Genomic DNA, 54,708 nt, shown 5'->3' on the forward strand with positions numbered 1-54,708 from the left:
AATTCAGCCGGGGCGGTTTGATCGAAGATGATGCGCGTGGAACTCCAGGCGCCGCCGATCTGCGGCAGCAACCCGGCGCGGCCCTGCGTGAGCTTTTCGCGTTGCGCCAGCGACTGCGCACGCGCCGATGCGAATTGCGGATCGTTGGCCAGCGCGGCGCGGTAGGCGGAGAGCAGGTCGGTTGCAGCGGCCGTGTTCGGTTGGGACTGCGCCCACGCGAACATCGGCATCATCGAACAGCACAGCACAACAAGCGAACCGCGCGCGGCCATCCGCGTACGGCTACTGCGAGCAACAGTCATAAAGCCCCCGAGCGAGGAGGAAACGTTCGCGTTCGGAAGGCAGCGCGGGCGCGTCAGACCCTGTTCAGTGCCTGTGGAGCGTGAACAGGGCTTTGCCCGGCGGCGGCTTCCCCAATCAGTACGTCGCCATCTGCGGGTCCACCTGGTTAGCCCAGGCATGGACGCCGCCTTGCAGGTTGTAGACGCGCGCAGCATCAAAGCCGGCACGTTGAATCAGAAACTGCGCAACCTGCGCGCTGCGCCCGCCGTGGTGGCAGATGCAGACGATGTCTTGGTCAGCATTCAGCTCGCTGGCACGTGCCGGGATCTGGTCCATCGGGATGTGCGTGATGCCGGGAATGGCACAGATTTCCACCTCCTCCGTCCAGCGCACGTCGAGCAGGACGGGCTTCGCGCGCGATGCGTCGGCGAGCCATTGAGCGAGGGCGGTGGGAGCGAGCTGTTGCATGATGATTGGGGGCCGAGTGATCAGAAGCGGAAGGGCGACGGTGCGGGAACGCCCACCAGCGGCGTCACGTAGGTCTCGAACAGGTTGCGCGTCTGATATTCGGTGTTGGAGATGCGCGTGATGAGCTGCGCTTCCATGATTGGCGCGCCGCCCACGAAAATCGACAGCCGACCACCCACCTTGAGCTGCTTGAGCAGCGCCTCCGGCACGGCGGGCACCGAGCCCGACACGCAGATGACGTCGTAGACGCCATCGCCCCAGCCTTGCGCGCCGCTGGCTTCGACCACGTCGACATTGGTGACGCCGTTGCGCGAGAGATTGTCGCGAGCGAAGGCGACGAGTTCCGGCACGATGTCGAGCGTGGTGACCTGGCGGCCGCGATGGGCGAGCAGGGCAGCCATGTAGCCGGAGCCAGCACCGACTTCCAGTACGTCTTCGTGCTTGCGCACGGCCAGCTCTTGCAGCACGCGAGCTTCAACGCGCGGCGCCAGCATGTTCTGGCCGCCGGCCAGTGGGATTTCCATGTCGACGAAGGCCAGCGCGCGGTAGGCCTCGGGCACGTAGTGTTCGCGCTTGACCACCGCCAGCAGGTCGAGAACGTCGGTATCGAGCACGTCCCAAGGACGGATTTGTTGCTCGATCATGTTGAACCGGGATTTTTCGATGTCCATGGGCATGCCTTCCACGCGGAGCGAGTGATGCAAATGAGGGTTTGACGACAAACCCGGCATTTTAGCAAGTCCGGAGGACACTCCGGCAGACGTTGTCATGACGACGCGCCTTCATCGGCGCTGCCGGCGTTCTCGGGCCGCATGCGCCAAGGCTGCGCTGTGAGGGCAGGTGGAGACGGAATCACAGCGCCCATCACCGGATTGCGCAGCACGCCGTGCAGCAGCAGCGACACGACGTGTGCGATGAACGCCTTCGGTTCCAGCTCCCGGTGCGAGCAGGGGCCGAACGAGTGCTTCCACATCATCAGGAAGATCATCGGCGCGACCATCGTCAGCGTGGTGAGATCGACGTTGACGTCGCGGAATTCGCCGCGTGCCATGCCGCGTTCGAGGATGCGCGCGAACAGGCGGTCGCAGCGCTCGATGACTTCTTCGTGGTAGTACTGCGCCAGATCGGGAAAGTTGCCCGACTCGGCCATCAGCAGCTTGGTGAGACCCGAAGCCGGCGATTCGCCGATGAGTTCCCACCAGCCCATCAGGATCTCGTGCAGCAGCGCTTCGCTGGTGCCGTCAAAGCTGTCGATCAGGGCTTCGCCCTCGGCCAGCGCGGGCACCAGGTTTTCCTGCACGACGGCCTTGAACAGCTCTTCCTTGTTGGCGAAGTATAGGTAGACCGTGCCTTTGGACACCCCGGCGGCCGATGCCACGTCTTCCAGCCGCGTGGCCGCATAGCCGCGCGCCACGAACAGGCTCAGCGCGGCGGCGACCAGTTCCTGGGGGCGGGCCTCTTTGCGGCGCGTCCAGCGTTTGGAGGAAGACTCGGAATCTTGATCAGTCACGGCGGTAGGGCATCGGTCAGTGTGCACGGTCACTGACTCACGGATAACTTACTTTCGGGTCATTAATGTACGCATGCGGCGGGAGCGGGTCAAGCGGCATCGGCATTGTCAATCAGACTGGGCCTCGATTGTGCTGGTGCACAATAGCGGCTTCCGCCCTGATTTCACTCACTCGGCCAGCATGGACTGTCGACCTCATTGCGGCGCGTGCTGCATCGCGCCTTCCATTTCCAGCCCCATTCCCGGCATGCCGAACGGCAAGCCGGCCGGCGTGCGCTGTGCGCAACTGGATGAGGCCAACGGTTGCCGCATCTTCGGCCAGCCGGAACGTCCGGCGGTCTGCAGCAGCCTGCAGCCTGAGCCCGAGATGTGCGGAGGCTCGGCCACGCACGCCATGCAGTTTTTGACCCGACTTGAAATCGCTACCGCAGCGCGCTGATTTGTCATGACCGATTCCACGAAACCTGCTGCCCGCTCCAACCGCGTCCGCTGGTGGGCGGGTGCGGCCGCCGTTGCCGTGGCCATTGCCGTCACGCTTGTGGCTTGCATGCCGACCGGCTGGACCGGCGACGGATACACCTTTTCGCGCGGCCAGATGCAGGACGCTTTGGCGCGCAAGTTTCCGTTCCAGCGGCGCTTTCTCGGCTTCTTTGACGTGACGCTGTCGAGCCCGCAGGTGTCGCTCGACCCTGCGCGCAATCGCATCGCCATCCAGGCGGATGCCGTGGTGCAGAGCGGGCTGTTCCGCCAGCCGCTGACGGGTCCGCTGGCTGTCTCCAGCGGCCTGCATTACGACGCCCCCACGCGTTCGATTCGCTTGGATCAGCCGACTGTCGATCGCTTCGACCTGCAGAACGTGCCCGGCGGTATCGGCCCGCAGATCAGCTCGATCGGGTCCTTGATTGCGGGCCAACTGCTCAATGACTACGCCGTCTACACGTTCAAGCCCGAACAGTTGAAAGTGGCTGGCATTGCCGTAGAGCCCGGTACAATCACGGTTTTGCCCGAAGGCGTGCACGTTCAGGCAAAGCGGCCCTGAGTTCTGCTGCACGCCCAGCGCTTCGTTTTCTTTTTCCCTCTTTGCTTACTGCATGGATATCGCACTCGCCATCAAAGCGCTGATTCTCGGCATCGTCGAAGGCCTGACCGAGTTCCTTCCCATTTCCAGTACCGGCCATCTGATCCTCGCTGGCCAGCTGCTCGACTTCAATGACGAAAAGGGCAAGATCTTCGAGATCGTGATTCAGTTCGGCGCCATCCTGGCGGTGTGCTGGGAGTTCCGTCACAAGATCATCGACGTGATCAAGGGTCTGCCGAATGATCCGCGTCAGCAGCGCTTTGCGGTCAACGTGATCGTGGCGACGATCCCCGCAATCACGCTTGCGCTGATCTTCGGCAAGGCCATCAAGGCGCATCTGTTCAACCCCATCGTGGTGGCGTCGGCGTTCATCCTCGGGGGCTTCGTGATCCTGTGGGCTGAATGGCGTGAGCGCCGTCGCGGCCAGACGCATGACCCGCGCGCCAACGCGCTGCTCGAAGCCGCCAAGGCTGGCGCGCCGCGCATTGAAACGCTGGATGACCTGCGCATCTCCGATGCCATCAAGGTGGGCTTCGCGCAGTGCTTCGCGCTGATTCCGGGTACGTCGCGTTCGGGCTCGACCATCATCGGCGGCCTGCTGTTCGGCCTGTCGCGCAAGGTGGCGACGGAGTTCTCGTTCTTCCTGGCGATCCCCGTGATTTTTGGCGCGACAGTGTACGAGCTGTACAAGTCGCGCGCGCTGCTGTCGGCGGACGATCTGTCGATCTTCGCGGTGGGCTTTGTGGCCGCGTTCATCTCGGCGTTCTTCTGCGTGCGCTGGCTGCTGAAGTTCATTGCCACGCATGATTTCCGCGGCTTTGCGTGGTACCGGATCGTCTTCGGCATCATCGTCCTGGTGACGGCCTATACGCATCTCATCGCCTGGCAGGCCTAAGCCCCCGGCGAGCATTTCCCTTCTTCGGTGCGAGGCTTTCGCACCGTCTGCACGATCGGGCGGATTCGGACACACTGGCGGTTTCTTCCGTCAGCCGCTGACTGCCGAATTTCCCGATCATGAGTGCTCTCTTCCAGCCTTTCTCCCTGCGCGGTCTCACGCTTGAGAACCGCATCGTCATCTCGCCGATGTGCCAGTACTCGGCCGACAACGGCCAAGCCACGGCGTGGCATCACACGCATCTGGGCAGCCTGTCGCTTTCGGGTGCCGGGTTGCTGATGATCGAGGCGACCGCGGTGTCGCCGGAGGGTCGCATCACCAACGGCTGCCTGGGTTTGTGGGACGACGCGACCGAAGCGGCGCTTGAGCGCACGCTGGCTGCCATTCGGCAGAACGCGCTGGTGCCGATCGGCATGCAGATCGCGCACGCGGGCCGCAAGGCTTCGAGCGCTCGGCCTTGGGAAGGCGGCGCGTTGCTGGCGCTCGATGCTGGCGGCTGGGAAACGATGGGTCCGTCCGCGTTGCCGCAGCGTCCCGAAGAGCGCGCGCCGCGCGAAATGATCGATGCAGACCTGGCCCGCGTGCGCGATCAGTTTGTCGATACTGCACGCCGCGCAGTGCGACTGGGGCTGTCGGCCATCGAACTGCACGCCGCACACGGTTATCTGCTGCACGAATTCCTGTCGCCGATTGCCAATCAGCGCACCGATACCTACGGCGGTTCGCGTGAGAACCGCATGCGTTATCCGCTGGAGATTTTTGATGCGGTGCGCGCCGTCGTGCCGGACAACATCCCGGTGGGCGTGCGCGTGTCGGCCACCGATTGGGTCGAGGGCGGCTGGACGCCGGAAGATTCGGTGGCGTTTGCGCAGGCGCTGCGTGCCCGCGGCTGCGATTGGATCGATGCGTCGTCGGGCGGTGTGTCGCCGCTGCAGCAGATTCCGCTGTCGACGGGCTACCAGGTGCCGTTTGCCGAGAAGATCCGCAACGAGGCGGACATTCCGACCATCGCCGTCGGCCTCATCAACGAGGCGCATGAGGCCGAAGCCATCGTTGCGCAGGGGCGGGCAGATTTGGTCGCTGTCGGGCGGGCGTTTCTCTACAACCCGCACTGGGCCTGGGCGGCCGCCGCTGAGCTGGGCGCGACGGTCAAGGCGCCCCCGCAATACTGGCGCGCCTTCCCGCGCCACGCCAAGAACCTCTTCGGCGATACGCATTTCGGCGCACGCTGACGCGCGCGAGCGTGCGCGGACGTGGTTAGCCGCGCTTGCGGAAGACCACGTCCCACACGCCGTGCCCGAGGCGCAGGCCGCGTTTCTCGAACTTGGTGACGGGGCGATAGTCCGGGCGCGGCGCGAAGCCGTCGGCGGTGTTTTCCAGCGTCGGTTCGGCGGACAGCACTTCCAGCATCTGGTGGGCGTATTCCTCCCAGTCCGTCGCGCAATGCAGATAGCCGCCCGGCTTGAGGTGCGCGGCCAGGCGAGCGACGAACGGACTCTGGATCAGGCGCCGCTTGTTGTGGCGCTTCTTGTGCCACGGGTCGGGGAAGAACACGTGAATGCCATCGAGCGTGCCTTCCGGAATCATGTGGGCCAGCACTTCCACGGCATCGTGCGAAACGATGCGGATGTTGCCGATCTCGCGTTCGCCGATCAGCTTGAGCAGCGCACCGACGCCCGGCTCATGCACTTCCACGCCGAGGAAATCGTCGTCCGGACGCAATTGCGCGATGTGCGCCGTGGTCTCGCCCATGCCGAAGCCAATTTCGAAGATGCGCTTGGCGCCGGAGCGGCCGAAGGCGGCGTCCCAATCCAGGGGCGCGGCAGCGTAAGGCAGCAGGAAGCGCGGGCCGAGTTCATCGATGGCGCGCTGCTGGCCGGTAGACGTGCGGCCGGCGCGGCGGACGAACGAGCGGATGCGGCGCGGGTGGCCGGTTTGCTCGCCAGTTTCGGCGCCTTCGGCGGTATTGGTGTCTTGCGATTCCGGCGTGATGTCGTCGGGGCCGGTGCCCGGCTGTTCGATGGGCTGCATGGAGATCCCGTGCCGGTTGCTCGTCGATGGAGCGACGGGCGCGCAGGCAACAAAAAAGCCGCCGAGGGCGGCTTCAGACTGTTCGGTGGAGCGGGCGATGGGAATCGAACCCACGGCTCTAGCTTGGGAAGCTAGGGTATTACCATTATACGACGCCCGCGTAGCCGAACATTTTATGCGCGGTAGCAGAGATTCGGCAAGCGGCCGGACGCGGATGTTCGTGAGAAAAGCGAGCTAGCGTGCGCTTTCCGGCCTGCGTTTGCGCACCGAACTCCTTTTGTTCTCATCCCACGCAGGAAACACCGTCGACCGCTTGACCACGCCATACGCAAAGCTCGTGTCGATGGCGGCGATGCCGGGGATGGCGTGCAATTGCCCGCGCACGAACTGCTCGTAGTCCTGCAGGCTTTCCACCAGCACGCGCAGCAGGTAATCCGCTTCGCCGGTCAGCACATAGCAATCGAGGATCGCGTCGATGGCGCGGATGCGGTTCTCGAACGTCGAGACCACCTCCCGCGAGTGCTGCTGCAGACGAATATGCACGAATGCCGTCACCGGCAGCCCGTATGCCTCTTCATCCACGATGGCCGTGTAGCCGCGGATGACGCCCGCGTCTTCCAGCAACCGCAGCCGGCGCAGGCAGGGTGAGGGCGACAGGTTTACCCGCTCCGATAGTTCTTGGTTGGTCAGGCGGCCTTCTTTCTGAAGGGCGGCAATGATCTGCCTGTCTTTCTTATCCATGTGATTTTTCCAGAGTGGCAGGTTCTGCCAAATCGACGATCAGCATTGGTGGAAATCGCAAGATACTACTTTTCATGCTGGGGCATTCTGTCTCCATTCTGAAATCGAAGGTGGCGGCATGCGGGGTTCGACATTGACGGTGGGCGTGGGCGCGCAGGCGGGGCGAAATGCCTTCCAGGCCAACCCGCTGATCGGGTATGCAGCGATGGTCCTGACGGTGCTGATCTGGGCCGGGTTCGCGCTGTCGATCCGGGCGATTGGCGCGTCGCCGCTGGCGCCTGCCGACGTGGCGCTCATCCGATTCGGCCTGCCGACCTTGTTGCTGTTGCCGTTCCTGCCCTCTCGCTGGCCGATGCTGCGGCGGGTGAAGCCGCTCAGCGCGCTGATGGTGTTGGTGGGCGGCGGCGTGCCGTTCTTCTTCATGGCTTCGGCCGGCGGCAAGGTGACATCGGCCGCCCACGTGGCTGCGTTGATTGCGGGCACGACGCCGCTGTCGGTGGCGCTGATCGCGTATGTGGTGGACCGCCAGCGCATCGCGGCGGCACGCGGGCGCGCCATCGCGATCATCCTCGCTGGCGTGCTGCTCCTGTTGGTCTCGCAATCGCACGTGTCGCATGGCGCGTTTGTGGCCGGCGCCGGATTGTTGTTGCTGGCGAGTCTGCTCTGGGGCAGCTACACGCTGGGGCTGCGCCGGGCGGGGCTCGATGCCATCGGCTGCGCGTTGCTGTTGAGCGTGCCGTCCTTCTTGCTGACGGCGCTGCTGGTGGGCCTGGGCGTGGTCGACAGCCACGTCGGGCATTTCACCGTGGCCAACGCCATGCCTTTTCTGCTGGCCCAGGGCTTGGGGGTCGGCGTGATTTCCAGCCTGTCCTATGCGCTGGCGATTCGTCATCTGGATACGCCGCGCTGTTCCGCCATCGGCTCGCTGGCGCCCGCGCTGGCCTGCCTCGGGGCGGTGCCCTTGCTCGGTGAATCGCTGACCCTGACCGTTGCCTGCGGCATTGCCGTGATCACCGCTGGCGTGATCCTCGCAAACCGCGCGTAGACCATCGCATTGCTCTTCCGGAGACTGCACCATGCTCGCAAGCCTCGCCACCGTTGCCCCGGATCCGCTGTGGGGCCTGACCGCTGCTTTCCGTGCGGACCCGCGGCCCCACAAGGTCGATCTTGTCGTGGGTGTCTACCGCGATGACACCGGGCAGACGCCGGTCATGGCCGCCGTTAAGGCTGCGGAGGAGCGCCTGGCCGCTGCCGGTGCCTCCAAGGCCTACCGCGGCTTGGCGGGCAATACCAACTTCAATGCCGCCTTGGCGACGCTGCTGCTTGGTAACGACGCTGGGCGCCTGGCGCGCCAGCACACCATGCAGACCGTGGGCGGGACGGGCGCGCTCAGGTTGCTCGCTGACTTCATCGCCGTGGCCTCGCCCGGCGCTCGCGTCTGGGTGTCCGACCCCGGCTACGTCAACCACGTGCCCATCATGCGCGCGGCGGGGCTGTCGGTAGACCGCTACCGCTGGCGTGCCGAGGGCGGGTTGCTCGATGCGGATGCCATGTTCGCGGACCTGTGGGCTGCGCGTGCGGGGGACGTCGTGCTGCTGCATGGTTGCTGCCACAACCCGACCGGCATCGACATGGGCATCGATGTCTGGCAAAGCGTGGCGGACCGTTGCGCGAAGCAGGGCCTGATCCCGCTCGTCGACATGGCGTATCTGGGTCTGGCCGATGGTCTGGAGCAGGACGCCGCGGGCCTGCGGTTGATGGTCGATGCGCTCGACACGGTGCTCGTCGCGGCAAGCTGCTCGAAAAGCATGGGCCTGTACTGCGAACGCACCGGCGCTGCCATGGTGATCGGCAAGAACGGGGCAGCCCTGCAGCCGGTTGGCGGCGTGCTGGAGCGCATCACGCGCAGCAACTATTCGATGCCGCCCGACCACGGCGCTGCCATCGTGGCCGCCATCCTTGGCGATGCCGCATTGGCGGCCTGCTGGCGTGACGAGCTGGAGCACATGCGTCAGCGGATCGTTGGCAACCGGCGCCGCCTTGATGACGCACTGGCCGGTCTGGGTGCTCCCGTTGCGCTACAGAATCTGTCGCGACACAAGGGCATGTTTTCGATGCTGCCGTTGGACGCCGATGCCATGGAGCGTTTGCGCACAGACCACGCCATCTATGGCACCCAGGGTGGCCGGATCAATATTGCAGGGCTCGCACCGGCGCAGATTGACCGAGTAGCCGGCGCGCTCGTCGCCGTGGCTTCGGACATGGCTTGTGCGTTGGCCTGAACGACCTGGAATGACTTCGCGTTGAACCCAGGCAGCGTGCTCTGCACTGTCTCGGCGTAGTCCACGCTCACATTGGGCGGTGGCCTAACGCCGCCGCGCCATCGCTTGCATTGCCGCATCTACAAACCTGGCCGCGGCGTGCTCGCCGGCCGTCGGGGCTGCGGCCTTGGCGCACGCGGCAACCACGTCGCAGAGCGATTGCGGATCTTCCTTGCAGGCACGCAGCAGCGGCATGGCGGCGCCGGCGGCTGAGCCGAAGTGCTGCACCGCCAAACGCATCAACTCGACCTTGACCACGTTGGGCAACACGTCGGCCAACTCCGGCGGCACGGCCGGCCGCGGGGCGGAAGACGCCTGGACGGGCACCGGCTGCGGCAGGGTGGCGTCATTGGCCGCAGGCTCGTCGATGGGCGCTGCAGCCGTTTGCAGGCCGAGCGTCATGCCCGTCAGCGGCGGCAGTTCGTCGTAGATGAGGGACAGGGCGGCAGGGACGTCGTCGCTGTCATCGTCGAGCAAGGGACGGTTGAAGTGTGCGATGGGGTCGAAGGGGGCGGGACCGGCTGCGTCTTCATGCGAGATGCCCGGGAGCACGTCGACCATGCCGGCCCGTTGCAGCCCGAGCAGCAGTTCGTCGAGGTCCGACCAGTCGCTCAGCAGTTGATGCAGTTGCCCGACCGTGCGGGCGCCGTCGATGAGGATCAGCAGATGGCGCTGGCGCATCTGCATGTCGTGGCGGCGCTCGGCCAAGGCTTCGCGGCCGTCCTCGGTCTTGATCAGGACGTTCGTCGTCGCAAGCATGGTGACTTCCCGTTAAGCAGCTCGTCCGGCATCTTGATGTGCCGGTGCAGGCTGTACGTTAGTCATCACATCCGAGCGTTGCCATCGTTCGATTGGTGGAGATTGTGAAACCACGGACCAACGATCGGTCTAGCTGCGCCACGATTCCAATGCTGGTGCGGGTTCGCCGGAATCGCCGCCATGCTGAAGCGGCGACCGGGCGTAGCTTGCATACCACGCCAGCACGTCTGGATTGGCCATCGCGTCAGGGTTTGCGATGCGCTCGACGGGTGCCCCAAGCAGCAGCTTCTTGATCGGCACCTCCATCTTCTTGCCTGACAGCGTGCGCGGCACGCCGGGCGCCTGTACAACCACGTTGGGCACATGCCGGGCCGACAGGCCTGCCTTGATGCGTGCATTGATCGTGCTGCGCAGCGTGTCGTCGAGCGTCACGCCTTCGCGCAGCACGACGAACAGCGGCATGAAGGATTCGCGGCCGAGGAATTCAAGGTCGACGACGAGACTGTCGAGCACTTCCGGCAGATCCTCCACCACGCGGTACAGCTCGGCTGTGCCCATGCGGATGCCGTGGCGATTGATGGTCGCGTCGGACCGGCCATAGATGATGGCGCCGCCGCGCGGGGTGATCTTGATCCAGTCGCCGTGGCGCCACTGGCCCGGGTACATGTCGAAGTAGCTGTCGCGGTAGCGGCTGCCGTCGGTATCGCCCCAGAAGAAGAGCGGCATCGACGGAATGGGCGCGGTGCAGACCAGCTCGCCCACCGCATCGATCAGCGGTCGGCCAGCCTCGTCCAATGCTTCCACGCGCGAGCCGAGGTTGCGGCATTGCATCTCACCCGCATAGACGGGCAGTGTGGCGACGCCGCCTACGAAGCAGCCTGCGAAATCCGTGCCGCCGGAAATCGGATTGAGCCAGACGTCGGCTTTGACGTGGCGGTAGATCCAGTCGTACGCCTCGGCGGAGAGCGGCGAACCGGTCGAGCCGACCGCACGCAACTTCGACAGGTCGAAGTCGCGACCGGGTTCGATGCCGGCCTTCAGGCAATTGGCGAAGAACGCCGCGCCGGCGCCAAAGAAGGTCACGCCTGCATCCTGCGCGAAGCGCCACAGCGTATTGAGGTCCGGCGTGCCGGGGTTGCCGTCGTAGATGGCGAGCGTCACGCCGCCGAGCAAACCGCTGGCCTGCGAATTCCACATGACCCAGCCGGTGCTGCTGTACCAGTGGTAGACGTCGCCGGGGCCGAGGTCGAGATGCAGCGCGCCCATCATCGTCTGCACCAGCAGCAGGCCGCCGTGGCCGTGCACGATCGGCTTGGGCATGCCGGTGGTGCCGGACGAATAGAGAATCCACAGCGGGTGGTCGGCGGCGACGGGTGTGACGACGAGCGGCACATCGTTCGCCGTCAGGTCGCGCCAGTCGCGGGCTTGCGGGAAGCGCGCGCGGTTGACCTCGCCAAGCAACTGCGGCACGACGACGAGATGTTCGACGGTTGGCAGCGCGGCGACCATCTCTGCGACCACGTCGGTGCGGTCGAAGGCGCGGCCGCCGTAGTGATAGCCGTCCACGGCGATCAGCACTTTGGGCTCGATCTGCCGGAAGCGGTCGGTCACGGCCACCTGGCCCATGTCGGGCGCGCAGACGGACCAGATTGCTCCGACGCTGGCGGTGGCGAGAAACGCCACAATCGCGTCCGGCGTGTTCGACAGATACGCGGCAACGCGGTCGCCCGGCACCACGCCCATCTTGCGCAGCGCATCCGCCAGCGAGGCAACGCGTTGGCGCAGTTCGCGCCATGACAGGTCGGCCAGCGGCTTGGTCTCGCTGGCGTAGCGGATGGCGGTGCGGTCGGGGATGCCGCCTTCCTCCACATGACGCATGACCTGGTCGACGTAATTCAGCTTGGCGCCGACCAGCCATTGCGCGCCCGGCATGGTGCGCTCGCCGAGCATCTGCGTGAAGGGTGTCGAGGCGCGCAGGTCGAGGTAGTCCCAGACGGATGTCCAGAACGCCTCCAGCTCAGTGGTGGACCATTCCCAGAGTTGCGCGTAGCCCTCGGGCGTGGTCGCCGAGAAGCGCAGCCCGCGTTCGCGCGCAAGCCAGTCGAGGTAATGCGTCAGTCGCGAGCGCGCGATGAAGTCAGACGATGGCGTCCACAGCAGGGCGCCTTCCTGGATGGTGCTCATGTGTCTCCTCCGCCGGTCAGGCAAGGGGGGAGGCCGCCCGCTCTATCGATGTGGCAGGTCGGCCAAGGGGGGATGGCGTTCAGATGCCGCCCATGCACAGATACTTAAGTTCGAGGTACTCGTCGATGCCGTAGACCGAACCTTCGCGGCCCAGGCCCGATTGCTTGATGCCGCCAAACGGCGCGACCTCGTTCGAGATCAGCCCCGTGTTGATACCGACCATGCCGTATTCGAGCTGCTCGGCCACGCGCCAGATGCGGCCGATGTCGCGGCTGAAGAAGTACGACGCCAGGCCAAATTCGGTGTCGTTGGCCAGGCGCACGACTTCCGCTTCGTCCTGGAACTTGAAGATGGCGGAGACCGGGCCGAAGGTTTCTTCGCGCGCGATCAGCATGTCGGGCGTTGCGTCGGCCAGCACGGTCGGCTCGACAAAGCGCTGCGAACCGAAGCCCTGCATCAGCTTGCCGCCGGCGGTCAGGCGCGCGCCTTTCTGCGTCGCATCGTCAATGTGGCGCTGCACTTTCTCCACGGCCTGATCGTCGATCAGCGGGCCTTGCACCACGCCCGACTCGAAGCCGTTGCCGACCTTGATGCCCTTGACCTTGGCCGAGAGCTTCTCGACAAACGTGTCGTACACCGAGGCATGCACGTAGAAGCGGTTCGTACACACGCACGTCTGGCCGGCGTTGCGGTACTTCGACTGCACCGCGCCCTCCACGGCGGCATCGAGATCCGCATCGTCGAACACGATGAAGGGCGCATGGCCGCCCAGCTCAAGCGCCACCTTCTTCACCGTCGGCGAGCACTGCTGCATCAGGATGCGGCCCACCGGCGTCGAGCCCGTGAACGACAGATGCCGCACGATCGGCGATTCGCACAAGGCCTTGCCGATGGCGATGGAGCGATCCGCGTCACCCGTCACGACGTTGACGACGCCCTTCGGAATGCCAGCGCGGTGCGCCAGTTCCGCCATCGCGAGCGCGGACAGCGGCGTTTGCTCGGCCGGCTTGATGACGATGGTGCAGCCTGCCGCCATGGCCGGTGCAACCTTGCGGGTGATCATCGCCAGCGGGAAGTTCCACGGCGTGATGGACGTGCACACGCCCACCGGCTGCTTCAACACGACCATGCGCTTGTCGCGCCAGGTGCTGGCCATCACGTCGCCGGAGACGCGCTTGGCCTCTTCGGCAAACCATTCGATGAACGACGCGCCGTAGACGATTTCGCCCTTGGCTTCGGCCAGCGGCTTGCCTTGTTCTGCCGTCATCAGCGCGGCGAGGTCGTCGGCGTTGGCGATCAGCAGGTCGAACCAGCGGCGCATCAGGCCGGCGCGCTCCTTGCCGGTCAGCTCGCGCCATGCCGGCCACGCCGCATTGGCTGCGTCGATGGCGCGCAGCGTTTCTGCGTGCCCCAGATTGGCGACATCAGTCAGGTGTGCGTTGGTGGCAGGGTCGTAGACGGGGAAGGTCGCGCCGTCTGTCGCGCCAACCCAGGCCCCGTCGACATAGGACTGCGTTTTGACGAGGGTGCGGTCTGTGATGCGCTCCAGCGCGTTGGCGGCGGTGCGAGATGCGTCGAGTGCTTCGGCCATGGCGTTCTCCATAAGGAAGGCGGGCCCAGTAGACAAAGAGGGCCCGCCTTTTTAGATGCAGCAGTCGCTTAACTCGCTAAGAATAACCGAACGATCGTTCGCTCGCAGGCCAAGCCGCCAAGCCTTGTGGTTATTGGAAGAGCGTCTCCCACATGGCATCGACCTTGGCTTTGACGGCGGTATCCATGACGATGGGCTGGCCCCATTCGCGCGTGGTTTCACCCGGCCATTTGTTGGTGGCGTCGATCCCCATCTTCGAGCCCAGGCCCGACACCGGGGACGCAAAATCGAGGTAATCGATCGGCGTGTTCTCGACCATGACCGTGTCGCGCGCCGGATCCACGCGCGTGGTGATTGCCCAGATCACTTCCTTCCAATCGCGCAGGTTCACGTCGTCGTCCACCACCACGATGAACTTCGTATACATGAACTGCCGCAGGAAGCTCCACACGCCAAACATCACGCGCTTGGCGTGGCCGGCGTATTGCTTCTTCATGCTGACCAGCGCCATGCGATAGCTGCAGCCCTCGGGCGGCAGATAGAAATCGGCAATCTCCGGAAACTGTTTCTGCAGCAGCGGCACGAACACTTCATTGAGCGCCACGCCGAGCACGGCCGGCTCATCGGGCGGCTTGCCTGTATACGTGGAGTGATAGATCGGGTCGCGACGCATCGTGATGCGCTCGACCGTGAACACGGGGAACCAGTCCTGCTCGTTGTAATAGCCGGTGTGATCGCCGAAGGGGCCTTCGAGCGCGTGCTGGTAGCCGCTCGGGTGCGTTGGATCCGGCTGGATGTGGCCTTCGAGGATGATTTCGGCGCCGGCCGGCACCTGCAGTTGTGCTTGCGCCAGCGAAGGCGTCAGGCAGGTCGCAAGCTCGGTCCGGCTGCCGCGCAGCAGGCCGGCAAACTGGTACTCGGATAGCGTATCCGGCACCGGCGTCACCGCGCCGAGGATGGTGGCCGGGTCGGCGCCCAGCGCCACCGCGATCGGAAACGGCTGGCCCGGATTCGCGATGGCGTGCTCGCGGAAATCCAGCGCGCCGCCGCGGTGCGCCAACCAACGCATGATGACCTGGTTGCGACTGATGACCTGCTGCCGGTAGATGCCCAGGTTCTGCCGCTTCTTGTGCGGCCCGCGCGTGATGACCAGCCCCCATGTGACGAGCGGCGCCGCATCGCCGGGCCAGCACGTCTGTACGGGAATGCGCGAGAGGTCAACATCATTTCCTTCCCACACGATTTCCTGGCACGCCGGCGACGACACCTTGCGCGGCGCCATGTCCCACACGGCCTTGGCCATCGTCCACAGCTTGCCTGCTTCACGCAGGCCGCGCGGCGGTTCGGGCTCTTTCAACGCCGAGAGCAGGCGACCCACGTCCCGCAGTTCATCGAGCGACTCCGCGCCCATGCCCAGCGCTACGCGGCGCGTGGTGCCAAACAGGTTAGCCAGCACCGGCATGTCGTACTTCTGTGCGCCGTCCACCGGTTGCTCAAAGACGACCGCCGGGCCTTCGGAGCGCAGCAGGCGGTCGCAGACTTCGGTCATTTCCAGGCGCGGCGACACCGGCTGGCGCACGCGGCGCAGTTCGCCCGTGCGCTCGAGCTGGGCGAGAAAGTCACGTAAGTCCCTGTATTGCATGGAGATTTTGTAACCAAAGGTAAGGTGGATCGCCTATCACGCGGAGGGTCTGGCCCCCCGAATGGTCGTCGGGCCGACATTTTTTTGGTGTAGGCAGGGTGGCCGCGATTGTACGGCCAAAACCCCATGGCCCCCTGATGACAGAACGCATCGCAGGTCAGCTAGTCCCAACAAAGGGACTCGTGTCATAACTTTTGGATATGAAAACTTACTTCTTTATGATTGACTTGGCATAACGCGCTTCCTACAATCCAATCCGATCTGGTAATTGTTGCAACGCAACATGTTTTCGGCTAATGCCTTCGCCCCGCTCTCAAACATATGAGGGGCGACACCAGAGCACATCAGCATCGCTGCGGGACGTGACCTCCCCAAGGACACGGCCCGCATTTCTCTGGGCACTAGGGGAGTGCCCCCAACAGATGCCGGCTGACTGCAACAGCGCGGCATCCTTACTAAAAACCGTTGCGATTCGAAACGCACGGCGCCATGCAAAAGAAAGGCGTCTACCGGATCTGCGCAGCGGACGGAGGTAAGTATGAACGGTTGGAAAACCCTTCATTCTTCCGGGATCGGATCGGCGCTGCAACGCCGGCTCGTCGCCCCGGTGGGCCGCCGCCTCGCGCGTGCAGGCCAAGTTGCGCTGCCTCGTAAGCTGCGCATGGAGTTGAACGCAGGGGGCGCTGCCGCGTCCCGCAATGAATTGCATCCTGGCGTACTGCTGGTGTTCCGCAGCGGGCATGTCGTGCTCAACAGCATTGGCTTGCTGGCGGTGGCCGCCGCAGTGGCGCTCTCGCTCAACAGCGAGTGGCGTGCCACGGTCGCTCAACGCGTGCTGCATTTCACGCCGGGTACCGACACCGGTGTCGCCTCAGCCAATCCGTCGCCCGCGATTGCGGCTGGCGTGCAGCCGGTTGCTTTTGCGCCGACCGCGCCGTCCGCCGGTACTGGTGCCGTTCAGGCCGTGGCTCCCGCTACGACCCAGGGCGGCACGGTTGCGGCTGCGGGTTGGGATGCTCTCTCGAAGGTGCCGTCCGTGGCCGAGTTGGCTGCGCAGATTCCGAACACGCAAGTCGTCCGCGACGCGCGTGAGTCGGCAACCGCCGGTACCCCGCGAGAGCAGGCTGCGGTGGCGGAGTACATTGCCCGCAAATACCGCGTGGCGGCGACTGCCACTGGACAGTTGGTGAAGGCGGCCTATCAGACCGGCAAGGAAGTCGGTCTCGATCCGTTGCTGATCCTGGGCGTGATGGCGATCGAGTCCAGCTTCAACCCATTCGCCGAAAGCGGCATGGGTGCGCAGGGCCTGATGCAGGTGATGACCAAGGTCCACCAGGACAAGTACGAGGTGATGGGCGGCGTCGGTGCCGCGCTCAATCCGTACGCCAACATCAAGGTCGGTGCGCTGGTGCTGAAGGATTGCATCGCGCGTGCAGGTTCGATCGAAGGCGGGCTGAAGCTGTACGTCGGTGCGGTCACGCAAGGCGACGGCGCTACGGCGGCAAGGTGCTGCAAGAGCGCTCGCGCCTACGCATGGTCGCCACGGGGCATCGGTCGCCGATGACGGCGGCGTCGGAACGTGAGCCGGTGAAGCCGGTCGCAACGCCTGTGACGCAAGCCGATGCCAAGACGCAAGCCGCCAAGCCGGCCGACAAGCAACCCGCCGCAGGTCAGCAGGAAGAGGCCCGCTTGGACGACAAGTCCCAAGGGCAAGCCTGATCGATCTTGTTCGCTGCGCTGTATGAGAAAGGCCGTCCTTCGGGACGGCCTTTTTGTTTGGGCGGCGCGTAGTAGGCGTGCTTTACCGGCTGAAGAGCTTGCCGAGCCGTGCGACCGCTTCTTCAAGATGCTCCATCGATGTGGCGTACGACAGCCGGATGTAGTGTTGCGCCGTGTGCGGACCGAAATCCAGCCCCGGCACCAGGACCACCCCGGCGTCATGCAGCATCGATTGGGTGAGGGCGTCGGCATTGCCGGCATGCGGATGGTTCACGCCACGGCAATCGGCGTAGACATAGAACGCGCCGTCGGGCTTGACCGGTACCTTGAAGCCAAGCGACTCCAGCGCCGGAACGATGAAATCACGGCGGCGGCGGAATTCGGCCTTGCGTTCTTCGTAGATTGCCAACGCGTCCGGCTCAAAGCAGGCAAGCGCCGCGTATTGCGCCACCGCCGACGCGCAGATGAACAGGTTCTGCGCGACCTTCTCGAACTCCGGCACCAGTTCGGCGGGCGCCACCAGCCAGCCAAGTCGCCAGCCGGTCATGTTGAAGTACTTCGAAAAGCTGTTGATCGTGACGACATCCTCGCCGAACGACAGTGCGGAGACCGGGGCCTGATCGTATGACAAGCCTTGGTAGATTTCATCGACGATCGAAAATCCGCCTCGTGCGCGTACCGTCTGCACAATACGCTGCAGCTCGTCTGGCAGGATTGACGTGCCTGTCGGGTTGGAAGGGGAGGCCAGCAGCACACCCTGCGTGCGTTCGCTCCAGTGGGTTTCAACCTGCGCGGCCGTCAACTGGAAGCGTTCTTCCGGCCCCGACGGCACCAGCTTCGCCTCGCCATTGAAGGCGGCTACGAAGTGACGGTTGCACGGATAGCTCGGGTCGGGCATCAGGACTTCGCCGCCGATCTCCACCAGCACCGCACACGCCAGCAGCAACGCGGCCGACGCGCCCGCTGTCACGATGATGCGCTCGGGGGCGATGTCGAGGCCGTAAACGGTGTGGTAGTAGCGAGCGATTGCCTGGCGCAGCGGGCGGATGCCCAAAGCCCCGGTGTACTGCGTGACGCCGCGCCGCATGGCGTCGGCCGCGGCTTGCACGACGGGCTCGGCGGCGGTGAAGTCGGGCTCGCCGATGCCCATGTGGATGATGCTGCGTCCCGCCAGTTCCAGCTCGCGGGCCTGCTTGGCCAGCTCCATCACGTGAAAGGCGCGGATATTGGCCAGCCGGGCGGCTGTCTGCAGGCGGTGGGCGTCCATCTTGAAGCGAAGCGAAAAGGTAAAGCGAACAGCAGACGCCGGCTTACCGGCGGGCAGCGACCTCGACAGCGCGCACTTGCGCAGCCAGCTTGTCCAGCACGCCGTTGACGTACTTGTAGCCTTCAACGCCGCCAAAGGTCTTGGTCAGTTCAACCGCCTCGTTGATCACGACCTTGTACGGGATGTCCACGCAGTGCACCAGTTCGTAAGCGCCGACCAGCAGGGCGGCACGCTCGACCGGTGACAGTTCGGCAACCGGGCGATCCAGGTACGGCGTGAACGCCTCGGTCAGCGTGGTTTCTTCGCGGATTGCACCGTGCAGCAGCGCGTCGAAGTGCGCGCGGTCGGCCTTGTTGAAGCCTTGCGCGTCCTGCAGATGCGCCTCGACCACGCCCGGGTCGTTGCGATTGAGCAGCCATTGATACAGACCCTGCAGCGCTAGTTCGCGCGCACGGCGGCGCGCGCTCTTGGCGGGCGCCTTGGTCTTGGCTTGGGAATTGTCTTGCGTCATGGGAAAAGCCTTTGCGCGAGGAAGCGCTTATTCATTCTCGCCGTCGTCGTCCTGGCCGTGATCCTGCAGACCGTCGAGGTCGTTGGTCAGGTTGGCCATCTCAACAGCGGTACGGGCGCAGTCGCGACCCTTTTCGCGGGTGCGGGCGTGGGCCTGGGCATCGGTGTCGGTGGTCAGGATGCCGTTGGCGATGGCGATGTTGAAGTCCAGACCGACGCGCGTGATGCCGGCGCCCGATTCGTTGGACACCAGCTCGAAGTGGTAAGTCTCGCCGCGGATGACTGCGCCTAGTGCGATCAGCGCGTCGAACTGGCCCGATTCGGCCATCTTCTGCAGGGCCAGCGGGACTTCCAGCGCGCCCGGCACGGTCACCAGCAGCACGTCTTCGCCGGCCACGCCGAGTTGTTCGAGTTCAGCGACGCACGCTTCGCGCAGCGCTTCGCACACGGGCTCGTTGAAACGCGCCTGGACGATGCCGATGCGCAGGCCTTCGCCGTTGAGATTGGTCGGGTAGAAGCCGTGGTCCATGGTGTATTCCGGTTGGGGTTGCCTGAAGTTGTCTATCTGGCAACGTCAGAAAAAAGAAAGCGGCGCGGCAGTTTAGCTACCGCGCGAAGTTCAATGCGTGGCGGCGGACGAAGCCGAAGTGACGTCAGGCGCATCTGCCATCGACTGATACGCCGTCACTTCCAGATCGTAGCCGACCATGCTTGGCAGCTTGAGCGGCGAGGCGAGCACACGCATCTTGCCGACGCCAACGTCCTTGAGGATCTGCGCGCCGATACCGTAAATGCGCGGATCGGGTTTCGTGCGCGGGCGCTCGTGCGGCGCATCCAGTGCGGTGAACTGGGTGAACAGGCGGTCCGCCGAATCACCGCAATTGAGGAGAACGACCACGCCGGTCGGGGCGGCCTGCACGGCGCGCAGGGCAGCGGGCACGCTCCACGAGTGCGTCGTGCGCTGGCACTCCAGCAGGTCAAGCACCGACAGGGGCTCATGCACGCGCACCAGCGTTTCGGTGTCCGGCGTCGGCGTGCCCTTGACCAGCGCCAGATGGGCGCGGCCGGCGGCGCGGTCGCGGAAGGCAACGGCATGGAACGTGCCGAACTGCGTCTCCATCGTGCGTTCACCGACCCGCTCGACAATGCTCTCGGTGCGGCTACGGTATTGGATCAAGTCGGCAATCGTGCCGATCTTCAAGCCATGTTTCTTGGCGAACTCCACCAGGTCCGGCAGGCGCGCCATGGTCCCGTCGTCCTTCAGGATCTCGCAGATCACGGCGGCGGGCGTCAGGCCAGCCATTGCGGTCAGGTCGCAGCCAGCTTCGGTGTGGCCGGCGCGCATGAGCACGCCACCCTTCTGGGCCCGCAGCGGGAAGATGTGGCCGGGGTTCACCAAGTCAGACGGCTTGGCGTTCTTGGCCGCGGCCACCTGAATGGTGCGTGCGCGGTCGGCGGCGGAAATACCGGTGGTCACGCCTTCAGCCGCTTCGATCGAGACAGTGAAATTGGTGCCGAACTGGGTACCGTTGCGGCTTGCCATCATCGGCAGGTCGAGCTGGTCGCAATGCTCTTCGGTGAGCGTCAGACACACCAGGCCACGCGCGTGCGTGACCATGAAGTTGATGGCTTCCGGCGTGACGAAATCGCTCGCCAGGATCAGGTCGCCTTCGTTCTCACGGTCTTCCTCGTCGACCAGGATGACCATCCGGCCGGCGCGGATTTCGGCAATGATTTCTTCGACTGTGGCGATCGACATGACGTAAGAGGGCTGCGCGCCGCCGACCAATTCCCGCAAATCGTTGATTTCGGGGGCCGCGCGACTGCGTAAATGGGAAGCCCGCTATTGTACGCCAAGGTGGCCCCAAGCCAGTGGGGCCTGCGGTTCAAACGGCTGCCAGCGGCTGGGTGCCCACGGGCAGGCCGATGGTGGCGTGGGTGAGCATGCGTTCCACGTAGCGGGCGATCAGGTCGATCTCCAGGTTGACCTGGCTGCCGGCCTTCAAGTGCTTCAGCGTGGTGACCGCCACCGTGTGCGGGATCAGGTTGATCGAGAATTCGCAGCCGTCGGCATCGTCGCGGACGGTGTTGACCGTCAGCGACACGCCGTTGACCACCACCGAGCCCTTGTAGGCGAGATATTTGCCCAGCTCTGCCGGCGCCCGCACACGCAGTTCGTGTGATTCGTTGACGGGGGCGAAATGCGTCACCGTGCCAAGACCGTCAACATGGCCCGACACGAGGTGACCGCCGATGTGGTCGGCCAAGCGCAGGGCTTTCTCCAGATTCACCTCGCCCGGGCGTTCCAGCCCGACGGTCTTGGACAGCGATTCGCGCGACACATCCACCTCAAAGCGGTTGTCGGTCTTGGCGACGACGGTCATGCAGGCGCCCTGGATGGCGATCGAATCGCCCAAGGCGACGTCAGCGAGCGGCAGGCCGCCGGAGTCGATGGACAGGCGCACGCCAGCATCAGCGTTGTCGCCCAGCGGCGAGACGGTTTCAATGCGGCCAACTGCGGCGACGATTCCGGTAAACATAAGCAATCAATCCGTGGGGTTGCGGCGCGCCAGGATGCGGAGGTCCCCCCCGACGCGCGAGATGTCGTGAAAGAAGAATTCTGCCGCGCCTTCCAGTGTCTGCAGCGGGCCCATATTGAACATGCCCTGGCCCGAGCCGAGCACCTTGGGGGCCAGATAGACAAGGATTTCGTCGACCAGCCCTTCGCGCAGCAGCGAGCCGTTGAGCTTGAAACCGGCCTCAACATGCAGCTCGTTGATTTCTCGGCGGCCCAGTTCGCGCAGGACCGCGGCCAGATCGACCTTTCCGGCTGCGTTGGGCAGTAGGATGACCTCCGCGCCGCGCTCGCTCAACGCGCGCATGCGCCCGGCTTCGGGCTGTGCGGCAAAAATCAGCGTCGGCTCGTGGTGGCCATCCGCGGTGAGGATATGCGCATCGAGCGGCACGTCCAGCGCCGAGTCGATCAGCACACGCCGCGGCTGGCGCGGTGTGTTGACGGCGCGCACGGTCAGTCGCGGATTGTCTTCGCGCACCGTGCCGATGCCGGTGAGGATGGCGCAGGCACGCGCGCGCCAGCGGTGGCCGTCGTTGCGCGCCTCGGTTTCGGTGATCCACTGGCTGATGCCGTTGTCCAGCGCGGTGCGGCCGTCGAGTGAGGCGCCGACCTTCACGCGCACCCAGGGCGTGCCGCGCGTCATGCGCGAAACGAACCCGATGTTCAGCTCGCGCGCCTCCCGCTCGAGCAGGCCGCAGCGCACGTCGACGCCGGCGTCTCGCAGCTTCTGCAAGCCCCGTCCGGAGACGGCCGGGTTCGGATCTTCCATGGCCGCCACCACGCGCGCAATACCAGCTTCGACCAGACGGTCGGCGCAGGGCGGCGTGCGGCCAAAGTGGCTGCAGGGCTCCAGCGTCACATAGGCGGTGGCGCCGCGTACGTCCTGGCCGCGGGACTGGGCGTCCTTGATGGCCTGGATTTCAGCGTGGTCCTGGCCGGCAGGTTGTGTGTAGCCCTCACCGATGACGGTGTCGTCACGCACGATTACGCATCCGACGCGCGGGTTGGGCGTGGTGGTGAACAAGCCTTTCTCGGCCAGCGCCAGGGCGCGCTGCATCATGGCGTGGTCGAAGTCGGAGAACATGGGAAAGCCGGGAGTCTGGGTTAATCGTCGTTAGCTGGGGCACCGGTGCCGCACGTTTTAGAGTCCTTGGCCGGATCGCAGATGCGGGCGCGGCCTGCAGAGTTGATGCGGACGCGCCGCACATGGGCTCCGGATCGGATGGTCAGCGTGCCGTAGAGCTGGCTGCCGTTGCGCTGTCGCGAGTATCCCACAGGTGCATAAGACAGGGTGTCGACATCCCGCTGTGATGCTGTGAACGCAAATTGAACCGGCGGTACCACAGGAGGCGAAACATGGACCAAGATGGCGTCGGTGCCCGGCTCCAGCGGCGTCGCTTGGGTTTGCGGCGAGGGCGTCATATACAACGCCCATCCCGACGACCAGCCCTGCTGTGCGTCGAGCGGGCCGAGGTGAATCCATGCACGCTGAGTGCGCGACATGGTTTGCGCCAGCGCGATTGCGCTGACAAAGCGGTCGGCCAGAACGATCACGGTCTCGCGTTGCCACCAATTCAGTCCGGCGGGCGCCGCGAACACCGCGAGGATCGACATGACACTCAGGACGACGACGAGCTCAGCCAGCGTGAACCCGGTCCGCAGGCGAGATACCTTCATGGCCAGCATGCAAGCGACGCCGGCTGGCGCACGTTGCCGACCTGTGTGAACCGTTCCCCCGTATTGCGCAGGATAAGCGTGCCGCAGACGGTATCTGGGCGCACCGGCCGAGCGGCGACTTCAATGCAATGTGCGAGAGCGGGACCATCGCAGGGGCTCGCGAGCAAGTGATAGCTGGCGACGTGTTCCAGGACGCTTGCCGGTGTGGGGCTATTGCCTGTATGCCCGTACTGGCGCTCGATTTCTACCATGGTGGAGACCAGCGCCGCACGCGCCGCAGCCCGTCGCGCGCGCTCATGGTGTCCCGACCAGGTTTGTATGGCGGCGCCCGTTAACAACGCGGCGATAGCCAGAGCAATCGTGAGTTCGATAAGCGTGAATGCAGCGTGGCGATGCTTCATCGCAAGCCTTCCTCGATCAGCTCACGCCAGCTGAGGCGGCCTAGCAAGAAGGTTTGCGACTGGATGTCGACCGCGTCCTCCCCGTTGCTGGTGGGGTAGACGAGTTGTGTCACCGTGCCATTAGGGCGAATGACAGGCGGTGCAGATTCAATGGTGAACTGGGGCGAGGATATGCGGCGCGGCGTTCGTGGGCGGAAGACCGTTTGCAGCACGACGCTGACGGAAGGGTCGGCGCCAAATCCTGCGGCCGTGATCCGATATAACGTGGGCGGTGGGGCGCCATCGGGTTGCGTAGCTTGGCCGGGCCAGCGGTCCGGAATCGACTCAATGACGTACCGCGCAGGGCGGCCGGCAATGCGCCCGGCGTCCGGGAAGCGCGCGTCGATCTCTACGGCGAGGGTGGCCGTATCCAGCAGTTGCGCGAGTGTCCAGAGCGATTGGCCGGCTTGCGGTTGACATAGTCCGTGCGAGGCGCCACTGCCGCATGCTCCTGGCAAAAACCCACGTCGCGAAACCGGATCGAGAGCGGCGATACGCTCGTGCGGCAAGGCGGCCATACATTCCACAGCCGTGGGCGTCTCGGTGGCGACCGAGAGTTCGCACTCCGCCATGTTCAGCGCCATTTCCGCGCCGTATTTGGCCAGGGCGCGATCGGCAGTGAGAGACGTGCGGTGCCGCTGATCCAACACCAGATGAAAGGTTGCCATGGTGAGCAGGCCGAGCAAAGCCGCGGCTGGCATCACGATCATCATCGAAAAACCACGCGCTCCAGCGTTATCGCTCAACATACGTCCACGTCGCAAGCAAGCGGATTGCGCAAGCGTACCGTTGCTGTGAAGACAGCACGACGGCGCTGGGTTTGGGTGGGCGTGAATCGCAAGTCCTGTGCGGTGCTGCCTTCGACGTGCCGGAGTTTGGGAAATAGAGCAAGTGTGGGGGTGATCTTGTTGATTGACTTGGCGGAGTTGTAGTCGCCACGAACGACCAGCGCGATGTGTACGGCTTGCACCTGATGCCATTGCTTGGCGGTCAGCGCGCGCGCAGACAGTGTCGTAGTCGACGTGCCGTCAGCGCTGCGAACGACATACAGAAGCTGCATAGTTTCGACGCCGCGGACCATGCCGTGAGACGTCCAACCGCCTGCCACAGTCTGACCGTCTTGATGCCTTCGCGAGCGGCACATCAGTTGCGGTTCTTGATCCGGCGCCCGGGCGAGGTAGAGCAGCATGTAACCCGCACGCTGGTCGTCGCTGCCGTTCTGCACCCGCTCAGCCACTCCGTAGCCGGAACAGTCGATGATGCTGTTGTCAGCTCGCTGCGAGTTGTTCTGTATGCTGCGACCGGCAAAGCGCACCAGTACGGCGTCGCTTCCGCGGACGCCGCTGCCGTTGCAGTCAAGGGCTTCCGCTTCGCGAGGGGTGCAACTGTCCGCACCTTGGATCGATCGTGCCTCGTTCACGTCTGACCATCGGCGTTCTAGCGATGCTGCTGGCGTATCGGTGACCCATCCCGCATGTTGCAGTGCCGTTGTCAGCAGTTCCAGCGCTTGGGTGCCGCGGCTTTCGATCAAGGCATCGTCTGCGATGCGCTGATAGCTTGCACGTGCAAGGAGTGTCAGTTGCAGCGTGATGCCAAGCACGATCAACCCGATCAGCATGCCAATCAGCAACTCCACCAGCGTCGCGCCCCGCTGAGCATCAGAGGTGGGGCACATGTCAGCGGACGTTCGTGGATTCGACCCGGTTGCCTTGCGTTCGGATATCGCTCGATAGCTGGCGCAGGCTTTGGCTGGTGCTCTCCATGCGCTCAAGTGCGGTCAGGGTGCCCGCTGCGCACAGGGACAGTACGGCTAGTGCGACGAGGGATTCGAGGAGGATGGCGCCGTGTTGGTGGTTGGCTTTATGGTGGACGGGCATGAATCGGCTGATTTCTGAAGGGTCACTCAAGTTAGTGCGAATTTGGCCGTATGACTGTCATATGTGGTCAATACCCGTCGGTTATTCGTGGAAGGAGCTTCGTCTCCTAGGGTGTTGGATTCGCTTTCAGGCGAATCTTCCGACCCCTTTTTTGGGGAAAGCATAAAAAGCAGGGCATCCTCCGGTTGCATTGCTCCAACAGCTGACGCCTACCCGCCGGGCGCAGGCTATTGACACTGATTGGTCCCATCCTCCATGATTGCGAGCGTCAAGCTTGACGCCGTACCTGCCGAATTTCATAAGGCGGAAGAATCTCAAAAGAACGTAATCGGGTAATCGGGAAGGGCGCGTTTTTCACCAAGATGCGTCTGTTGTTTCAAGCAGCCGGGGGGCTATATGTACAGGGTCAAAGTCACTCTTTCGCCGTCGTTCATTCTGCGGCGGCACTGACATGTCCGCGCCGCTCTGCGTCAACGCAAGCGTGCCGCGTGATTCCGATTCGGCTGGCTTGCCTTTAGTCACAGGAAGGCGGCTACGGCCGGTGATTGCGCGCGCATCAGGATTCACTCTCGTCGAGCTCATGATCACGGTGGCCATCGTGGCCATCCTCGCTACGATTGCGTATCCCAGTTATACCGACTACATCACGCGTGGCAAGCTGGCCAACGTGACGAACATGCTCGCGGGTATTCGCGCGCAGATGGAACAGTACTACCAAGACAATCGCACCTACGCGGCGGTCGGGACTTTCACCCCGCCCTGTCAGGCGATTTCGTCTGTAGCCGAGTTTTCGTTGGCCTGCAATATCACGAACAACGGTAATAGCTACCAAATGACTGCCACCGGTTCCGGAACAACGGCCGGCTTCACATATACAGTCAACGAGGCAAACGTTCAGGCGACGACTGCGGCACCCCGCGGCTGGAACACATCCACCACGTGCTGGGTGACTAAGCGAGGTCAGTCGTGCTGATCGGCTCGGAAGCCCGGCGCCGTGGCTTCACGCTGATCGAACTGCTCGTCACGATTTCGGTGTTTGCCTTTTTGATGCTCCTGGCAGCTCCCAGTTTTACGAACTGGATCCAGGATGCACAGGTGCGCACTGCAGCCGAATCGTTGCAGAACGGTTTGCGCGTTGCGCAAGCCGAAGCTGCGCGCCGCCATCGTCAGGTTGCGATGGTGCTGACCAACGGCGTGCCGAACCAGGGTGTGATGGCACAGGCGAACGGCAAGAACTGGTTCGTTACCGTGATTCCGAACACGACAGCGGGCGAGTCGTACACCCAGGTGTCGCCATCATTAATGGTGCAAAGCGGTACGCTTGGCGCGGTTGCACCTAACGCGCAGATCAACGGCCAGGCGGCGGTCTGCTTCAATTCGTTGGGCCGGCTGACCACCCTCAACGATGGCACGTACAGCTGCACCATTCCGGCCACGGGCACAGTCACTTACGCCGTGACGAACAGCCGGTCTGCAACCGCACGGGCATTGAACGTTACCGTAGGAATTGGTGGTTCGATTCGAGTGTGCGATCCGAGCAAGTCTTTGTCGCAGGGTAGTCCAGATGCATGCAGCTAACCCCGCCTCACACCGCGCTACGCGAAACCGGCGATCGCAGAGCGGGATGACGCTCGTCGAGGTGCTGATTGCGATGCTGCTGCTCACCGTGGCGCTGACGGCCATGGTGATGGCGCAAATCCGGGCTTCGCAAGTCTCGGTTGACGCCGAGGACCGCAATCGCGCTGCTTTGCTGGCCAATGAACTCGCCAGCACGATGTGGCAGAACCACACGGTCAATTTGCCGGCGTCCTCTGTGGCTGCGTGGCAAACGATGGTGAGTACCAACGTGAGCTACCGGACAGCCAGCGCCTCCAGCCCCGTGGGTAGCGGCCTGGGCGGCCTGCCCAACGGTACGGGCTCGGTCTCAGTCGACAGCACGACCAATATCGCGACGATCACCATCACTTGGCAAGCGCCGTCTCACGGCGTGAACGCGACTGCCGGTATGAGCAGCACGAGCCAGTATGTGACGCAGGTGGTGCTGCCATGAACGCCGGAACTTCAATTAAGCGGCCTTTGCGCGCGGCCCGCCAGACGGGCCTCAGCCTAATTGAGTTGATGGTGGCGTTGGTCGTCAGCATGGTCATCGTGGGGGCGGTGTTCGGCCTGATGAGTGTGTCGGAAGGGCGCAAGCGCACCACGATGTCGGTCAGCGACATCAATCAAAGCGGTGTGTTCGCCCTGTACCAGTTGGACAAGGCGATCCGCAGCGCCGGATCGGGCTATTCGCAGAACTGGCCGCTGACCTATGGCTGCCGCCTCAATGTCAATTTGAACGGCAATCAAATTCTCCCGTCTCCGGCAAGTATGCCGCCGCCGTTTGACAAGCTGTTGGCGCAGTTGGGCGGCTTTCGGTTGATGCCGCTACTGATCGTGCAGAACGGCACGCCCCTGACCGCGGGAAGTTCTGACGCGATCATCACGATGGCGGGCAATGCCGGCTATGGAGAGATTCCGACCGAGTTTTCCAATACTGCACCCGTGGTGTCCGCAGGCGTGGTGAATCTCAGCCTGATCAACACCATGACGTTCAACGCGGGCAACCTCGTGCTCGTAGCGGACCGCAATAACACGGCGGGCAACGTACAACCCTGCTATGTCGGCCAGGTGAAGAGCGGCTTTACCGGCAGCGTTGCAGTACAACTGCCGCTGGCTGGTGCCTATGACGCATCGGTGGGCCCGGACGGGGGCGCGGCCAACGTCTCCGCAACAGGCGTGGCCATGAATCTCGGCAACGTCGGTGGAGGCAATTTGCCGGCCTTTGGCGTGTATGGCGTGGGTGCCAACAACACTTTGATGTTCTATGACCTGCTGCAATCGGGTGGCAACGGCAATAACGCAATCCCGCTCGCAGATGGCGTGATGGAAATGCATGCCCTGTACGGCATAGATCCAAACAACACCGGCAATGTCACCTGGCAGGCGCCCACCGGCGCGTTCGACGCGGCAACGCTGTCCAATGGCACGCAGACCGCCGCGGCGAATCTCTACGCGATCAAGGCGGTGCGGATCGGCTTGATCCTGCGGACCTCGCTGCCTGAGCGCGCACAGCAATATGTGACGAGTGCTAGCGCAGTCACCGCGACAGGCGTCGTCAGTCCCGGGCCGCTGGTCCTGTTTGCCGATGTACCAGGGCAGACCTATACCCGAAAGCTCACGGGCGCGGAGCAAAACTATCGTTACCGCGTGTTGGAAGCCACGATCCCCCTGCGCAACACATTGTTGCAGCGCTGACGATGTCGACCACGCCCGAGCTTCGCTTGAATCGCCCTTTGCGCGCCATGGTGCGCCGGCATCAGTCCGGCGTTGTCCTCCTGATCGCACTGATTGCCGTGGCCATCCTGGCCATCGGCACCGTCGCGCTATTCCGTTCGTCCGATGCCGCGCTATTCAATGCGGGCAACCTCGCGTTCAAGCGGGATATGACCAATCGTGGTGAGCTGGGCATTGTCGCCGCCAAGGCAGCGCTGACTAGCGGCGCGCTCAGCCAGGAGTCGACGCGCCAGAGCAACCAGGCTGCGAGCGGCTATTACGCGACGATGCAGCCCACAGACAAGCATGGTTTGCCAAACAGTCTGGTCGCTTTGGATGCCCCGGTCACCAACACCAAGATCAACGGGGGCGATGGCATCACGATCTACTACATGATCGACCGCCTCTGTAACGCGACGGGCTCGACCGACCCGTCCAACGCTTGCGTGGTCAGTTCGATCGGCTCAGCGAAAGGCGGCACGGTCCTGCCGTATCGCGGCCAGGCCCAGCCGCCTTCGGTGCCGGTCTACCGCATCAGCGTGCGGGTCGATGGACCACGCAATAGCCAGACCTTCCTCCAGACCACTGTTTCTCTCTGAGTTGCCTGAACAGCCATGCATCCCAATTGTGACCGAGGTTGGAAGGCCAGCGCTTCGCGGAGCCCTTCCGTTATGACTTTCCTGCGCAGCTTGCTTGCAAGCGCCTTGTTGCTACCTGCGCTACTGGTGTCGGCTGCACAAACCGACCTAGCAGACCAGCCACTCTTCAGCTCCGTGTCGGTGCCGGGCAATCTTCTGCTTTCGCTGTCGGTGGAGTATCCGACTGCCAACAGCATTGCGTACGTCAGCAGTTATTCGGCGGGGGTCAAGTACCTGGGCTACTTCGATCCGCTCAAGTGCTATACGTATCAATACGACGCTAATGTCGACGCCAACAATTATTTCGTTCCAGCAGCGGCTGCAAGCAGCAGCTATCAGTGTGCTAGCGGTAAGAACTACTGGAGTGGCGCATTCCTGAACTGGGCGGCAATGCAGACCATCGATCCATTTCGATGGGCGTTGACGGGCGGCTACCGCGTTACGGACACGGCATCGTTGACCGTGCTCGAGAAGGCCTGGGCGTCTGGCCAGGGTGGCTCTGGTGAAACGCCGAATCGCACTATCGGCGGCAGCAACGGCGGCGGCAGCGCCACCGTGTCGGCAGCCACGCCGTTCAATTGGGGTAGCCTTAGCGTACGCATCTATGGTGCGAACAATAAGATCTACTTCACCCAAAGCGGCAATCTGGATTCGGATACGCCTCGAACCTACAGTTCCGGCTCTTCGCAAGACTCGTCTAAGGTATGGTGGGTCTATGCCCGTGTGAAAGTGTGCGACCCCTCGCAGCTGGAGCCGAACTGCACGAAGTACGGCAGCAACTACAAGCCGGAAGGCCTGATGCAGCAGTACTCGCAGCGCATCCGTTTCGGTGCGTTTGGATACCTCAACGACTCCAACATCAAGCGCGATGGCGGGGTACTGCGCGCGCGAATGAAGTTCATTGGCCCCACGCAGCCCGTTCCCGGTAAGAGCCCGACGTCAAATACGCTGGCCGAATGGAGTGCTACGGACGGCACCATGGTGACCAATCCCGACACTTCGGATGCCACGGCAACCGGGGTGACGAACAGCGGGGTCATGAACTACCTCAACAAGTTCGGCTCGACCTCGCAAACCTATAAGACGTATGACCCGGTTGGCGAGTTGTACTACGCGGGCATCCGTTACTACAAGAACCTCGGCAATGTGGCCAGCTATTCGTCCAACGCCACGACAGCCCAGATAGACGGCTTCCCGGTCATCCAAACATGGGATGACCCCATCCAGTATTCCTGCCAGAAGAACTACATCCTGGGCATCGGTGACATCAATACCCATGCGGATGCCAATTTGCCAGGCAGTACGATCAGAAGTAGCAATGAACCGGCGCTGCCCTCGGAGGTTTCGAGCGATACCACGGTCAATGTGGACTCCGCGACCAACCTCGTGGGGCAAATGGAAGGCATCAGCAATCTCAACAAGATTTCGCCGCCGTGCTGTAACGGCAATACCTACCTGATGGCCGGGCTTGCCTACGATTCGCACGTGCGGGATATCCGCCCGAACGATTTCAAGGACAGCCTGGGTAACAAGTCGAAGATCCAGACCATCTCCACCTATTGGCTGGATGTGCAGGAGTACCAAACATACCGCTACCAAAACCAATTCTGGCTGGCGGCAAAGTACGGCGGCTTCAGTGTCCCGAGCAACTACAAAACGAGCAACACCACGGCGTTGGCGCAGTCGCTATGGAATGCGAGTGGTAATACCGACCCCAACGGCAAGCCGATGCCGGACAACTACTATCTGGCAGGTCAGGCTGACCTGATGGTGAACGGTCTGAATTCCGCATTCCAGAACATCTCCAACGATATTCAGGCAGCCACGACGGCACTGGCGGTCTCGTCCGCCAACGTGAGCCTAACCGGCAACATTGGATACGCGGCGTCCTACAACTCGTCGACCTGGACCGGGGATGTCATCGGTAGTTCGCTGAGTTTTGACGCCAAGACCGGCCTGCCCACGCAGACGAAGGCGTGGTCCGCACAGGCGCAACTCGGAAACCAATCGAGTTCGTCACGTCTGATCGCCACCAGTAATGGCGTTGGGTCCGCGCAAGGCGTGCCATTCCAGTTCGCGAAGCTGACGACGGCCAACCAGAGCGCACTCAGCAATTCGGCCGTGAAGAACTGGAACAACCAGGACTTCCTGAATTACCTGCGTGGAGACCAGACCAACGAAGGCACGAGCGGCAAGGCGGTTTATCGCCAGCGTGCTTTTTTGTTGGGCGATATCGTGGGTTCGAAGGTCGATGCCGTAGGCCCGCCCATCGCCGTGCTGTCCAGCGCGACCAACCCAGGTTATGCAACGTTCAAGAGCACCTATGTCAACCGTAAGCCGGTCGTCTACGTCGGTGCGAACGACGGCATGATGCACGCGTTCGACGGTACCGTTGGCAATACCACCAGCGGCAACGAGCTGTTTGCCTACGTGCCGAGCTTCCTCTACCAAGGGCCGACGGCCACACCGACGGTCAACGGTCTGGCATCGCTGGGCTTGGCGGGCAAGAATTTCGTCCACCATGCCATGGCGGATGCCACGCCGCAGGCATTCGACGTTGACCTCGATCGCGCAGGCGGAGCCACGCCCAGTTCATCCAGCAGCTCGGACTGGCACACGATTCTGATCGGCGGGTTGGGCAAGGGCGGGAAGGGCTACTACGCACTCGACATTACCGACCCCTCGACGATCACCACCGAAACCGCACTGGCCGGCAAGGTGATGTGGGAATTCGGCGGCCCCTCCAACGCATCGCAAGGCACCCTGGGCTTCACCTATGGCGACCCGATCGTCGCGAAGACCAAGAAGTACGGCTGGATCGTTGCGGTGCCGTCGGGCTACAACAACGCCGATGGTGTGGGGCGGCTCTTCATCCTGAACCCGGCGAACGGCGCCTTGCTGGAGTCGATTTCGACGGGCGTCGGTTCCGCAAGCTCGCCCTCCGGTCTGGCCTACGCGTCTGCCTATGTGGCGGACTACACCGACAACACGACGGACTCGATCTACGCGGGCGACCTGCTGGGCAATGTCTGGCGTTTCGATCTCACGGGCACCCCTGCGAGCTATCCGGCACCGACCAAGATTGCGCAACTGACCGACCCGAGCGGCAACCCGCAGCCTGTCACCACGCCGCCGCTGATCGAGATCCAACCGAACTCGCTCAAGCGCTACGTCATGGTGGGGACTGGCCGACTGCTGGGCAGCACCGACATCGCCAGCACCCAGACGCAGAGCTTCTACGTCATCTATGACGGCGTGGTGCAGCGCTTTAACAGCAGCACCGATCTGCCGAGCGGTGTCACGTTCCCGATCGGGCGCAGCAATCTCAATGCGGACACGGATGTGCTGAAGGGCATCGGTAGCGCGCCGACATCGGTGATGGGCTATTACATCGACCTCGGCCAGTCGTCCAACGGCGTGGCCGAACGCGTGAACGTGGCCCCGGTGTCGAACTTCGGTACGGTGTCGTTTGCCGCCAACCTGCCCAACGGGGACGCCTGCAACCCGTCCGGCAGCAACCGCGTGTTCTCGCTGGACATCGGCACGGGCATCAGCCGCGTGGTAAATAATGCTGGCCTACTCCAACCGTATTACACCGGCGGGGGGCTGGTAGTGGATCTGTCCTACCTTAATGTCAATGGTTCAGTTCGGCTAGAGGCTGGTACAGACAATAGCGCGATCAATTCTGTGCCATTGGTTCCTACGGTGGTGCAAGCTATCCGTCAAATCAACTGGCGTGAAGTGCCAACGGCCGACTAACGGTGATCTCACGATGACGATCCGGTACAGAAACGCAGCGCTAAGCGCCCATACGGAATAGGTAGTATGAGGCGCGGCTGGATCGCCTGCGCTGTTGCAGTGGCGGCCCATTTGGCTTTCCTGCATGTTGTCAGCGTGTGGAAGCCTCAAGCGGCAATAGCCGAAGGTCAGGCAGGCCTTCGGCTATTGTTCGTTGGCCTGCCGAAGGCCCCGGCGGGTGAAAGCGCCAGCGCAGCCGGCCGAAGAAGCGGAGTTATCGATTCTGCAGCCCTTTCATCGCCGCAGAGGAGTGTCCTGTCTCTGAAACCTAGCGTCTCTGGCAGCGCAAGCCGCCGGTCGGAAGTGTCTCCACCTCAGTTTTCTCCTTCGGAGAAGGTCGATGGGATGCGGTTTTATGCGTCGACGGAAGTGGACCGCCAAGCCTTGCCGGCTAGCACCCTTGAACTTCTGGACGTGATGGCGTTAGTCGCGAACGCATCGCCGATAACATTGCGCGTCTATATCGGTGTTGATGGTGCGGTTGTGCGCGCTGAAATCGTCCGCGCCAGTGAGGACAATCGTGCCGCCGCAGCTAGATTGGCTTTGATCCTCATGGAGACACGTTTTGTTCCCGCTAAGCGCATGGGAGCGGACGTTGCTGCGGTAAGGGACCTGGAGTTCCAGATTGAACCGTCGAGCGAAAGCAACCGACCGGCGTCTTCTTGATGCTTGATCGGTCGAGTGGCTGACCGAACGGGAAACCCGATGATTGTGAATAGAGTGCGGGCGCTTTGCGGGAATCTCATTTCCGCACATTCGTCGCCGCAACCTCATCCAGCACATCCCGGAACTCTGCCAGATCCTCAAAACTCCGATACACCGACGCAAACCGGATGTACCCGATCTTGTCCAGCCGCTTGAGTTCGCGCATCACGAGCTCTCCCACGCGGTCGCTGCCGATTTCCTTCTCGCCGTGGCTGAGCAGTTTTTCTTCGATGCGGGCGATGGCCTCGTCGATGGCCTCGGCGGATACGGGGCGCTTGCGCAGCGCCAGCCGCATGGAATCCTTGACCTTGTTGCGGTCGTAGTCGACGCGGCTGCCGTTCTTTTTGACGACGGCCGGAAAGAACAGCTCGATGCGTTCGTAGGTCGTGAAGCGGCGGTCGCAGGATTCGCAGCGACGGCGGCGGCGCACGGTGTCGCCTTCTTCCGACATGCGGGTATCAATCACCTGGGTGGCCGCGTGGCCGCAAAAGGGGCATTTCATGCCGGTGGTCTCCTCGGCAACCTCAAAGAACGCACTGCGCTAAAAGAACAACGCCGCGATGGCCCCTCATTCAATTCGGGGCGCATCGCGGCAGGGTACTACGTGGCCGGAAGATCCGGCCATCGGCGGATGCCTTAGGCGTAGACCGGGAACTGCTTGGTCAGCTCGGCCACCTTGGCGCGGACGGCAGCGATGTTCGCTTCGTCGTGCGGATTGTCCAGCACATCGGCGATCAGGTGGGCGACCTTCACGGCTTCCGCTTCCTTGAAGCCACGCGTGGTCATGGCCGGCGAACCGAGGCGCACGCCCGACGTCACGAACGGTTTTTCCGGGTCATTCGGAATCGCGTTCTTGTTGACGGTGATGTGTGCGTCACCCAGCACCTTCTCGGCTTCCTTGCCGGTGATCTTCTTGGCGCGCAGGTCGACCAGCATCACGTGGCTTTCAGTGCGGCCCGAGACGATGCGCAGGCCACGGGCCATCAGCGTTTCGGCCATGGCTGCCGCGTTTTTCACGACCTGTTGCTGGTACGCCTTGAATTCCGGCGACAGCGCTTCCTTGAACGCCACTGCCTTGCCGGCGATCACGTGCATCAGCGGGCCGCCCTGGATACCCGGGAAGATGGCCGAGTTGATGGCCTTTTCGTGTTCGGCCTTCATCAGGATTACGCCACCGCGCGGGCCGCGCAGGCTCTTATGCGTGGTCGTCGTGACGAAGTCTGCATGCGGCACCGGATTCGGGTACACGCCAGCGGCGATCAGGCCGGCGTAGTGCGCCATGTCCACCATGAAATACGCGCCGATCGACTTGGCGATCTTGCCGATGCGCTCGAAATCGATGCGCAGCGCAAATGCCGATGCGCCGGCGATGATCAGCTTCGGCTTCTTCTCTTGCGCGAGCGCTTCGAGCGCGTCGTAGTCGATGTCTTCCTGCGCGTTGAGGCCGTAGCTGACCACGTTGAACCACTTGCCGCTCATGTTGAGCGCCATGCCGTGGGTCAGGTGGCCGCCTTCGGCCAGGCTCATGCCCATGATCGTGTCGCCCGGCTTGAGCACGGCGAAGAACACGCCCTGGTTGGCCTGCGAGCCCGAGTTCGGCTGCACGTTGGCGGCTTCAGCGCCAAAGAGCTGCTTCACGCGGTCGATGGCGAGCTGTTCCACCACGTCCACGTATTCGCAACCGCCGTAGTAACGCTTGCCGGGGTAGCCCTCGGCGTACTTGTTGGTCAGTTGCGAGCCCTGCGCGGCCATCACGGCCGGGGAGGTGTAGTTCTCGGAGGCAATCAGCTCGATGTGGTCTTCCTGACGCTGATTTTCCTTTTGGATGGCGGCAAAGATTTCGGGATCGATCTGGTCGATCGTATAGCGGCTGCGTTCGAACATGGCGAGTGTCTGGTCTGAAACGAAACGGAAATGGCGGAGATCGGGCGAGGCGTGGGGAAACATGCGCGCGGCTTGAACGACTGCGCTCGGGGTTGGCCGATTGCAGCGGGTGTCCAAGTCACCCTGTGCTTCCCATTCGCTGCCCAGGCGAGCGGCAGGCGTCGTTGTGCATGACGCCAGAAACCTTGCGCTTCCTCGTGGTCGCTGCCCACATGTCGAAGCCGCTCAAAGCAGCTTCAGGATTCGCCAGTCGCGCAAGGTGGAATGGTTGCCCGCGAGTGTACGACAGCCCCATGGCCGCTGCAAGAAGCGGGCGTGCAGACGCGCACATTGCGGTGCAATACCGCACAACGCTTCAGGTAAACTCTGATCTTTCGTTTTTTCAGGCCCGGAGACACTTCCATGATCGTATTCGTGACCGGCGCAACGGCCGGGTTCGGCGCGGCCATCGCGCGGCGTTTCGTGCGAGAAGGCCATCGTGTGATCGCGGCAGGCCGCCGCCAGGACCGCCTTGATGCGCTCAAGGCTGAATTGGGTGACGCCGTGCTGCCATTCGTGCTGGACGTGCTGGACGTCGATGCCGTTGCTGCGCTGCCGGGTACGCTGCCCGAGGGCTGGCGCGAAGTCGACGTGCTGGTCAACAACGCCGGTCTGGCGCTGGGCCTCGAACCGGCCCAGCGTGCTGACCTGACCGATTGGGACCGCATGATTGGCACCAACTGTTCCGGGCTGGTGCATATGACGCGTGCGTTGCTTCCGGCCATGGTCGAACGCAATCGTGGTCACATCATCAATATTGGCTCGATTGCCGGGACGTACCCGTATCCGGGCGGCAATGTGTATGGCGCCACCAAGGCGTTCGTCCGGCAGTTTTCGTTGAACTTGCGGGCGGACCTGACCGGCACGCGCGTACGCGTATCGAACGTCGAGCCGGGCCTCTGCTCCGGCACGGAGTTTTCCAACGTGCGCTTCAAGGGCGACGATGCCCGTGTGGAGAAGGTCTACGAAGGCACCGAGGCGCTCACCGCCGACGACATCGCCGAGGCCGTCTACTGGATGGCGGCGCTCCCGGCGCACTTCAATGTCAACGCGATGGAGCTGATGCCCGTTTGCCAGTCATTCTCGGCCACCAGCGTGACGCGAGGCATGGCCTGAATTCGAGCGCAAGCCCTCGGCCGGTCGGTGGATGGCTGGCCGTCACTTGCGTCTTGGTAAAATTACCCGATGGCTTCTTTTGACTGGAACCTGCGCGTGTATTGGGAAGATACCGACGCAGGCGGCGTGGTGTTTTACGCCAACTATTTGAAATTTTTTGAGCGCGCCCGCACCGAGTGGCTGCGCGCGCTTGGGGTCGATCAGCAGGCGCTGGCCGACACGACCGGGGCCATTTTCGTGGTCCGCAGCACCGCCGTGGATTACCGCGCGCCGGCCCGCTTGGACGACCTGCTGCAGATTCGTTCGCGTATGGAACGGGTCGGCCCCGCGTCGGTCCAATTCGCCCAGGAAGGCTGGCGCGGCGACGTTTTGCTCGCATCAGGCACGATTCGTGTTGGATGTGTCGACCGGCTCACTTTCCGGCCGACCCCGATTCCCGCTCCCGTACTCGCAACCATCAAAGCCGCCGCATGAATCCCGTCGAGGTCACACAAGATCTGTCGATCGTCTCGCTGGTGCTGCACGCCAGCCTCCTGGTCCAATTCGTCATGGGCCTGCTGCTGGTGATGTCGCTGTTCTCCTGGACGTACATTTTCCGCAAAGCGTTTGCCCTGCGCGCCGCGCGCAGCCAGACCGAATCGTTCGAGCGCGATTTTTGGGCCGGCGGCGACCTGCAGGCGCTGTATCAGAGCGCTGCCAACAACCGCCACACCACCGGCGCGCTGGAACGCATCTTTGAAGCCGGCATGCGCGAATACCTCAAGGCGCGCGAGCTGCAGCGCGGCGGCGGCGATCCGAGCGCCATTCTGGATGCCTCCCGCCGTGCCATGCGGGCGGCGTACCAGCGCGAGATGGATTCGCTCGAATCGCACCTGCCATTCCTGGCGTCGGTCGGCTCGGTCAGCCCGTACATCGGCCTGTTCGGTACGGTCTGGGGGATCATGAATGCCTTCCGCGGCCTGTCCAACGTGCAACAGGCGACGCTGTCGGCAGTGGCGCCTGGCATTGCCGAAGCGCTGGTCGCCACGGCCATCGGTTTGTTTGCGGCCATTCCGGCGGTGATCGCCTACAACCGCTACGCCACCGAGATGGACCGTCTGGCCAACCGTTTCGAGAGCTTCATGGAAGAGTTCTCGAACATCCTCCAGCGCCAGACGCGCTAAGGAGCCGCGCTCATGGCTACCATCCAGCGAACGCGCCGCGCCCGACGGGCCAAGGCTGACATCAACGTCGTTCCGTACATCGACGTGATGCTGGTGCTGCTGGTCATCTTCATGGTGGCGGCACCCGTGGTGAACCCGGGCGTGGTCAATCTGCCCTCGGTGGCCAACGCCACGCCGCAGCAGACCCAGCCGCCCATCGTCGTGACCATCAAGGGCGACGGCACGATCCTTGCTCGCATCAAGACGGGTTCCGGCGCCACCGAGCAGAAGCTTGCCAACAACAACGAGCTGCGCGCATTTGTGAAGCAGCGCACGGACGAAAACCCCGATCAGCCCGTCGTGATTGCCGCCGACAAGTCGGTGCAGTACGACCGCGTGCTGACCGTGATGAGCGTGCTCAAGGGCGATGGCGTGAAGCGCGTCGGCCTGATGGTGAAATCGTCATGAGCACGTTGAAGAATCCGGGCGAGGCAACCTGAACGTCATGGCTACGACGTCGTTGCACCGTTACGAGCCTGTTCGCGAGCGCGGCACGCTGCGCGCGTTCGGGTTGGCGGTCCTGACACATATTCTGCTGCTGGTTTTTCTGTACTTTGGCGTGCAGTGGCAGAGCAGCACCCCGCGCGGCGAAGAAGCCGAGCTGTGGGACGAGGCGGCGGTTCAGCAGGCCGTGCAGCAGGCCGCGCCGGTGCCGGACGTCAAGCCGGAACCGGTGATCAAGGCGCCGCCGGCCAAGGTGGAAGAGGAAGCCGATATCGCGCTGGAGCAGCAAAAGCGCAAGCGCGAACAGGAAGCTGCTGCTGCCCGTGAGGCCGAACTCGCCCGCCGCGCTGCTCAAGAACGCGCCGAAGCGCAGCGTCAAGCCCGTCTGAAGGAAGAGCAACAGGCGCGTCAGGCGGAACTCCAACGCAAGGCCTTGGCCGAACAGCAGGCCAAGGAAAGGGCCGCTGAGAAGGCTGCCGCAGACGCAGCGCAAGCCCGCAAGAATGCGCAACTGCAGGCCCAGGCCGAAGCCAAGGCCAAAGCGGAAGCTGATGCAAAGCAGAAGGAATTGAAGGCCAAGGCCGCTGCAGAAGCCAAAGCCAAGGCTGAAGCAGAGCGGAAGGCGAATGAATCGCGTGCCAATGCACAACGCCAGGCGCAGCTGGATCGGCTGCGCGCGATGGCCGGTGCGGGCGCGACGGGCACGGTGGCGGGCTCCGGCGGCGGTGTCGGCAATGCGCAGGGCACGGGCGGCACGGCGTCGGCCGGGTATGCCGAGCGTGTGCGGGCCAAGGTCAAGCCGAACATCCTGTTCGATCCTTCGGCTGTCAATGGCAATCCGTCGGCGGTCGTGTCGGTGCAGATGGCGCCGGACGGGTCGATCCTGTCCAAGCGCCTGACGAAATCGAGCGGCAACGGGGCCTATGACGAAGCCGTGATGCGTGCGGTCGAACGCTCCGATCCGCTGCCGCGCGATACCAACGGCAAAGCGCCGTCGAGCGTCATCCTGACGTTCCGGCCGAAGGAATAACGGGTTGGCGCTCCTGAAGGGGGCGCCGGCCAGCGTACTCAGATTCCGGATTTGATAGCAGGGAAGATGAACATGATGCGAACGATGTGGATCCCGATGTTTCGACGCGCGGCGCAGGCGCTGCTGCTGACTGCGGCAAGCGTCGGCGTGGCCCATGCCCAGCTCAACGTGGAGATCTCGGGCGTCGGCGCCAGCCAGTACCCGATCGCGATCGCCAACTTCCAGGGCGAGGCACAGGCTCCGCAAAACCTCTCGGCGATCGTGCGGGCGGACCTGGCGCGCAGCGGCCGCTTCTCGAACGTCGATGTGGCCGGGGCGGTCGTGCCGGAAAGCCCGGCGCCTGACCTGGGCGCCTGGAAGTCCAAGGGCGCAGCTGCCTTCGTGGGCGGCACCGTGACCCGCAACGGCGACCGCTATGAAATCCGCTTCCGTTTGTACGACACTGCGAAGGGCGAAAGCCTGGGCGGCCTGTCGCTCACGCGGGGCCCCGGCCAATTGCGTTTGGCCGCACACGAAATTGCCGACTACATCTATCAGAAGCTGATTGGCGAGCGCGGTATTTTTGCGACGCGCCTGTCGTACGTGTCCAAGGTCGGCCGCCGGTTCCAGCTGCAGATTTCCGATTCGGACGGCGCCAACCCGCAGATCGCTTTGACGAGCAACGAACCGATCATCTCGCCGTCGTGGTCGCCGGACGGCACCAAGGTCGCGTATGTGTCGTTCGAGAGCAAGAAGCCGGTGGTGTATGTGCATGACCTGGTGGCAGGCCGCCGCACGGTCATCTCGAACCAGAAGGGCAACAACTCGGCGCCGGCCTGGTCGCCGGATGGTCGTCACGTGGCGGTGTCGCTCTCGCGCGATGGCAATACGCAGGTCTACCTGGTCAACGCCGATGGCTCGGGCCTGCGCCGCCTGAGCCGCAGCAGCGCGATCGATACCGAGCCGTCGTTCTCGCCGGATGGCCGCTACATCTACTTCACCAGCGACCGTGGTGGTGCCCCGCAGATCTATCGCATGTCGGTCGACGGAGAAGAATCGGGCGGTGCGCAACGCGTGACGTTCAAGGGCAGCTACAACACGAGCCCGCGTGTGTCGCCGGACGGCAAGCTGTTGGCTTACATCTCGCGCGTGGGTGGTGCGTTCCGCCTGTACACGCAGGACTTGTCCAATGGCGATGTGAACGCGCTGACGGATACCTCGAACGATGAATCGCCGAGCTTTGCGGCCAACGGCAAGTTCATCCTGTATTCCACGCGCGTGGGCGGCAAATCGGTGTTGGCCGCGGTGTCGACCGATGGCCGTACGCGTCAGGTTCTTTCCCTCCAGGCCGGCGAGGTTCGTGAGCCGGCGTGGGGTCCTTTCATGCAATAACGAAGCTGTTCCACTAGGAGAAATCGGACATGTCGAAGTCCCAAACCATGATCAAACTTGCAGCCATTGCCGCGCTGCTGGCCCTGGGCGCTTGCAGCTCGGGCGTGAAGCTCGATGACACCGCCAAGAACGGTACGGGCGGCGCTGCCGGTACGGGCGCCGATGCCCGCACGGTCACCCCGGTGGACGTGGGCCGTGACGAACTGACCGACCCGAACAGCCCGCTGGCCAAGCGCAGCATTTACTTCGATTTCGACAGCTACTCGGTCAAGCCGGAGTACCAAGGTCTGCTGGGTCAGCACTCGCGCTACCTGCAATCGCACAACCAGCGCAAGGTCCTGATCCAAGGCAACACCGACGAGCGCGGCACGAGCGAATACAACCTGGCACTGGGCCAGAAGCGTGCCGAGGCCGTGCGTCGCGCCCTGTCGTCGATGGGCGTGCCTGACAGCCAGATGGAAGCCGTGAGCCTGGGTAAGGAAAAGCCGCAAGCGACCGGCCACGACGAAGATTCGTGGGCACAGAACCGCCGCGCCGACATCGTCTATTGATCGGTACGGTTTGAAGTGGAACGCGCCGGCTGCGAGGTTGCGGCCGGCGTTCTTACGTTGGCAATCACATGAATACGATGATGAAACAGCGCGCTTATGGGGCCACGCGTCGGGCCATCCTGATGGCGACGCTCGTCGCGGGTGGCGCCCTCACCATGGCCGGCCCGGCGGCAGCGGGGGTGTTTGACGACGATGAGGCGCGCCGCGCCATCATCGACATGCGCGACAAGTTCAACAACTTCCAGTCGACGGCGGCCCAGCGCATCGATCAGAACAGCAAGAACCTGATCGACGCGCAAAACCAGATCGAGACACTCAAATCCGAAGTGGCGCGCCTGCGGGGGCAGAACGAAGTCCTGCAGAACAGCGTCGATACGCTGACCAAGCAGCAGAAGGATTACTACGCCGACCTCGATGCGCGCCTGAAGAAGTTCGAGCCCCAGCAAGCGACGGTGGACGGCCGCGAAGGCATGGTCCAGCCGAACGAGAAGCCGGAATACGACGCTGCGCTCAAGGCATTCCAGGGTGGCGACTTCAAGGGTGCGGGCAATCAGTTCTCGGCGTTCGTGAAGAAGTATCCGCAAAGCCCGTATCTGCCGCTGGCGCAGTTCTGGCTGGGGAATGCGCTTTATGCGCAACGTGACTACAAGGGCTCGAGCTACGTGCTGGAGAACATGGCGCGCAGCAATCCGCAGCATCCGAAGGCGCCTGATGCGCTGCTGCAGGTGGCGACCAACCAGGGCGAGTCGGGCCAGAAGGCGGCTGCGCGCAAGACGCTGGAATCTGTGGTCTCGCAGTATCCCGGTACCGAGCAGGCCAAGACCGCCCAAAGCCGGCTGAAGACGATGCGCTGATCGGCAGGCCGCTCGGCATGTGAACAGACGCCCGCCCGTGGCTTCACCGGCGGGCGTTTTTCATGGGGCGTCAAATGGTGTCCATATGCGGCAGCGGGGGCGCGCAGGGCGGTGGCACGCTAAAATGCGGGCCTTCCCGAATCGCTTTGCAAGGCTTCGCCCATGAAAAAACGCGCCATCGTCCTGCTCTCCGGCGGGTTGGACTCTGCCACCGTGCTCGCCATGGCCAATGCCGATGGCTTTGAGACTTACGCGCTGTCGATGCGCTACGGCCAGCGGCACTCGTCCGAGCTAGAGGCGGCGAAGAAAGTAGCGGCGGCGCTCGGCGCTGTGCGCCATGAAATCGTCGATCTGGACCTGCGCAAGTTCGGTGGTTCCGCGCTGACGGACGACGCGCTCGACGTGCCGACCGACGGTGCGCAATCGGGCATCCCGATCACGTATGTGCCGGCGCGCAACACCATCATGCTGTCACTGGCGCTCGGCTGGGCCGAGGCGGTCGGCGCACGTGACCTGTTCTTTGGCGCGAATGCCGTGGACTACTCCGGCTATCCGGATTGCCGCCCCGAATACGTTGCCGCGTACGAAACACTCGCCAACCTGGCGACGAAGGCCGGCGTGGAAGGCGAGCGCATCCGTGTGAACGCACCCATCATCGACATGACCAAGGCGGAGATCATCCAGGCCGGCGTGCAGCTGGGCGTGGACTACGGCCTGACTGTGTCCTGCTACAAGGCCGACGACGCCGGCCGCGCTTGCGGCGTGTGCGATTCGTGCCGCATCCGCAAGGCCGGGTTTGAAGCTGCCGGCGTGCCTGACCCCACCCGCTACGCCTGACGCACCATGCCCGAGATCGATCTCAACACGTTGTCCCACACGGTGCTGTGGGGCACGTTTGCGCTGACGTTCGTGTTTGGCGCGATCCTTCAGCGCACGCACTTCTGCACGATGGGCGCGGTGTCCGACGTCATCAACATCGGCGACTGGAACCGGCTGCGCATGTGGGCGCTGGCCATCGGCGTGGCCATGATCGGCACGGGGTGCCTGAGCTGGCTTGGCCTGATCGATACAAGCAAAACGATCTACACGGCCAGCAAGCTGCTGTGGCTGTCGTCGCTCGTGGGCGGGCTGCTGTTCGGATTCGGCATGGTGCTGGGCTCGGGATGCGGCAGCAAGACGCTGGTGCGTATCGGCGGCGGCAACCTCAAGTCGGTGGTGGTGTTCGTGTTCCTGGGGCTCGCGGCGTACATGACCCTCAAGGGCGTGTTTGGCGTGGTGCGTGTGGCAACCGTGGACAGCGTAGCCGTTGCGCTGCCGACGTCGCAGGACTTGCCGAGTGTGCTGGGCCACGCGTTCTCCGCCGATGTGCGCATGCTGCGCCTGGTGCTGGCGCTGGTGGTCGGCGGGGCGCTGTCGCTATGGGCGCTGCTGGGGCGCGATTTCCGCACGGGTGACAACCTGCTGGGCGGCATCGGCGTTGGCCTCGTCATCGTCGGCATGTGGTATGTCTCGGGGCATCTCGGCTATGTGCAGGAAGATCCGAACACGCTGCAGGAAGCGTTCGTGGCGACCAACAGCGGCCGCATGGAAGCGCTGAGCTTCGTGGCGCCGGTGTCGTACACGCTGGAGTGGCTGATGTTCTTCAGCGATACATCGAAGGTGCTGACGGTCGGTATCGTCAGCGTGCTGGGCGTGATTGCAGGCTCGGCGGCGGTGGCGCTGGTCACGCGCACGTTCCGCTGGGAAGGCTTTGCGAATGCCGAGGACACGGGCAACCACATCATCGGCGGCATCCTCATGGGCATCGGCGGCGTCACGGCGCTGGGTTGCACGATCGGGCAAGGGCTGTCTGGCGTATCGACGTTGGCGATCGGCTCGTTCATCGCGCTGGCCGGTATCGTGATCGGCGCGGTCCTGGCGTTTCGCTACCAGATGTGGCGGATGGAGCGGCTTGTCTGACCTGAGGGGCGTTGACAGAATCGCGGGTATCTCCCTATAATCGCGGTCTTTGGGGTCTTTAGCTCAGTCGGTAGAGCAGTAGACTTTTAATCTATTGGTCGCGGGTTCGAATCCCGCAGGACCCACCAAAATTCGAAGGGCTGACAGGCGACTGTCGGCCCTTTTTGTTTGGGCTTGGCCGTGCGCGCGCACGATCGCCATCTTCCTCGGCTCTGGGTGGCCGAGCTTCCACTTCCACAGCTCTGCTGTGCCTTCCCGAGGGCGCCATCGCCCCGCCACCGCGGATCAAATGGCTGGCGGGTCGCATTCTCCGGCCGCCGCTAGGGATTTCCTCTATAGCGTTCATCATCCGCAGACACCACCATATCTTCCATTGGAACCGGTTCCATACGGAGAAAAACGCACAAATGACAGATATCGTGATCGTGGCGAGCGCGTTCGGCGCCGCGCAGGTGCTTGAGCAGGGGCATCACGCCTATGTTCCCCTCGCTGCGTCGGTCGGCGCTGCCGGCTTCGAGGTGCGGCGTGAATTGTTGCCCGCTGGGCTGGACGGCACGGTATCGGCAGATGTCTTGGCTGCCCTGGGTCGCCTGGTGGCCGCATACGGCTTGTGGGCGGTCTACTCGACGCCGGCCACGCTGTACTCCCACGACGGCACGTTGGACGCGGTCGCCATTCGCGGCGCGCTGGCCGAAGCGCAAACCTTGGGCGCGCGCATCGTGAAGTTCCAGCTCGGCGGGTTTGCCGACGATGCGTCGCCGGAGGCGCTGGCTCAACTGTTGCAAGGCTGGCGCGCACGGGTGCTTGTTGAGAACGGTCAGCAGGCGGTGGGCGGGTCGCTGTCGCAGTTCCGAGGCTTATTCGCCGCATTGGAAGAGGCTGGCGCGGCCGACATGCTCGGCATGACGTTCGACGTTGGCAACTGGGAGTGGGCTGGCGAAACGCCGCTCGCATGCGCGCAGGCGTTGGCGCCGTACGTCGAATACATCCATTGCAAGAGTGTCGCGGGAGAGGGCGCGCGTCGCTTTGCCGTGGCGCCTGCGGGCAACGATGCGCGATTCGCCGCGGTACTGGCCGCGCTGCCCAGTGATGTTCCGCGCGGCATCGAATTTCCGTTCAACGCGGTCGATCCCGCCGCGGACGCCCATCAACATGTCATGTGGCTCAAGGCCGCCTGACGGTGACTCGACATCAAAGGAGCTTACGCATGTCGCATACGTTGGATGTCATCACCTACGGCGAAGCCATGGCGATGTTCGTGGCGACGGCGCCCGGGCCGCTCGCGCAGGCCACGCAGTTCACCAAGCGGATCGCCGGTGCCGATCTGAACGTCGCTGTCGGCTTGAGCCGCCTCGGTTTTCGCGTCGGCTATATGAGCCGGGTGGGGCAGGATTCGTTTGGCGAATATGTGCTGGAAACGCTGGCACGCGAAGGGATCGACGCCTCGTGTGTAGCGGTGGATCCGCAATATCCGACGGGCTTCCAGCTGAAGTCGCGCGCCGACGATGGCAGTGACCCGCGTGTCGAGTACTTTCGCAAAGGTTCGGCTGCCAGCCGCCTCTCCCGCGCCGACTATGTCGCCGACTACGTGCTCAGCGCGCGCCATCTGCATCTGACGGGCGTGGCCCCCGCAATTTCTGCATCGTCGTGCGAGCTTGCATTTCACCTTGCGAGGGAAATGCGTGCGGCCGGTGGCTCGATTTCCTTTGACCCGAACCTGCGCCCAACGCTATGGCCGTCCGCGGCGGAGATGGCGAGCACGCTGAATGCTCTGGCGTCGCTTTCCGATTGGGTGCTGCCCGGTTTGGCTGAGGGGCAGCAACTGACCGGCTATGACACTCCGGCTGACATCGCGCGTTTCTATCTGGACCGAGGGGCGCGCGGCGTTGCCATCAAGTTGGGCGCTGCCGGCGCCTACTACCAAACCGCTGATGGCGCGGAAGGTGTTGCCGACGGCGTGCGTGTGGAGCGCGTTGTCGACACAGTCGGCGCGGGCGACGGCTTTGCGGTGGGCGTAGTCAGCGCGCTGCTTGAAGGGTTGTCTGCCGAGCAGGCCGTTGCGCGCGGCAACCGGATTGGCGCGCTGGCGATCCAGGTGATCGGCGATTCCGAAGGCCTGCCGACGCGCGCTGCGCTCGAGGTACTCGAACAAACGGCCCGCCTGGGGTGCGAGCCGGAATCCATTCCCAGCGTCTAACGCAGCGTTTCGACTGCAGCCCTCGCGGGCAACGCACACCATCAAAGGAGACACGAACATGGCAACGCAACTTGCTGCGCGGCGCTGGTGGATGATCATGCCGATCGTCTTTATCACCTACAGCCTTGCCTACCTCGACCGCGCGAACTATGGTTTTGCGGCGGCGGCCGGCATCAATCACGATCTGGGGATCAGCCAGGGGCTGTCGTCGTTGATCGGCGCGCTGTTCTTCCTCGGCTATTTCTTCTTCCAGATTCCGGGCGCCATCTATGCCGAGCGCCGGAGCGTGAAGAAGCTGGTGTTCATCAGCCTCGTGCTATGGGGCTTGTGCGCCGCGCTCACGGGTGTCGTCAGTGACATCCCCTCGCTGCTGGCGATCCGGTTTGTGCTGGGCGTGGTTGAGGCGGCCGTCATGCCCGCGATGCTCATCTACATCAGCAACTGGTTTACCAAGCAGGAGCGTTCGCGCGCGAATACGTTTCTGATTCTCGGCAATCCCGTGACGGTGCTGTGGATGTCGGTGGTGTCGGGCTACCTCGTGCGCGAGTTTGGCTGGCGCCATATGTTCATCGCGGAGGGCGTGCCCGCCATCATCTGGGCCGTGTGCTGGTGGTGTCTGGTGCAGGACAAGCCCGCGCAAGCGCCTTGGCTGAGCTCCCAGGAAAAACGCGATCTGGAACAAGCGTTGGCCGCGGAGCAGGCCGCCATCAAGCCGATGCGCAACTATGGCGAGGCCTTCCGCTCGCCGGTCGTCATCAAGCTGTGCGCGCAGTACTTCTGCTGGAGCATCGGCGTCTATGGCTTCGTGCTGTGGCTGCCATCCATCGTGAAGAACGGCTCATCGCTCGGCATGGTCGAGACGGGCTGGCTGTCGGCGCTGCCGTATCTGGCGGCCACCATCGCGATGCTCGCCGCGTCGTGGGCGTCGGACAAGGTGGGGTCGCGGCGCGGTTTCGTCTGGCCGTTTCTGCTGGTGGGTGCTGCGGCGTTTGCTGCATCGTATGGACTCGGGTCAACGCACTTCTGGATGTCGTACGCGCTGCTCGTCATTGCCGGCGCGGCGATGTATGCGCCGTATGGTCCGTTCTTCGCGATCGTGCCGGAGCTGTTGCCGAAGAACGTCGCGGGCGGCGCGATGGCGCTGATCAACAGCATGGGTGCACTCGGCTCGTTTGTCGGCTCGTACTTCGTTGGCTATCTGAACGGTGCCACGGGCTCGCCGCTGGCGTCGTACGCTTTCATGAGCGCTGCGCTCCTGGCAGCCGTGGTTCTCACGCTTTGCGTCAAGCCGCAACCGCGTGACGCTTACCCGCTTGCCAACCCTGTCCCAGGAAAATGAACTGATGAAACCGCTTGTCGTTGCCTACAAGACGCTGCCTGACGATGTTGTGACCCAGTTGCGCGAGCACGTCGAACTCGTGCAGGTTGACGGTGCCGCGGCGTTGACCGAGTCGCTTGCCAACGCCGAGGGCGCAATCGGCGCGAGCCTGAAGATCACGCCTCAGATGCTCGACTGCGCGCCAAGGCTCAGGGCGTGGTCCACGATTTCGGTCGGCTATGACAATTTCGACGTGCCCGATCTCACGCGTCGCGGCATTGCGCTTGCACACACGCCGGATGTGTTGACCGAGTCGACCGCCGATACCGTGTTTTCGCTGATTCTCGCCTCGGCGCGTCGCGTGGTGGAGTTGGCCGAGTGGGTCAGGGCCGGCAACTGGCAGCGCAGCATCGGGCCGGAGCTTTACGGCACGGATGTCCAAGGCAAGACGATCGGCATCGTGGGGCTGGGTCGGATCGGTGCGGCGTTGGCTCGCCGTGCCGCGCTGGGTTTCCGGATGCGTGTGCTTTACACGAACCGGCATCCGCATCCCGAGGCCGAAGCGCAGTACGGCGCGCGCCGCGTGACGCTCGACACATTGCTGGCCGAATCGGATTTTGTGTGCTTGCAGGTGCCACTGACGCCCGAAACGCACCACCTCATCGGCGCGACGGAACTGGCAAAGATGAAGCCCGGTGCGATCCTCATCAATGCTTCGCGTGGCCCCGTCGTCGACGAGGCGGCGCTCATCCAGGCATTGCGCAACGGCACGATCCGCGGCGCGGGGCTCGATGTGTTCGAGCACGAACCGCTGCCGGCCGACTCGCCGCTGCTGGCGATGAAAAACGTTGTGGCATTGCCCCATATCGGCTCCGCAACGCACGAGACTCGGCACGCCATGGCGCGCTGCGCGGCCGACAACCTGATCAAGGCGCTGGCCGGTACGTTGCGTGAGAACCTGGTCAATCCGCAGGTGCTGGAGCCCGCTCGCGCCCAGTGAGCCGCGTGCCGGGATTGCGCTATGATCCTCGCACCCTGGCGCCGGCCCCTCGCGCCGACGGCCCGTTCTGAAGCGCATCGTGACTGATTCCCCATCCTCTTCCTCGCGCCCTGCGACCATCACCGACGTGGCCCGCGAAGCGGGAACCGGCAAGACCAGCGTGTCGCGCTATCTGAACGGCGAGATGCAAGTCCTTTCGGAAGATCTGCGACAGCGCATCGAAGCCGCCATCCAGCGGTTGAACTACCGGCCCAACCAGATGGCGCGCGGTCTCAAGCGCGGCCGCAACCGGCTGCTCGGCATGCTCGTGGCCGACCTGACCAATCCTTACACGATCGAAGTCCTGCAGGGCGTCGAGGCCGCTTGCCACGCGCTGGGCTACATGCCGCTCATCTGCCACGCCGCAAACGAGATCGAGATGGAGCGCCGCTTCGTTCAATTGCTGACGACGTACCGGGTCGAAGGCCTGATCGTCAATGCGCTCGGGGCAGAAGAGGCTGTGCTGCGACCCTTACGGGGTGGCGGTATTCCCGCTGTGCTGGTGGATCGCACGGTCGAAGGGTTTGACGCCGACCTCGTGGGGCTCGACAACTGCGGCGCCGTCAGCCTAGGCGTGCAGCATTTGGTGGAGCATGGTTTCGATGCCATCCAGTTCATCGTGCAGCCGTTTGAGCAGGTCAGTTCTCGGCGTGAGCGCGAACGCGCTTTTCGGGAGGCGATGGCAGCACGGGGGCGTTCGGTGCCGCCCACGGTGGTGCTGGACCCTAACGATCAAGCTTCGGTCGAGCGGGCGCTGGCCGAGATCGACACGCGTGTCGATGCGGTGTACCAGCGTGGCGGAGAACGACTGGCGCTGTTTGTTGCCAACGCGCCGGTTGCGCTCATCGTTGCACGGCATCTGCACACGCAGTTCGGCGCAGCCTGGCAGGAGCGTGCGGCGCTGTTGTCGATCGACGATCCGGAATGGGCGGAGTTGATCGGCATCACCACGATCCGGCAACCGACATACGACATCGGTTACAAGGCCGTCGAATTCGTGCATGAACGCATCGAAGGTGCGAGCGGCGATGCCCGTGTCGTATTGCTGCCCGGTACGCTCGTCGAACGTGCCTCGACGGCGCAATCGGCTCAGGCTGCGTCATGACGTTGCACCTCTACCTCGCGGGGCCAGATGTTTTCCGTCCCGAGCCCGTGGCGCACGGCGAAGCCCTTAAGGCGCTGTGCGCTGAGTTCGGCTTCATCGGGCTGTATCCGCTTGACAACACGATCGCCCCGCAGGCTGACGGCGCCGCGACCGCTGCGGAGATCTATCGCCAGAACATCGCGCTGATCGATTCAGCTGACGCCGTGCTCGCCAACGTAGCGGACTTCCGCGGCCACGAGCCCGATTCCGGCACGTGCTTCGAAATCGGCTACGCCATCGCCCGCGGCAAAGACGTGTGGTGCTATCACGTGCCCGCCGCGCCGCTCCTGGCGCAGGTGCCGAATACAAACGGCAACGATGCGGACGGCTGGGCCGTGGAAGATTTCGGCTTGCCGCGCAACCTCATGATCGCGTGCAGTTGTCACCTCGTCGTGGGCGATGTGCGCGCGTGCCTGGAGCGCATGCGGGCGCACTACGCATAGTCGCGCGCTGGATATGCGTATGCGGATTGCTTCCTTCAAGGCGGTAGGCGCCGTCCGTATAGTGCGTGCACCGGATGGCGTCTCCGACGCGAGGCAAACGCATGAAGCTCGACGATCTGCATCAACTTCCCGACCTGACGCATCTGCTGGCTGAGTTGGCGGCAACCGCTGCGCAGCGTGACCAGCACGGGGGTCATGCCGCGCACGAGAAGGCTGCGATTGCGCGAGCGGGCCTGCTGCCGCTGTTAATTCCCACGCAATACGGCGGAAGCGGCGTCAGTTGGGCCGATGCCTTTGCCGCAGTGCGCGCCATCGCCGCAGTCGACAGCTCCCTTGGGCACCTGCTCGCTTTCCAGTATCTGCAAACCGCAACCGTCTATCTGTACGGCTCCGACGCGCAGCGCGAACGCTTCCTGCGTCCGACCGCCGAGCTGGGCTGGTGGTGGGGCAACGCCGTCAATCCGCTCGACCATCGCCTGCGTGCGCAGCGCTCGGGCAGCGGCTGGCTGCTCGATGGCGAAAAGGGTTTCTGTTCCGGCACGCTCGGCTCCGACGTGATGGTCGTGTCTGCCCACGACGCGGCCAGCGGCAACCCCGTTGTGGCGGTGGTGCCGACAGCGCGCTACGGCATCACGGTGCGGGATGACTGGCATCCGATCGGGCAGCGCCAGACCGACAGCGCCTCCGTGCAATTCCGGCATGTGCAGGTCAGCGAAGATGAAGTGCTGGTGCGCCCCGAGGCCGTCCTCACGCCATCTCAAACCCTGCGTTCGTGTATCGCGCAAAACGTACTGGTCAATCTCTACACCGGCATTGCGGCAGGCGCGCTGGACGAGGCGCGCAAGCACACGCTGCAATCGTCACGGCCGTGGATCACTTTGGGCGTGGAGCGCGCGGCGGACGACCCGTACCAAATTCACCGCTTTGGCGAGATGCGCGTGCAATGGCTGGCTGCGGAAGCGCTGGCCGATCGCGCCATCCAGCGGTTGGACCGCGCATGGCGCAAAGGCGCCGCGCTCAGCGCCGAGGAGCGTGCCGAAGTGTCGCTCGCTACGGCCGAAGCCAAGGTATTGGCACATCGCGCCGCATTGTTCGTCGCCCAGGAATTGTTCGAGGCGACGGGCGCACGCTCGACCAAGGCCGCGCTCGCGCTGGACCGCTTCTGGCGCAACGCGCGCACGCATACGCTGCACGACCCGCTCGACTACAAGCTGCGCGCCATCGGCCGCTACGCGCTGGAAGGCATCCTGCCCGACGCCACCATCTACGGCTAAGCGCCTATCGATCTGCACATTCCTTCGTTGGCACGCGGCGGGGCCGAGCGGTGTAATGTGAAATTCGTCTATTGCCGCGCGCTTACATCATGTCCGACGCCGTTGTTGCCGCCGTTGTTGCCACGGATGCTCCTGCCGTTCACACGGCCCGATTCCACATTCGCCGTCTGCCCGACGCGCCGCTCGGCGCAGAGGTGCTGGGCCTGCGCGAAGCAGCCGATTTGTCTGACGCAGACATCGCCGCCATCCGCCAAGCCTGGCTCGCGCATGACGGCCTGCTGGTTTTCCGTGACGTCGAATTCACGCCGCAGGCACACGTGGCGTTCAGCCGCCGCTTCGGCCCGCAGCAGGTGCATGTGCTGAACCAGTTTCACCTGAGCGGCTATCCGGAAATCCTGGTCGTCTCCAACGTGGTCGAGAACGGCAAGCCGATCGGCTTGGGCGATGCAGGGCGGGATTGGCATTCAGACCTTTCGTACAAGCCGCTGCCGAGCCTCGGTTCGATGTTGCTCACGCGCGAGTTGCCGGAAGAGGGCGGCGACACGCTGTTCGCCAACATGGTGCGCGCCTACGAAACGCTGCCGGCCGATCTCAAGCGCATCATCGAAGGCCGCCGTGCGGTGCATTCGTATGTGTATCGCTATGAGCGATTGCGCGCGCTGTCGACGTGGCGTCCGCCGCTCACGCAAGCGCAGCGTGATGCCGTGCCGCCGGTCGATCACCCCGTTGTGCGCACGCATCCGGAAACGGGCAACCGTGCGCTCTTCGTCAACGAAGGGTTCACGTCGCACATCCTGGGTTTGCCGGAAGACGAGAGCACCAGCGTGCTGGAGCAACTCTTCGCCCACAGCGTCCGCGCCGACAACGTCTACACGCACCAGTGGCGCCCCGGCGACATGCTGTTCTGGGACAACCGCTCCACCATCCACTTCGCGCCGGGCTGCCCAGACAAGTATCGGCGCACGCTGCATCGCACCACCATCGAAGGCGACGTGCCGGTTTAGGCGCGCTTCGTCTACAGCCCGGCCTCGGCGAGGCGGGCATCGATGCTCGCCAGCGTCAACGTCTGTGCAAACAGCCGCGCGAGCGATTGGCTCGCATACTTCGGCACCTCGTCCGCCGTGGCCCAGCGGTATGCGTCCATCTCGGGGATGAGTCGGCCGGTGTGATAGCTGTTGAACATCGATGTGCAGGTCAGCGTGTCGAGTGCGACTTCGGGGCGGCGCAGGCGTGCGGCGAACAGGTGCAACTCCTTGTCGCGGCGATATGGAAACCGGCCCAATTCGATCAGCGCATGGCTGTCGAGCACGAGGCCGGTCTCCTCGCGTGTCTCGCGCAGGGCGGTGTCGCGATGGTCCTCGCCGGGGTCCGGCGCGCCCTTGGGGATGTCCCAGTGGCGCGTCTCGGTGGCGTGGGCGAGGAGCACTTCACCGTCTTCGTTGAGCAGCACGAGGCCGCAGGATAGGGCGATCGGCATGCTATTTGGCTCCGCGGCGTTGGGTGATGCGCGCCGTCAGCAATTGATGATTTGGACTGAACAGCCTGCGATAGGCCAGCAGCACGGCCACGACCGTCCCAAGCCCCGAAGATGCCGCCAGCAGGAACATGATGACGATCTGGTAGCGCACGGCCTCCAGTGGAGACTGTCCCGCCAGCACCTGGCCCGTCATCATGCCGGGCAAGCTCACCACGCCCACGACGGTCATCTGGTTGATGATCGGTGTCATGCCGGCGCGCACGGCGGTACGTGCTGCATTGCGCGCCGCTTCCCAGCGCGTGCCGCCCAGCGCCAGGATGGTCTCTACCTGATCGCGCGTGGCAGTCAACTCGCCGGTCATGCGCTCCAGGGCCAGGCCCACGCCGGTGAGCGTATTCCCAAGAATCATCCCCATGATCGGGATGGCGTATTGCGGCTCGTACCACGGGCGCGCATGCAGGACGACCACCAGACCGATCGCGCCGATCAGCCACGTGCTGCCGAAGACTGACAACGTTCCGTCCAGCCGCAAGCCCCCATAGCTGCGCGCGCCGCGGCTGCCGGTCGCGTGCCCGGCAATCAGCGTCATGACGGCCACGATGCCGAGCACCACCGCCCAATGCGCATGGGCGAAGACCCATTCGAGCACGAAGCCTACCGCCAGCAATTGCACGACGGTGCGCACGGCGGCCCACGCCAGGCGTCGCTCCAGCCCAAGCCCCAGGCTGATCGACAGCGCGCCGTTCACGAGGATCAGCGCGGCCGCAATGCCGACCTGCCAGGCGGAGAGCGAGAGGTCCTGCCCGCTCATCGGGTGGGCTCCGTGTCGAGCGTCCCGGCAACCATCTTCCAGTGCTGCCGGCCGATGCGCGCCGCTTGCGCCGGATCGTGCGTCACCCACATCCACGCATGCCGGTCTGGCGCCTGCGCAAACCAATGCTGCAGCAGCGCTTCAATCGCCCGCGCAGAGGCGGGGTCAAGAGCCGCCGTAGGCTCGTCGAGCAGCAGGACGGTCGGCCCTGTCTGTAGCGTGCGGACCAGCGCTGCGATCTGCGCTTCACCGCCGGAAAGATCGGCGGCGTTCTTGTCGAGAAAGGTCGCGTCGCGCTCCGCACCCGCAAGCAGGGCGATGGCGGCGTCGCGCTCGAAGCCCTTGCCGTGGCGCCGCACCCGCAGGTGATACGGCATGTGCAGGTTGTCTCCGACCGTACCGGGCAGAAGCGCGGGGCGCTGACGCACGTACGCCACGTGACACCGATAGGCGGGCACCGCGCGCGGGCTGATGACCTGACCATGCCATGTCACCTGCCCGTCATCGAGCGGATCGAGCAGCGCCAGCGCGCGCA

At 63.9% G+C, this 54,708-nt stretch carries 57 protein-coding genes, 2 tRNA genes, 1 pseudogene and 1 riboswitch (2 of these 61 running past the window's edge); of the genes and pseudogenes, 33 read left to right on the forward strand and 27 right to left on the reverse strand.

All coding sequences use genetic code 11. The annotated features are described in order from the left end of the window. The 4 genes from FUT88_RS17235 to FUT88_RS17250 form a co-directional block, all read right to left on the reverse strand. A protein-coding gene (locus FUT88_RS17235) for a TolC family outer membrane protein (RefSeq protein ID WP_147216997.1) crosses the window boundary here: on the reverse strand, positions 1-272 show its beginning. The gene continues 1,165 nt to the left of window position 1, outside the view; 272 of the gene's 1,437 nt are visible here — the first part of the coding sequence; the start codon lies at positions 270-272; the stop codon falls past the left edge of the window. Positions 273-417: 145 nt separating this feature from the next. After that, a complete protein-coding gene (locus tag FUT88_RS17240; RefSeq protein ID WP_027677994.1) occupies positions 418-750 on the reverse strand; it encodes a rhodanese-like domain-containing protein in 333 nt (110 codons plus the stop codon). Positions 751-770: 20 nt separating this feature from the next. Continuing rightward, on the reverse strand, positions 771-1,421 hold the full coding sequence (locus FUT88_RS17245) for a protein-L-isoaspartate O-methyltransferase family protein (RefSeq protein ID WP_186829324.1): 651 nt from the start codon (positions 1,419-1,421) through the stop codon (positions 771-773). Positions 1,422-1,516: 95 nt separating this feature from the next. Beyond that, positions 1,517-2,260: a TetR/AcrR family transcriptional regulator gene (locus FUT88_RS17250; RefSeq protein WP_147216910.1), complete on the reverse strand. Its 744-nt coding sequence runs from the start codon at positions 2,258-2,260 to the stop codon at positions 1,517-1,519. A gap of 181 nt (positions 2,261-2,441) precedes the next feature. Between FUT88_RS17250 and FUT88_RS17255 the strand changes: the two genes are divergently transcribed. The 4 genes from FUT88_RS17255 to FUT88_RS17270 all read left to right on the forward strand — a co-directional run bounded on the left by FUT88_RS17255 (position 2,442) and on the right by FUT88_RS17270 (position 5,465). Further along, positions 2,442-2,699 (forward strand): YkgJ family cysteine cluster protein, encoded by a 258-nt coding sequence (locus FUT88_RS17255; RefSeq protein ID WP_147216913.1) that lies wholly within the window; start codon positions 2,442-2,444, stop codon positions 2,697-2,699. 6 nt (positions 2,700-2,705) lie between these two features. Then, positions 2,706-3,299 carry a DUF1439 domain-containing protein gene (locus FUT88_RS17260; RefSeq protein WP_147216915.1) on the forward strand — a complete coding sequence of 198 codons (594 nt, stop codon included), beginning with the start codon at positions 2,706-2,708 and terminating at the stop codon, positions 3,297-3,299. A 52-nt stretch (positions 3,300-3,351) separates the two neighbouring features. Continuing rightward, complete coding sequence (locus FUT88_RS17265) at positions 3,352-4,233, forward strand: undecaprenyl-diphosphate phosphatase (RefSeq protein WP_147216917.1); 882 nt, start codon at positions 3,352-3,354, stop codon at positions 4,231-4,233. Positions 4,234-4,352: 119 nt separating this feature from the next. After that, positions 4,353-5,465 (forward strand): NADH:flavin oxidoreductase/NADH oxidase, encoded by a 1,113-nt coding sequence (locus FUT88_RS17270; RefSeq protein WP_147216919.1) that lies wholly within the window; start codon positions 4,353-4,355, stop codon positions 5,463-5,465. Between the two features lie 25 nt (positions 5,466-5,490). Here FUT88_RS17270 and trmB read toward each other — a convergent pair whose 3' ends face one another. From trmB to FUT88_RS17285, 3 genes are all read right to left on the reverse strand, one after another. Further along, on the reverse strand, positions 5,491-6,264 hold the full coding sequence (gene trmB, locus FUT88_RS17275) for a tRNA (guanosine(46)-N7)-methyltransferase TrmB (protein ID WP_147216921.1): 774 nt from the start codon (positions 6,262-6,264) through the stop codon (positions 5,491-5,493). Positions 6,265-6,350: 86 nt separating this feature from the next. Then, positions 6,351-6,424: transfer RNA gene (locus FUT88_RS17280), tRNA-Gly, on the reverse strand. Positions 6,425-6,498: 74 nt separating this feature from the next. Then, the gene (locus FUT88_RS17285; protein ID WP_147216923.1) at positions 6,499-7,005 is read right to left on the reverse strand and encodes an Lrp/AsnC family transcriptional regulator; all 507 of its coding nucleotides are present in this window, start codon (positions 7,003-7,005) and stop codon (positions 6,499-6,501) included. A 118-nt stretch (positions 7,006-7,123) separates the two neighbouring features. On the opposite strand from FUT88_RS17285, the gene FUT88_RS17290 reads away from it, so the two are divergent. Together FUT88_RS17290 and FUT88_RS17295 are read left to right on the forward strand one after the other, a co-directional pair. Further along, complete coding sequence (locus FUT88_RS17290; RefSeq protein WP_147216925.1) at positions 7,124-8,050, forward strand: DMT family transporter; 927 nt, start codon at positions 7,124-7,126, stop codon at positions 8,048-8,050. Between the two features lie 31 nt (positions 8,051-8,081). Beyond that, the gene (locus tag FUT88_RS17295; protein WP_147216926.1) at positions 8,082-9,287 is read left to right on the forward strand and encodes an amino acid aminotransferase; all 1,206 of its coding nucleotides are present in this window, start codon (positions 8,082-8,084) and stop codon (positions 9,285-9,287) included. A gap of 84 nt (positions 9,288-9,371) precedes the next feature. Here the strand turns inward: FUT88_RS17295 and FUT88_RS17300 are convergent, their stop codons facing one another. The 4 genes from FUT88_RS17300 to ubiD form a co-directional block, all read right to left on the reverse strand. Then, positions 9,372-10,085 carry a hypothetical protein gene (locus FUT88_RS17300; protein ID WP_147216927.1) on the reverse strand — a complete coding sequence of 238 codons (714 nt, stop codon included), beginning with the start codon at positions 10,083-10,085 and terminating at the stop codon, positions 9,372-9,374. Positions 10,086-10,214: 129 nt separating this feature from the next. Further along, on the reverse strand, positions 10,215-12,269 hold the full coding sequence (locus tag FUT88_RS17305; RefSeq protein WP_147216928.1) for an acetoacetate--CoA ligase: 2,055 nt from the start codon (positions 12,267-12,269) through the stop codon (positions 10,215-10,217). Positions 12,270-12,348: 79 nt separating this feature from the next. Further along, the gene (locus FUT88_RS17310; RefSeq protein WP_147216929.1) at positions 12,349-13,860 is read right to left on the reverse strand and encodes an NAD-dependent succinate-semialdehyde dehydrogenase; all 1,512 of its coding nucleotides are present in this window, start codon (positions 13,858-13,860) and stop codon (positions 12,349-12,351) included. Between the two features lie 130 nt (positions 13,861-13,990). Continuing rightward, a complete protein-coding gene (gene ubiD / locus FUT88_RS17315) occupies positions 13,991-15,502 on the reverse strand; it encodes a 4-hydroxy-3-polyprenylbenzoate decarboxylase (protein ID WP_147216930.1) in 1,512 nt (503 codons plus the stop codon). Between the two features lie 538 nt (positions 15,503-16,040). Here ubiD and FUT88_RS17320 point away from each other — a divergent pair. Then, a pseudogene (locus FUT88_RS17320) lies at positions 16,041-17,221 on the forward strand (transglycosylase SLT domain-containing protein). 82 nt (positions 17,222-17,303) lie between these two features. Here FUT88_RS17320 and FUT88_RS17325 read toward each other — a convergent pair. The 11 genes from FUT88_RS17325 to FUT88_RS26815 all read right to left on the reverse strand — a co-directional run bounded on the left by FUT88_RS17325 (position 17,304) and on the right by FUT88_RS26815 (position 25,567). Further along, entirely contained in the window at positions 17,304-18,488 is a 1,185-nt protein-coding gene (locus FUT88_RS17325; protein WP_147216931.1) for a pyridoxal phosphate-dependent aminotransferase, read from the reverse strand. Positions 18,489-18,531: 43 nt separating this feature from the next. Continuing rightward, positions 18,532-18,999 (reverse strand): transcription antitermination factor NusB, encoded by a 468-nt coding sequence (nusB, locus tag FUT88_RS17330; protein ID WP_012761449.1) that lies wholly within the window; start codon positions 18,997-18,999, stop codon positions 18,532-18,534. Positions 19,000-19,026: 27 nt separating this feature from the next. Then, entirely contained in the window at positions 19,027-19,527 is a 501-nt protein-coding gene (ribH, locus tag FUT88_RS17335; RefSeq protein WP_004629552.1) for a 6,7-dimethyl-8-ribityllumazine synthase, read from the reverse strand. A gap of 90 nt (positions 19,528-19,617) precedes the next feature. Next, positions 19,618-20,757: a bifunctional 3,4-dihydroxy-2-butanone-4-phosphate synthase/GTP cyclohydrolase II gene (gene ribBA / locus FUT88_RS17340; RefSeq protein WP_147216932.1), complete on the reverse strand. Its 1,140-nt coding sequence runs from the start codon at positions 20,755-20,757 to the stop codon at positions 19,618-19,620. Positions 20,758-20,884: 127 nt separating this feature from the next. After that, positions 20,885-21,538, reverse strand: coding sequence for a riboflavin synthase (locus FUT88_RS17345; protein ID WP_147216933.1), 654 nt, complete (start codon positions 21,536-21,538; stop codon positions 20,885-20,887). 6 nt (positions 21,539-21,544) lie between these two features. Continuing rightward, positions 21,545-22,657, reverse strand: coding sequence for a bifunctional diaminohydroxyphosphoribosylaminopyrimidine deaminase/5-amino-6-(5-phosphoribosylamino)uracil reductase RibD (gene ribD, locus FUT88_RS17350; RefSeq protein ID WP_147216934.1), 1,113 nt, complete (start codon positions 22,655-22,657; stop codon positions 21,545-21,547). Positions 22,658-22,677: 20 nt separating this feature from the next. Further along, entirely contained in the window at positions 22,678-23,259 is a 582-nt protein-coding gene (locus tag FUT88_RS17355; protein ID WP_147216935.1) for a Tfp pilus assembly protein FimT/FimU, read from the reverse strand. After that, positions 23,247-23,651 carry a type IV pilin protein gene (locus FUT88_RS17360; RefSeq protein WP_147216936.1) on the reverse strand — a complete coding sequence of 135 codons (405 nt, stop codon included), beginning with the start codon at positions 23,649-23,651 and terminating at the stop codon, positions 23,247-23,249. The genes FUT88_RS17355 and FUT88_RS17360 overlap by 13 nt, the downstream gene beginning before the upstream one ends. Next, complete coding sequence (locus tag FUT88_RS17365) at positions 23,648-24,439, reverse strand: pilus assembly protein PilZ (RefSeq protein WP_147216938.1); 792 nt, start codon at positions 24,437-24,439, stop codon at positions 23,648-23,650. Before FUT88_RS17365 ends, FUT88_RS17360 begins: the two co-directional genes overlap by 4 nt. Then, complete coding sequence (locus tag FUT88_RS17370) at positions 24,433-25,365, reverse strand: PilW family protein (RefSeq protein WP_147216940.1); 933 nt, start codon at positions 25,363-25,365, stop codon at positions 24,433-24,435. Before FUT88_RS17370 ends, FUT88_RS17365 begins: the two co-directional genes overlap by 7 nt. Before the next feature lies 1 nt (position 25,366). Beyond that, complete coding sequence (locus FUT88_RS26815) at positions 25,367-25,567, reverse strand: type II secretion system protein (protein WP_147216942.1); 201 nt, start codon at positions 25,565-25,567, stop codon at positions 25,367-25,369. A gap of 451 nt (positions 25,568-26,018) precedes the next feature. On the opposite strand from FUT88_RS26815, the gene FUT88_RS17380 reads away from it, so the two are divergent. From FUT88_RS17380 to FUT88_RS17410, 7 genes are all read left to right on the forward strand, one after another. Further along, on the forward strand, positions 26,019-26,540 hold the full coding sequence (locus tag FUT88_RS17380; protein WP_147216944.1) for a type IV pilin protein: 522 nt from the start codon (positions 26,019-26,021) through the stop codon (positions 26,538-26,540). Further along, on the forward strand, positions 26,534-27,145 hold the full coding sequence (locus tag FUT88_RS17385) for a Tfp pilus assembly protein FimT/FimU (RefSeq protein WP_147216946.1): 612 nt from the start codon (positions 26,534-26,536) through the stop codon (positions 27,143-27,145). Before FUT88_RS17380 ends, FUT88_RS17385 begins: the two co-directional genes overlap by 7 nt. After that, on the forward strand, positions 27,132-27,617 hold the full coding sequence (locus tag FUT88_RS17390) for a prepilin-type N-terminal cleavage/methylation domain-containing protein (protein WP_147216948.1): 486 nt from the start codon (positions 27,132-27,134) through the stop codon (positions 27,615-27,617). The genes FUT88_RS17385 and FUT88_RS17390 overlap by 14 nt, the downstream gene beginning before the upstream one ends. Next, entirely contained in the window at positions 27,614-28,861 is a 1,248-nt protein-coding gene (locus FUT88_RS17395) for a PilW family protein (protein WP_147216999.1), read from the forward strand. The genes FUT88_RS17390 and FUT88_RS17395 overlap by 4 nt, the downstream gene beginning before the upstream one ends. Before the next feature lie 2 nt (positions 28,862-28,863). Next, positions 28,864-29,478, forward strand: a complete 615-nt coding sequence (locus FUT88_RS17400; protein ID WP_147216950.1) for a hypothetical protein — start codon at positions 28,864-28,866, stop codon at positions 29,476-29,478. Between the two features lie 72 nt (positions 29,479-29,550). Further along, the gene (locus tag FUT88_RS17405) at positions 29,551-33,276 is read left to right on the forward strand and encodes a pilus assembly protein (protein ID WP_186829325.1); all 3,726 of its coding nucleotides are present in this window, start codon (positions 29,551-29,553) and stop codon (positions 33,274-33,276) included. 66 nt (positions 33,277-33,342) lie between these two features. Next, the gene (locus FUT88_RS17410) at positions 33,343-33,981 is read left to right on the forward strand and encodes a hypothetical protein (protein WP_147216954.1); all 639 of its coding nucleotides are present in this window, start codon (positions 33,343-33,345) and stop codon (positions 33,979-33,981) included. A gap of 76 nt (positions 33,982-34,057) precedes the next feature. On the opposite strand, the gene nrdR is transcribed toward FUT88_RS17410, so the two are convergent. Beyond that, on the reverse strand, positions 34,058-34,522 hold the full coding sequence (nrdR, locus tag FUT88_RS17415; protein ID WP_004629525.1) for a transcriptional regulator NrdR: 465 nt from the start codon (positions 34,520-34,522) through the stop codon (positions 34,058-34,060). 134 nt (positions 34,523-34,656) lie between these two features. Further along, positions 34,657-35,904 (reverse strand): serine hydroxymethyltransferase, encoded by a 1,248-nt coding sequence (gene glyA, locus FUT88_RS17420; protein ID WP_027677962.1) that lies wholly within the window; start codon positions 35,902-35,904, stop codon positions 34,657-34,659. 134 nt (positions 35,905-36,038) lie between these two features. Then, positions 36,039-36,168: riboswitch (ZMP/ZTP riboswitch) on the reverse strand. A gap of 138 nt (positions 36,169-36,306) precedes the next feature. Here glyA and ydfG point away from each other — a divergent pair. From ydfG to FUT88_RS17515, 19 genes are all read left to right on the forward strand, one after another. Next, positions 36,307-37,059: a bifunctional NADP-dependent 3-hydroxy acid dehydrogenase/3-hydroxypropionate dehydrogenase YdfG gene (gene ydfG, locus FUT88_RS17425; protein ID WP_027677961.1), complete on the forward strand. Its 753-nt coding sequence runs from the start codon at positions 36,307-36,309 to the stop codon at positions 37,057-37,059. A gap of 69 nt (positions 37,060-37,128) precedes the next feature. After that, on the forward strand, positions 37,129-37,533 hold the full coding sequence (gene ybgC / locus FUT88_RS17430; RefSeq protein ID WP_004629519.1) for a tol-pal system-associated acyl-CoA thioesterase: 405 nt from the start codon (positions 37,129-37,131) through the stop codon (positions 37,531-37,533). Then, entirely contained in the window at positions 37,530-38,222 is a 693-nt protein-coding gene (tolQ, locus tag FUT88_RS17435; RefSeq protein WP_004629517.1) for a protein TolQ, read from the forward strand. Before ybgC ends, tolQ begins: the two co-directional genes overlap by 4 nt. Before the next feature lie 12 nt (positions 38,223-38,234). Next, positions 38,235-38,669 carry a protein TolR gene (gene tolR, locus FUT88_RS17440; protein ID WP_004629515.1) on the forward strand — a complete coding sequence of 145 codons (435 nt, stop codon included), beginning with the start codon at positions 38,235-38,237 and terminating at the stop codon, positions 38,667-38,669. A gap of 37 nt (positions 38,670-38,706) precedes the next feature. Then, complete coding sequence (gene tolA, locus FUT88_RS17445; RefSeq protein WP_147216956.1) at positions 38,707-39,735, forward strand: cell envelope integrity protein TolA; 1,029 nt, start codon at positions 38,707-38,709, stop codon at positions 39,733-39,735. Positions 39,736-39,801: 66 nt separating this feature from the next. After that, a complete protein-coding gene (tolB, locus tag FUT88_RS17450; protein WP_147216958.1) occupies positions 39,802-41,106 on the forward strand; it encodes a Tol-Pal system beta propeller repeat protein TolB in 1,305 nt (434 codons plus the stop codon). A 29-nt stretch (positions 41,107-41,135) separates the two neighbouring features. Next, on the forward strand, positions 41,136-41,657 hold the full coding sequence (gene pal / locus FUT88_RS17455) for a peptidoglycan-associated lipoprotein Pal (protein ID WP_009238838.1): 522 nt from the start codon (positions 41,136-41,138) through the stop codon (positions 41,655-41,657). A 68-nt stretch (positions 41,658-41,725) separates the two neighbouring features. Continuing rightward, complete coding sequence (gene ybgF / locus FUT88_RS17460) at positions 41,726-42,511, forward strand: tol-pal system protein YbgF (protein WP_147216960.1); 786 nt, start codon at positions 41,726-41,728, stop codon at positions 42,509-42,511. 162 nt (positions 42,512-42,673) lie between these two features. Further along, entirely contained in the window at positions 42,674-43,348 is a 675-nt protein-coding gene (queC, locus tag FUT88_RS17465; protein WP_147216962.1) for a 7-cyano-7-deazaguanine synthase QueC, read from the forward strand. A gap of 6 nt (positions 43,349-43,354) precedes the next feature. Further along, complete coding sequence (locus tag FUT88_RS17470) at positions 43,355-44,470, forward strand: YeeE/YedE family protein (RefSeq protein ID WP_147216964.1); 1,116 nt, start codon at positions 43,355-43,357, stop codon at positions 44,468-44,470. Between the two features lie 52 nt (positions 44,471-44,522). After that, positions 44,523-44,598, forward strand: a tRNA-Lys gene (locus tag FUT88_RS17475). A 279-nt stretch (positions 44,599-44,877) separates the two neighbouring features. Continuing rightward, a complete protein-coding gene (locus tag FUT88_RS17480; protein ID WP_147216966.1) occupies positions 44,878-45,648 on the forward strand; it encodes a sugar phosphate isomerase/epimerase family protein in 771 nt (256 codons plus the stop codon). A gap of 29 nt (positions 45,649-45,677) precedes the next feature. Beyond that, positions 45,678-46,667 carry a sugar kinase gene (locus FUT88_RS17485; protein WP_147216968.1) on the forward strand — a complete coding sequence of 330 codons (990 nt, stop codon included), beginning with the start codon at positions 45,678-45,680 and terminating at the stop codon, positions 46,665-46,667. Positions 46,668-46,725: 58 nt separating this feature from the next. Next, positions 46,726-48,006, forward strand: a complete 1,281-nt coding sequence (locus tag FUT88_RS17490; protein WP_147216970.1) for an MFS transporter — start codon at positions 46,726-46,728, stop codon at positions 48,004-48,006. Between the two features lie 4 nt (positions 48,007-48,010). Continuing rightward, positions 48,011-48,985, forward strand: a complete 975-nt coding sequence (locus FUT88_RS17495) for an NAD(P)-dependent oxidoreductase (RefSeq protein WP_147216972.1) — start codon at positions 48,011-48,013, stop codon at positions 48,983-48,985. 79 nt (positions 48,986-49,064) lie between these two features. Further along, positions 49,065-50,129, forward strand: coding sequence for a LacI family DNA-binding transcriptional regulator (locus tag FUT88_RS17500; protein ID WP_147216974.1), 1,065 nt, complete (start codon positions 49,065-49,067; stop codon positions 50,127-50,129). Then, positions 50,126-50,611, forward strand: a complete 486-nt coding sequence (locus tag FUT88_RS17505) for a nucleoside 2-deoxyribosyltransferase (RefSeq protein ID WP_147216976.1) — start codon at positions 50,126-50,128, stop codon at positions 50,609-50,611. Before FUT88_RS17500 ends, FUT88_RS17505 begins: the two co-directional genes overlap by 4 nt. Before the next feature lie 101 nt (positions 50,612-50,712). After that, positions 50,713-51,885 (forward strand): acyl-CoA dehydrogenase family protein, encoded by a 1,173-nt coding sequence (locus FUT88_RS17510; protein ID WP_147216978.1) that lies wholly within the window; start codon positions 50,713-50,715, stop codon positions 51,883-51,885. Positions 51,886-51,974: 89 nt separating this feature from the next. Further along, complete coding sequence (locus FUT88_RS17515; RefSeq protein WP_147216980.1) at positions 51,975-52,889, forward strand: TauD/TfdA dioxygenase family protein; 915 nt, start codon at positions 51,975-51,977, stop codon at positions 52,887-52,889. An 11-nt stretch (positions 52,890-52,900) separates the two neighbouring features. On the opposite strand, the gene FUT88_RS17520 is transcribed toward FUT88_RS17515, so the two are convergent. The 3 genes in view from FUT88_RS17520 to FUT88_RS17530 are tightly spaced (at most 1 nt apart) and all read right to left on the reverse strand, a layout consistent with a single transcriptional unit that may run on beyond the window. Continuing rightward, positions 52,901-53,362, reverse strand: a complete 462-nt coding sequence (locus tag FUT88_RS17520; RefSeq protein ID WP_147216982.1) for an NUDIX hydrolase — start codon at positions 53,360-53,362, stop codon at positions 52,901-52,903. A 1-nt stretch (position 53,363) separates the two neighbouring features. Beyond that, a complete protein-coding gene (locus FUT88_RS17525; RefSeq protein WP_147216984.1) occupies positions 53,364-54,173 on the reverse strand; it encodes an ABC transporter permease in 810 nt (269 codons plus the stop codon). Next, a protein-coding gene (locus tag FUT88_RS17530) for an ATP-binding cassette domain-containing protein (RefSeq protein ID WP_147216986.1) crosses the window boundary here: on the reverse strand, positions 54,170-54,708 show its 3' portion. The gene runs 136 nt beyond the window's last position; only the last 539 of its 675 coding nucleotides appear in the window; its start codon lies off the right edge, out of view — the gene reads right to left on this strand; its stop codon occupies positions 54,170-54,172. Before FUT88_RS17530 ends, FUT88_RS17525 begins: the two co-directional genes overlap by 4 nt.

Origin of the sequence: Ralstonia sp. TCR112 (assembly GCF_007997035.1) — a bacterium.
Classification (GTDB): domain Bacteria; phylum Pseudomonadota; class Gammaproteobacteria; order Burkholderiales; family Burkholderiaceae; genus Ralstonia; species Ralstonia edaphi.

Bases quoted from the DNA above. Each gene is read 5' to 3' on its own strand.
- ydfG (WP_027677961.1), top strand. From the start codon at position 36,307: ATGATCGTATTCGTGACCGGCGCAACGGCCGGGTTCGGCGCGGCCATC.
- FUT88_RS17360 (WP_147216936.1), bottom strand. From the start codon at position 23,651: ATGAAGCATCGCCACGCTGCATTCACGCTTATCGAACTCACGATTGCT.
- FUT88_RS17515 (WP_147216980.1), top strand. From the start codon at position 51,975: ATGTCCGACGCCGTTGTTGCCGCCGTTGTTGCCACGGATGCTCCTGCC.
- trmB (WP_147216921.1), bottom strand. From the start codon at position 6,264: ATGCAGCCCATCGAACAGCCGGGCACCGGCCCCGACGACATCACGCCG.
- ybgF (WP_147216960.1), top strand. From the start codon at position 41,726: ATGAATACGATGATGAAACAGCGCGCTTATGGGGCCACGCGTCGGGCC.
- FUT88_RS17240 (WP_027677994.1), bottom strand. From the start codon at position 750: ATGCAACAGCTCGCTCCCACCGCCCTCGCTCAATGGCTCGCCGACGCA.
- FUT88_RS17480 (WP_147216966.1), top strand. From the start codon at position 44,878: ATGACAGATATCGTGATCGTGGCGAGCGCGTTCGGCGCCGCGCAGGTG.
- FUT88_RS17495 (WP_147216972.1), top strand. From the start codon at position 48,011: ATGAAACCGCTTGTCGTTGCCTACAAGACGCTGCCTGACGATGTTGTG.
- FUT88_RS17485 (WP_147216968.1), top strand. From the start codon at position 45,678: ATGTCGCATACGTTGGATGTCATCACCTACGGCGAAGCCATGGCGATG.
- nrdR (WP_004629525.1), bottom strand. From the start codon at position 34,522: ATGAAATGCCCCTTTTGCGGCCACGCGGCCACCCAGGTGATTGATACC.
- ribH (WP_004629552.1), bottom strand. From the start codon at position 19,527: ATGGACCACGGCTTCTACCCGACCAATCTCAACGGCGAAGGCCTGCGC.
- FUT88_RS17245 (WP_186829324.1), bottom strand. From the start codon at position 1,421: ATGGACATCGAAAAATCCCGGTTCAACATGATCGAGCAACAAATCCGT.
- FUT88_RS17405 (WP_186829325.1), top strand. From the start codon at position 29,551: ATGACTTTCCTGCGCAGCTTGCTTGCAAGCGCCTTGTTGCTACCTGCG.
- tolB (WP_147216958.1), top strand. From the start codon at position 39,802: ATGAACATGATGCGAACGATGTGGATCCCGATGTTTCGACGCGCGGCG.
- FUT88_RS17470 (WP_147216964.1), top strand. From the start codon at position 43,355: ATGCCCGAGATCGATCTCAACACGTTGTCCCACACGGTGCTGTGGGGC.
- FUT88_RS26815 (WP_147216942.1), bottom strand. From the start codon at position 25,567: ATGCCCGTCCACCATAAAGCCAACCACCAACACGGCGCCATCCTCCTC.
- tolR (WP_004629515.1), top strand. From the start codon at position 38,235: ATGGCTACCATCCAGCGAACGCGCCGCGCCCGACGGGCCAAGGCTGAC.
- FUT88_RS17300 (WP_147216927.1), bottom strand. From the start codon at position 10,085: ATGCTTGCGACGACGAACGTCCTGATCAAGACCGAGGACGGCCGCGAA.
- FUT88_RS17505 (WP_147216976.1), top strand. From the start codon at position 50,126: ATGACGTTGCACCTCTACCTCGCGGGGCCAGATGTTTTCCGTCCCGAG.
- glyA (WP_027677962.1), bottom strand. From the start codon at position 35,904: ATGTTCGAACGCAGCCGCTATACGATCGACCAGATCGATCCCGAAATC.
- FUT88_RS17510 (WP_147216978.1), top strand. From the start codon at position 50,713: ATGAAGCTCGACGATCTGCATCAACTTCCCGACCTGACGCATCTGCTG.
- FUT88_RS17520 (WP_147216982.1), bottom strand. From the start codon at position 53,362: ATGCCGATCGCCCTATCCTGCGGCCTCGTGCTGCTCAACGAAGACGGT.
- FUT88_RS17355 (WP_147216935.1), bottom strand. From the start codon at position 23,259: ATGCTGGCCATGAAGGTATCTCGCCTGCGGACCGGGTTCACGCTGGCT.
- FUT88_RS17310 (WP_147216929.1), bottom strand. From the start codon at position 13,860: ATGGCCGAAGCACTCGACGCATCTCGCACCGCCGCCAACGCGCTGGAG.
- FUT88_RS17290 (WP_147216925.1), top strand. From the start codon at position 7,124: ATGCGGGGTTCGACATTGACGGTGGGCGTGGGCGCGCAGGCGGGGCGA.
- FUT88_RS17325 (WP_147216931.1), bottom strand. From the start codon at position 18,488: ATGGACGCCCACCGCCTGCAGACAGCCGCCCGGCTGGCCAATATCCGC.
- FUT88_RS17255 (WP_147216913.1), top strand. From the start codon at position 2,442: ATGGACTGTCGACCTCATTGCGGCGCGTGCTGCATCGCGCCTTCCATT.
- FUT88_RS17285 (WP_147216923.1), bottom strand. From the start codon at position 7,005: ATGGATAAGAAAGACAGGCAGATCATTGCCGCCCTTCAGAAAGAAGGC.
- FUT88_RS17260 (WP_147216915.1), top strand. From the start codon at position 2,706: ATGACCGATTCCACGAAACCTGCTGCCCGCTCCAACCGCGTCCGCTGG.
- FUT88_RS17490 (WP_147216970.1), top strand. From the start codon at position 46,726: ATGGCAACGCAACTTGCTGCGCGGCGCTGGTGGATGATCATGCCGATC.
- ubiD (WP_147216930.1), bottom strand. From the start codon at position 15,502: ATGCAATACAGGGACTTACGTGACTTTCTCGCCCAGCTCGAGCGCACG.
- FUT88_RS17365 (WP_147216938.1), bottom strand. From the start codon at position 24,439: ATGTTGAGCGATAACGCTGGAGCGCGTGGTTTTTCGATGATGATCGTG.
- FUT88_RS17380 (WP_147216944.1), top strand. From the start codon at position 26,019: ATGTCCGCGCCGCTCTGCGTCAACGCAAGCGTGCCGCGTGATTCCGAT.
- ybgC (WP_004629519.1), top strand. From the start codon at position 37,129: ATGGCTTCTTTTGACTGGAACCTGCGCGTGTATTGGGAAGATACCGAC.
- FUT88_RS17400 (WP_147216950.1), top strand. From the start codon at position 28,864: ATGTCGACCACGCCCGAGCTTCGCTTGAATCGCCCTTTGCGCGCCATG.
- nusB (WP_012761449.1), bottom strand. From the start codon at position 18,999: ATGACGCAAGACAATTCCCAAGCCAAGACCAAGGCGCCCGCCAAGAGC.
- FUT88_RS17305 (WP_147216928.1), bottom strand. From the start codon at position 12,269: ATGAGCACCATCCAGGAAGGCGCCCTGCTGTGGACGCCATCGTCTGAC.
- FUT88_RS17395 (WP_147216999.1), top strand. From the start codon at position 27,614: ATGAACGCCGGAACTTCAATTAAGCGGCCTTTGCGCGCGGCCCGCCAG.
- FUT88_RS17390 (WP_147216948.1), top strand. From the start codon at position 27,132: ATGCATGCAGCTAACCCCGCCTCACACCGCGCTACGCGAAACCGGCGA.
- tolA (WP_147216956.1), top strand. From the start codon at position 38,707: ATGGCTACGACGTCGTTGCACCGTTACGAGCCTGTTCGCGAGCGCGGC.
- FUT88_RS17525 (WP_147216984.1), bottom strand. From the start codon at position 54,173: ATGAGCGGGCAGGACCTCTCGCTCTCCGCCTGGCAGGTCGGCATTGCG.
- FUT88_RS17295 (WP_147216926.1), top strand. From the start codon at position 8,082: ATGCTCGCAAGCCTCGCCACCGTTGCCCCGGATCCGCTGTGGGGCCTG.
- pal (WP_009238838.1), top strand. From the start codon at position 41,136: ATGTCGAAGTCCCAAACCATGATCAAACTTGCAGCCATTGCCGCGCTG.
- tolQ (WP_004629517.1), top strand. From the start codon at position 37,530: ATGAATCCCGTCGAGGTCACACAAGATCTGTCGATCGTCTCGCTGGTG.
- queC (WP_147216962.1), top strand. From the start codon at position 42,674: ATGAAAAAACGCGCCATCGTCCTGCTCTCCGGCGGGTTGGACTCTGCC.
- FUT88_RS17410 (WP_147216954.1), top strand. From the start codon at position 33,343: ATGAGGCGCGGCTGGATCGCCTGCGCTGTTGCAGTGGCGGCCCATTTG.
- FUT88_RS17270 (WP_147216919.1), top strand. From the start codon at position 4,353: ATGAGTGCTCTCTTCCAGCCTTTCTCCCTGCGCGGTCTCACGCTTGAG.
- FUT88_RS17265 (WP_147216917.1), top strand. From the start codon at position 3,352: ATGGATATCGCACTCGCCATCAAAGCGCTGATTCTCGGCATCGTCGAA.
- FUT88_RS17345 (WP_147216933.1), bottom strand. From the start codon at position 21,538: ATGTTTACCGGAATCGTCGCCGCAGTTGGCCGCATTGAAACCGTCTCG.
- ribD (WP_147216934.1), bottom strand. From the start codon at position 22,657: ATGTTCTCCGACTTCGACCACGCCATGATGCAGCGCGCCCTGGCGCTG.
- ribBA (WP_147216932.1), bottom strand. From the start codon at position 20,757: ATGTCGATCGCCACAGTCGAAGAAATCATTGCCGAAATCCGCGCCGGC.
- FUT88_RS17370 (WP_147216940.1), bottom strand. From the start codon at position 25,365: ATGTGCCCCACCTCTGATGCTCAGCGGGGCGCGACGCTGGTGGAGTTG.